This is a genomic window from Nostoc sp., from assembly GCF_036917275.1.
In the GTDB taxonomy this organism is placed as follows: domain Bacteria; phylum Cyanobacteriota; class Cyanobacteriia; order Cyanobacteriales; family Nostocaceae; genus Nostoc.
In genome coordinates this window covers 173015-230685 of record NZ_JBALDF010000041.1, presented here as the reverse complement: position 1 = coordinate 230685, position 57671 = coordinate 173015, and the positions used below count along the sequence as shown (strand labels likewise).

Annotated in this window: 48 protein-coding genes and 2 pseudogenes (1 of these 50 cut by a window edge); 24 read left to right on the top strand and 26 right to left on the bottom strand. The window is 40.1% G+C overall.

Going from position 1 to position 57671, the window contains the following annotated elements:
• A protein-coding gene (serA, locus tag V7K35_RS16210) for a phosphoglycerate dehydrogenase (RefSeq protein WP_335080266.1) crosses the window boundary here: on the bottom strand, window positions 1–1576 show its 5' portion. It extends 5 nt beyond the left edge of the window; 1576 of the gene's 1581 nt are visible here — the first part of the coding sequence; the start codon lies at window positions 1574–1576; the stop codon falls past the left edge of the window.
• A gap of 781 nt (window positions 1577–2357) precedes the next feature.
• Between serA and V7K35_RS16205 the strand changes: the two genes are divergently transcribed.
• On the top strand, window positions 2358–3077 hold the full coding sequence (locus tag V7K35_RS16205; RefSeq protein ID WP_335080265.1) for a Uma2 family endonuclease: 720 nt from the start codon (window positions 2358–2360) through the stop codon (window positions 3075–3077).
• A gap of 101 nt (window positions 3078–3178) precedes the next feature.
• Here V7K35_RS16205 and V7K35_RS16200 read toward each other — a convergent pair whose 3' ends face one another.
• From V7K35_RS16200 to V7K35_RS16160, 9 genes and pseudogenes are all read right to left on the bottom strand, one after another.
• A complete protein-coding gene (locus V7K35_RS16200; protein WP_335080264.1) occupies window positions 3179–4033 on the bottom strand; it encodes an HIT family protein in 855 nt (284 codons plus the stop codon).
• A 285-nt stretch (window positions 4034–4318) separates the two neighbouring features.
• Window positions 4319–5386 (bottom strand): annotated as a pseudogene (locus V7K35_RS16195) (ISKra4 family transposase).
• Window positions 5387–5437: 51 nt separating this feature from the next.
• A complete protein-coding gene (locus V7K35_RS16190) occupies window positions 5438–6082 on the bottom strand; it encodes a TnsA endonuclease N-terminal domain-containing protein (RefSeq protein WP_335080263.1) in 645 nt (214 codons plus the stop codon).
• Window positions 6083–6194: 112 nt separating this feature from the next.
• Window positions 6195–8075 carry a glutamine--fructose-6-phosphate transaminase (isomerizing) gene (gene glmS / locus V7K35_RS16185; protein ID WP_335080262.1) on the bottom strand — a complete coding sequence of 627 codons (1881 nt, stop codon included), beginning with the start codon at window positions 8073–8075 and terminating at the stop codon, window positions 6195–6197.
• A 427-nt stretch (window positions 8076–8502) separates the two neighbouring features.
• The gene (gene psaC / locus V7K35_RS16180; RefSeq protein ID WP_012411495.1) at window positions 8503–8748 is read right to left on the bottom strand and encodes a photosystem I iron-sulfur center protein PsaC; all 246 of its coding nucleotides are present in this window, start codon (window positions 8746–8748) and stop codon (window positions 8503–8505) included.
• Window positions 8749–9209: 461 nt separating this feature from the next.
• Window positions 9210–9416: a hypothetical protein gene (locus V7K35_RS16175; RefSeq protein ID WP_335080261.1), complete on the bottom strand. Its 207-nt coding sequence runs from the start codon at window positions 9414–9416 to the stop codon at window positions 9210–9212.
• 60 nt (window positions 9417–9476) lie between these two features.
• The gene (locus V7K35_RS16170; RefSeq protein ID WP_335080260.1) at window positions 9477–9713 is read right to left on the bottom strand and encodes a hypothetical protein; all 237 of its coding nucleotides are present in this window, start codon (window positions 9711–9713) and stop codon (window positions 9477–9479) included.
• Between the two features lie 347 nt (window positions 9714–10060).
• Window positions 10061–10672, bottom strand: coding sequence for a hypothetical protein (locus V7K35_RS16165; RefSeq protein WP_335080309.1), 612 nt, complete (start codon window positions 10670–10672; stop codon window positions 10061–10063).
• A gap of 231 nt (window positions 10673–10903) precedes the next feature.
• Window positions 10904–11290, bottom strand: a complete 387-nt coding sequence (locus V7K35_RS16160; protein WP_335080259.1) for a hypothetical protein — start codon at window positions 11288–11290, stop codon at window positions 10904–10906.
• Between the two features lie 501 nt (window positions 11291–11791).
• Here V7K35_RS16160 and V7K35_RS16155 point away from each other — a divergent pair.
• Window positions 11792–13696: a chloride channel protein gene (locus V7K35_RS16155; RefSeq protein WP_335080258.1), complete on the top strand. Its 1905-nt coding sequence runs from the start codon at window positions 11792–11794 to the stop codon at window positions 13694–13696.
• Window positions 13697–13894: 198 nt separating this feature from the next.
• Here V7K35_RS16155 and V7K35_RS16150 read toward each other — a convergent pair whose 3' ends face one another.
• Window positions 13895–14065 carry a hypothetical protein gene (locus V7K35_RS16150; RefSeq protein WP_335080257.1) on the bottom strand — a complete coding sequence of 57 codons (171 nt, stop codon included), beginning with the start codon at window positions 14063–14065 and terminating at the stop codon, window positions 13895–13897.
• 182 nt (window positions 14066–14247) lie between these two features.
• Window positions 14248–14661 (bottom strand): AbrB family transcriptional regulator, encoded by a 414-nt coding sequence (locus V7K35_RS16145; RefSeq protein WP_273768913.1) that lies wholly within the window; start codon window positions 14659–14661, stop codon window positions 14248–14250.
• Between the two features lie 473 nt (window positions 14662–15134).
• On the opposite strand from V7K35_RS16145, the gene V7K35_RS16140 reads away from it, so the two are divergent.
• The 5 genes from V7K35_RS16140 (at window position 15135) to V7K35_RS16120 (ending at window position 20368) form a co-directional block, all read left to right on the top strand.
• Window positions 15135–15575: an Rrf2 family transcriptional regulator gene (locus tag V7K35_RS16140; protein WP_298920878.1), complete on the top strand. Its 441-nt coding sequence runs from the start codon at window positions 15135–15137 to the stop codon at window positions 15573–15575.
• Between the two features lie 272 nt (window positions 15576–15847).
• The gene (gene cbiB, locus V7K35_RS16135; protein ID WP_335080256.1) at window positions 15848–16819 is read left to right on the top strand and encodes an adenosylcobinamide-phosphate synthase CbiB; all 972 of its coding nucleotides are present in this window, start codon (window positions 15848–15850) and stop codon (window positions 16817–16819) included.
• A gap of 89 nt (window positions 16820–16908) precedes the next feature.
• Window positions 16909–17445: a bifunctional pyr operon transcriptional regulator/uracil phosphoribosyltransferase PyrR gene (gene pyrR, locus V7K35_RS16130; protein ID WP_298920883.1), complete on the top strand. Its 537-nt coding sequence runs from the start codon at window positions 16909–16911 to the stop codon at window positions 17443–17445.
• 632 nt (window positions 17446–18077) lie between these two features.
• Window positions 18078–19358 (top strand): DUF4912 domain-containing protein, encoded by a 1281-nt coding sequence (locus V7K35_RS16125; RefSeq protein ID WP_335080255.1) that lies wholly within the window; start codon window positions 18078–18080, stop codon window positions 19356–19358.
• Window positions 19359–19441: 83 nt separating this feature from the next.
• On the top strand, window positions 19442–20368 hold the full coding sequence (locus V7K35_RS16120; protein ID WP_335080254.1) for a phosphodiester glycosidase family protein: 927 nt from the start codon (window positions 19442–19444) through the stop codon (window positions 20366–20368).
• A gap of 209 nt (window positions 20369–20577) precedes the next feature.
• Here the strand turns inward: V7K35_RS16120 and V7K35_RS16115 are convergent, their stop codons facing one another.
• Entirely contained in the window at window positions 20578–20892 is a 315-nt protein-coding gene (locus V7K35_RS16115) for a hypothetical protein (RefSeq protein ID WP_335080253.1), read from the bottom strand.
• Window positions 20893–21761: 869 nt separating this feature from the next.
• Between V7K35_RS16115 and V7K35_RS16110 the strand changes: the two genes are divergently transcribed.
• Both V7K35_RS16110 and ovoA read left to right on the top strand, forming a co-directional pair.
• A complete protein-coding gene (locus tag V7K35_RS16110) occupies window positions 21762–23987 on the top strand; it encodes an EAL domain-containing protein (RefSeq protein WP_335080252.1) in 2226 nt (741 codons plus the stop codon).
• An 875-nt stretch (window positions 23988–24862) separates the two neighbouring features.
• Window positions 24863–26209: a 5-histidylcysteine sulfoxide synthase gene (gene ovoA, locus V7K35_RS16105; RefSeq protein ID WP_335080251.1), complete on the top strand. Its 1347-nt coding sequence runs from the start codon at window positions 24863–24865 to the stop codon at window positions 26207–26209.
• A gap of 10 nt (window positions 26210–26219) precedes the next feature.
• Here ovoA and V7K35_RS16100 read toward each other — a convergent pair whose 3' ends face one another.
• Complete coding sequence (locus V7K35_RS16100) at window positions 26220–27059, bottom strand: sterol desaturase family protein (RefSeq protein ID WP_335080250.1); 840 nt, start codon at window positions 27057–27059, stop codon at window positions 26220–26222.
• A 249-nt stretch (window positions 27060–27308) separates the two neighbouring features.
• Complete coding sequence (ilvC, locus tag V7K35_RS16095) at window positions 27309–28304, bottom strand: ketol-acid reductoisomerase (protein ID WP_273768904.1); 996 nt, start codon at window positions 28302–28304, stop codon at window positions 27309–27311.
• A 235-nt stretch (window positions 28305–28539) separates the two neighbouring features.
• Here ilvC and V7K35_RS16090 point away from each other — a divergent pair, with 235 nt between their 5' ends.
• The 4 genes from V7K35_RS16090 to V7K35_RS16075 all read left to right on the top strand — a co-directional run bounded on the left by V7K35_RS16090 (window position 28540) and on the right by V7K35_RS16075 (window position 32777).
• Window positions 28540–29448: a DUF4349 domain-containing protein gene (locus V7K35_RS16090; protein WP_335080249.1), complete on the top strand. Its 909-nt coding sequence runs from the start codon at window positions 28540–28542 to the stop codon at window positions 29446–29448.
• A 234-nt stretch (window positions 29449–29682) separates the two neighbouring features.
• Entirely contained in the window at window positions 29683–31044 is a 1362-nt protein-coding gene (locus V7K35_RS16085) for an NAD(P)/FAD-dependent oxidoreductase (RefSeq protein WP_335080248.1), read from the top strand.
• Between the two features lie 97 nt (window positions 31045–31141).
• Window positions 31142–32377 (top strand): LL-diaminopimelate aminotransferase, encoded by a 1236-nt coding sequence (locus tag V7K35_RS16080; protein ID WP_335080247.1) that lies wholly within the window; start codon window positions 31142–31144, stop codon window positions 32375–32377.
• A gap of 226 nt (window positions 32378–32603) precedes the next feature.
• The gene (locus V7K35_RS16075) at window positions 32604–32777 is read left to right on the top strand and encodes a hypothetical protein (protein ID WP_335080246.1); all 174 of its coding nucleotides are present in this window, start codon (window positions 32604–32606) and stop codon (window positions 32775–32777) included.
• Window positions 32778–32926: 149 nt separating this feature from the next.
• On the opposite strand, the gene V7K35_RS16070 is transcribed toward V7K35_RS16075, so the two are convergent.
• Window positions 32927–33526, bottom strand: coding sequence for an RloB family protein (locus V7K35_RS16070; protein ID WP_335080245.1), 600 nt, complete (start codon window positions 33524–33526; stop codon window positions 32927–32929).
• Complete coding sequence (locus V7K35_RS16065) at window positions 33519–34790, bottom strand: AAA family ATPase (RefSeq protein ID WP_335080244.1); 1272 nt, start codon at window positions 34788–34790, stop codon at window positions 33519–33521. The genes V7K35_RS16070 and V7K35_RS16065 overlap by 8 nt, the downstream gene beginning before the upstream one ends.
• A 152-nt stretch (window positions 34791–34942) precedes the next feature.
• On the opposite strand from V7K35_RS16065, the pseudogene V7K35_RS29740 reads away from it, so the two are divergent.
• A pseudogene (locus V7K35_RS29740) lies at window positions 34943–35338 on the top strand (hypothetical protein).
• Between the two features lie 188 nt (window positions 35339–35526).
• Here the strand turns inward: V7K35_RS29740 and V7K35_RS16055 are convergent.
• Complete coding sequence (locus V7K35_RS16055) at window positions 35527–35796, bottom strand: hypothetical protein (protein WP_335080242.1); 270 nt, start codon at window positions 35794–35796, stop codon at window positions 35527–35529.
• A 597-nt stretch (window positions 35797–36393) separates the two neighbouring features.
• Between V7K35_RS16055 and V7K35_RS16050 the strand changes: the two genes are divergently transcribed.
• Entirely contained in the window at window positions 36394–37674 is a 1281-nt protein-coding gene (locus V7K35_RS16050) for a M16 family metallopeptidase (protein WP_335080241.1), read from the top strand.
• Window positions 37675–37921: 247 nt separating this feature from the next.
• Complete coding sequence (locus V7K35_RS16045) at window positions 37922–38782, top strand: fructosamine kinase family protein (RefSeq protein ID WP_335080240.1); 861 nt, start codon at window positions 37922–37924, stop codon at window positions 38780–38782.
• 433 nt (window positions 38783–39215) lie between these two features.
• Here V7K35_RS16045 and V7K35_RS16040 read toward each other — a convergent pair whose 3' ends face one another.
• Window positions 39216–39536 (bottom strand): TMEM14 family protein, encoded by a 321-nt coding sequence (locus V7K35_RS16040; RefSeq protein WP_334793249.1) that lies wholly within the window; start codon window positions 39534–39536, stop codon window positions 39216–39218.
• Between the two features lie 102 nt (window positions 39537–39638).
• Here V7K35_RS16040 and V7K35_RS16035 point away from each other — a divergent pair, with 102 nt between their 5' ends.
• The 3 genes from V7K35_RS16035 (at window position 39639) to V7K35_RS16025 (ending at window position 44028) form a co-directional block, all read left to right on the top strand.
• Window positions 39639–40979 carry an ATP-binding protein gene (locus tag V7K35_RS16035; protein WP_335080239.1) on the top strand — a complete coding sequence of 447 codons (1341 nt, stop codon included), beginning with the start codon at window positions 39639–39641 and terminating at the stop codon, window positions 40977–40979.
• Window positions 40980–41313: 334 nt separating this feature from the next.
• A complete protein-coding gene (locus V7K35_RS16030) occupies window positions 41314–42603 on the top strand; it encodes a tellurite resistance TerB C-terminal domain-containing protein (protein ID WP_335080238.1) in 1290 nt (429 codons plus the stop codon).
• Between the two features lie 96 nt (window positions 42604–42699).
• Complete coding sequence (locus V7K35_RS16025) at window positions 42700–44028, top strand: ATP-binding protein (protein WP_335080237.1); 1329 nt, start codon at window positions 42700–42702, stop codon at window positions 44026–44028.
• A 148-nt stretch (window positions 44029–44176) separates the two neighbouring features.
• On the opposite strand, the gene V7K35_RS16020 is transcribed toward V7K35_RS16025, so the two are convergent.
• The 3 genes from V7K35_RS16020 to V7K35_RS16010 form a co-directional block, all read right to left on the bottom strand.
• Complete coding sequence (locus V7K35_RS16020) at window positions 44177–44659, bottom strand: cupin domain-containing protein (RefSeq protein ID WP_335080236.1); 483 nt, start codon at window positions 44657–44659, stop codon at window positions 44177–44179.
• A gap of 222 nt (window positions 44660–44881) precedes the next feature.
• Complete coding sequence (locus tag V7K35_RS16015) at window positions 44882–46063, bottom strand: AGE family epimerase/isomerase (protein ID WP_335080308.1); 1182 nt, start codon at window positions 46061–46063, stop codon at window positions 44882–44884.
• 128 nt (window positions 46064–46191) lie between these two features.
• Window positions 46192–46365, bottom strand: coding sequence for a hypothetical protein (locus V7K35_RS16010; protein WP_335080235.1), 174 nt, complete (start codon window positions 46363–46365; stop codon window positions 46192–46194).
• 29 nt (window positions 46366–46394) lie between these two features.
• Between V7K35_RS16010 and V7K35_RS16005 the strand changes: the two genes are divergently transcribed.
• Both V7K35_RS16005 and V7K35_RS16000 read left to right on the top strand, forming a co-directional pair.
• The gene (locus V7K35_RS16005; protein ID WP_335080234.1) at window positions 46395–47279 is read left to right on the top strand and encodes an aspartoacylase; all 885 of its coding nucleotides are present in this window, start codon (window positions 46395–46397) and stop codon (window positions 47277–47279) included.
• Between the two features lie 201 nt (window positions 47280–47480).
• The gene (locus V7K35_RS16000) at window positions 47481–48971 is read left to right on the top strand and encodes an AAA family ATPase (protein ID WP_335080233.1); all 1491 of its coding nucleotides are present in this window, start codon (window positions 47481–47483) and stop codon (window positions 48969–48971) included.
• A 149-nt stretch (window positions 48972–49120) separates the two neighbouring features.
• Here the strand turns inward: V7K35_RS16000 and V7K35_RS15995 are convergent, their stop codons facing one another.
• A complete protein-coding gene (locus V7K35_RS15995) occupies window positions 49121–49807 on the bottom strand; it encodes a tetratricopeptide repeat protein (RefSeq protein ID WP_335080232.1) in 687 nt (228 codons plus the stop codon).
• A 127-nt stretch (window positions 49808–49934) separates the two neighbouring features.
• Window positions 49935–51908 (bottom strand): acetate--CoA ligase, encoded by a 1974-nt coding sequence (gene acs, locus V7K35_RS15990; protein ID WP_335080231.1) that lies wholly within the window; start codon window positions 51906–51908, stop codon window positions 49935–49937.
• Window positions 51909–52468: 560 nt separating this feature from the next.
• Between acs and V7K35_RS15985 the strand changes: the two genes are divergently transcribed.
• From V7K35_RS15985 to V7K35_RS15975, 3 genes are all read left to right on the top strand, one after another.
• Window positions 52469–52855 carry a hypothetical protein gene (locus tag V7K35_RS15985; RefSeq protein ID WP_335080230.1) on the top strand — a complete coding sequence of 129 codons (387 nt, stop codon included), beginning with the start codon at window positions 52469–52471 and terminating at the stop codon, window positions 52853–52855.
• A 92-nt stretch (window positions 52856–52947) separates the two neighbouring features.
• Window positions 52948–53637, top strand: coding sequence for a hypothetical protein (locus V7K35_RS15980; RefSeq protein ID WP_335080229.1), 690 nt, complete (start codon window positions 52948–52950; stop codon window positions 53635–53637).
• 64 nt (window positions 53638–53701) lie between these two features.
• The gene (locus V7K35_RS15975) at window positions 53702–54145 is read left to right on the top strand and encodes a hypothetical protein (protein WP_335080228.1); all 444 of its coding nucleotides are present in this window, start codon (window positions 53702–53704) and stop codon (window positions 54143–54145) included.
• A 341-nt stretch (window positions 54146–54486) separates the two neighbouring features.
• Here the strand turns inward: V7K35_RS15975 and V7K35_RS15970 are convergent, their stop codons facing one another.
• Together V7K35_RS15970 and V7K35_RS15965 are read right to left on the bottom strand one after the other, a co-directional pair.
• Window positions 54487–56484, bottom strand: a complete 1998-nt coding sequence (locus V7K35_RS15970; RefSeq protein WP_335080227.1) for a lipoxygenase family protein — start codon at window positions 56482–56484, stop codon at window positions 54487–54489.
• Window positions 56477–56938, bottom strand: a complete 462-nt coding sequence (locus tag V7K35_RS15965) for a phenylpyruvate tautomerase MIF-related protein (protein WP_335080226.1) — start codon at window positions 56936–56938, stop codon at window positions 56477–56479. Before V7K35_RS15965 ends, V7K35_RS15970 begins: the two co-directional genes overlap by 8 nt.
• Between the last annotated feature and the right edge of the window lie 733 nt (window positions 56939–57671).

The following is a 57671-nucleotide window of genomic DNA, read 5'->3' as shown; positions in this document are numbered from 1 at the left end:
GTGTTACTGTATACGCGTCCCGAATACCAGGGACTTTTATAATCTCATCCAAAATGCCCTCAGGTAAGGGGTCATCTATACTCAGAGCCATTACCGCATCACCACGGACGATTTTACGACCTACTTGCATACTGGCAATATTCACATTAAAACTGCCGAGTAAAGAACCGAGTTTGCCGATAATCCCCGGCATATCGCGGTGTAGGGTAAACAGCATATATTTAGTGGGTGGGACGTTAATCGGGAAACCATCAACATCAGTCAGGTGGATTTCCCGCTCACCCAACAAAGCGCCTGTGACAGAATGAGTCCCTAAAGTACCCGTGGCTTCTAGATGAAGCGTTCCGGCATAGTCTCTAATGGAAGCATCGCGGGTTTCAATCACCCGAATTCCGCGTTCTTTAGCTTCTATGTTGGCATTTACGTAATTTACCCGTTCCCGCAAAGCTTGGTAAAGTAATCCTTTCAGGGCAGCGACTACCAAAGGCTGACTTTTGTTAGTCGCGAGTTCCCCTTGCAGTCGAATATTGAGTACTTCCACCCGTCCGCCAGCTAGCTGTCCCACCAGGTTACCTAGAGTTTCTGCTAGTTGCATGTAGGGTTTAAGTTCTTCCAACACATCGGGGCCGAGTCCGGGAATGTTGACGGCTGAACGCGCTGGTAGTCCTAAAAGTACATCCCGAATTTGTTCGGCAACGTCAATGGCTACATTTACTTGAGCTTCCGCGGTGGAGGCTCCCAAATGGGGGGTGAGGATGATTTCTTTGCCTAGCGATCGCAATTCAGATTCACCCAGTGGTTCTGACTCGAACACATCCAAGGCTGCACCTCCAATTTTACCCGCTTTCAGAGCTGCTGCTAAAGCTACTTCATCAATGATCCCACCACGAGCGCAGTTGATAATCCGGGCTGTGGGTTTCATTTTTGCCAGGGTTGTGGCATTGATTAAGTGGGTGGTTTCTGGGGTTTTAGGGATGTGTAGGGTGATATAGTCTGCTTGCTGGAAGAGTAAATCTAGCTCCACCAACTGACAGCCAAGTTGTTCGGCTCGGTCTGTAGAAATAAAAGGGTCATAAGCTAGGAGTTTCATCCCCATTGTCTTAGCTACAGAGGCAACGTGGGAGCCAATTTTACCCAAACCGACAACGCCGAGAGTTTTTTTGTAGACTTCCGCGCCAACAAAGCTATTGCGATCCCACGCACCGCGTTTCACCGAAGCGTTAGCATCGGGGATGTGGCGAGATAAAGCCAAAATCATTGCTAGCGCATGTTCTGCGGCGGCAATTGTGTTTCCCTCTGGAGAATTGACTACCACAATTCCCCGGCGTGTGGCAGCGGGAACATCCACATTATCCACACCCACACCAGCACGACCGATGATTTTTAGCTGCGTGCCGGCTTCAATAATTTCTTGGGTGACGCGTGTACTAGAGCGAATCATCAGCGCGTCATACTCACCAATAATTTCGAGCAGTTCGGCTGGTTTTAGACCTATTTTGACATCAACGGTAGCAACTTGCGAAAGAATGTCAATTCCAGCTTGGTCAATCGAATCAGAGACAAGAACCTTAGACATGATTACTTCATTTAAAGCTACAGGTTTTGCTGCACAAGACTTTTTAGTTTAGTCTTTATCTGTCGCAATTCAGCAAAAATTATTCGTTTGAATATCAACTTAACCTTTACTTACGCTACGTGCTGATGGTATCGAAGCGTGAGTTGCTCCCAGTGGATACTGCCTCCTTAGTATTTGAATATGAGTGGCTGTTTGCACCACCCTGTCGCTAAATATAAAGCATGAATAGCACTAAGCACCTATATATTTATTAATAGTTAAGAGTTACCAAAATTTTATTAGCTTAAGCAACTTCCTGGATGGGCTAGAAACGCTTGCATTCTTGACTTGGCTGCAACTTTAGCTGAGGCAATGCTCTGCAAAATCAGGAAAAGAGCCAGTAACTATTATATCTATCGAATCTTGACTATTTTTAAATACCACAAGTGGTATCCCTTAGTCAAAACAAAACATTGCATCATACAAGATAATCGGATTGTGATAGTTAGAATTTAGATATCAAATAAATTTTCTTCCTGATCATTTTGGCAGATTTAAGATTGTCTAGTAGTTAAAAGCTGCCAATTAGTGTCAGTAGAGTACTTAATATACATTAATACTACAGTACTGCGGAAATAAACTACTCAATCCAAATCAACGAAATGCTTATGCTATATTCATTTTGACTTTTGACTTTTAACTTTTGACTTCCGCCTTGCGTAGTACGCTACTGATATAGTTGCAAAGAAATCGCTATAATTCTGGTGAGCCAAATATCCTTTGAGTTTTGGGGAAACCAACCATGTTAGAGTACAACTTGCCAAGGTACTTGCCCTCAGCCGAGGAACTACCAGACTCTGATGAAACACCTGTGGATAATGAACTGCAAGAATTAATACCAGGCTTACTGAAGGCGATCCTGCTGATTCTTTGGGCAGAGCGCATGGACTGGCTCTTTGCCATAGATATGGGTATTTATCATCACCCCGATAAACCGGCCATTGTGCCAGATGGGTTTTTGAGCTTAGGGGTAGAGCGGTTTTATGATGAGGAACTGCGTCCTAGTTATGTGCTGTGGGATGAAAATGTTGTACCGATTTTCGTGCTAGAAGTAGTTTCCCAAAATTATCGCAAGGAATATACTACTAAATTGGATGAATATGCGGCTTTGGGTGTACTTTACTACGTGATTTATTCTTCCCGTCGCCGCCGCAAACCGCATTTGGAAGTACATAAGTTAGTTAATGGTAAGTATGAATTGCAAGAAGGAAACCCCGTTTGGCTAACAGAAATTGGCTTAGGAATTGGTTGCGAAAGAGGAAATTATTGCGGTGTAACGCGGGAATGGATGTATTGGTATGATGAGCAAGGACAACGGTATCTCACACCCGCAGAACAAATAAAACAAGAAACACAACGCGCTCAACAAGAAGCACAACGCGCTCAACAAGCAGAACAAAGAGTGCAACAATTGACAGAACAATTAAGAGCGCTGGGAATAGATCCAGAAAATCTCGGTTAACTGAAATATTTTGCAATACAACAAGACTGAAAAATCAGGCTTTTCAAATTTATGTACTTGCTATAAATCCGGGTTTGCTCCTAGAAGCTGTCAGTAAAAAACTATTGCTTTTTAGGAATAACGTTCCTGATTCCACTTTTTGTAGATATAGTATCACCTTTATAACGAGGGATAATATGAATACTGGTGTGCATAATATTTTGACCTGCGGCTCGGTTAATATTCATTCCTACATTAAAGCCATCAGGTTCAAATTCTGCTTTGAGAATTTTTTGTACTTTGTTTACCATAAACCAGCAAGCAGATTGCTCTTTAAATAGTAAATCAAAATAACTGCTAACATGACGTTTTGGAATAACTAAAACATGTCCTTTACTTATAGGATAGCCATCAAAAAGAGCATAAGCCGTTGCTGATTCAGTTAATAGCTTTAGACTTTTATTAGGATTACAAAATATGCAACAATTAGATGAATTTTGCTGATAATTATAGTGAATATACTCATGTAATTCCCGATACTCATCTAAAAAAACTGAAGTAAAAGGAAGTCTCACCATACATTGATAGGTAGGTTTTTTATGAACATAATGTTCTCGAAACCCTTCTTTTTTGATATCCCTTCTTACAGCATAATAAGCTTTACCTCCTGGTTTTAATAAGTGTGACACTTCCATAAGAACATTAGTTTGTTCTTCAGTAAATAAAACATTTAAAACATAAAAACAAATTATTGTATCAAATTTATTATGAGGATATTCTGGAAAATAATAAGGGTCATAGCCTGTAATATCACAACCTTTTTGGCGTAATATTTTAACATCATTACCAAAGCCACAACCAAAGTCTAGTATTTTGCCTTGGAGAAGGTTTTGATTTAATAAAAACTGTGCAGGAAATGACAGATAACTTCTTTCGATCGCAGTGAGATGGCTGAACTGATTTTTTTGCTGTTTCATGGAATTTTGGTGCTGATGTCCCAAAATTATTATTCCCAGCATCCCTTTAGATTATGCGATGTCTACTGTAGAAAGATAAAAAAGTTGTATAATTTAAGTACCTATAAGTATTATTCTATCGTTAGCTACTCAGAACTTTTGAAAAAATAAAGTTGTACGATTTCAGCATACTAGTCTCTAAAAACAAATAAAAAAGCTGTACAACTTTTGGAAAGCTTAATACGCAAAGGTTTTAACCAATCGGGAGCATGTCAACTTTGTTAGAACAAACGAACTAAACAGGTTCTAAAGCTGGTTATTAAGATAAGCACAGCGATGCTTGAGAACTTGAGAACTTGAGAGACGTTAGATTCATCCCATTGTGCTCCAGAGATTTTTAATCGCCGATCTATCTGTTTGATAGTAGACTCGATAGCACCGGAACCAATAGAACAAATACCTTCGGTTTGATAATAATCATAATTTACAATTCGATGCCGATGGGTTTCCAAATACTGGCAAAAATTTTGAGCTTGTTTAGCTTTAAGTGGAGAGATGAGAGCGAGAGTTTCATCAATTTTTCCTTGCCAAAGAAGAGTTTCCGCAGTTTTGAGTCGCTTGAGAGAACCACCCACTTTATGTAGATTTTCGATCAGATGGAACCAATCTAAAATCTCCCGTCTTTCTCCTGGACAATTAAATTGCCGAATTATTTTCCAAATCCCTGGATGTCCATCACCTAAGCAAGTTAATGGATTGGCTAACTGTTGTTGATTTACCCAATCGACTAAAGCTTCATTTTCACCCAATCTAGCTACTTTTATTTGTTGGTTAATACAGATGGCTTTATAGTCTTTCCAGATGCATGGCTCTGCTTTTATTTCAGTCCTAAGCCTCACCTTACCGCCGTCCACGCTAATTTCTTCTAGCTCTTGTCCACATTCTATTTCGGGAAACTCATACCGCTGAACGATTCTTTGTTGTGTACTAGCAGAAATCGACATCCCGGTATATTTATAAATATCTTTGGCTGCATTTTCATAGGAAACATTCGCACTTGCTCTCAAGCAACATTGCTCTAAATAGGGACTTATTTTTTGATTTTTGTCTAGTTTTAACTTTCGTGCTTGTTTCTCACTGACTGGTAATTTTCCAAGAATACTTTTGATTGTTCTTACTCGTCCGGATGAAGTTCCTGTTGCTTCTTTGAGAAAAAAACCCCTAATTCTGGTGTAATGTATTCTATAGTTTGCTAAGAATTGTTTTTTCAATCCCGGCTAGACTCTTTAATTCTTCAGTCTCTGCTTCTTGATACAGAATTTTTGCTACGGCTTGAAGATGTTTCTGGAGTTTTCTCTGATTGGCTGGTTTCATTGTTGAGTAAGAATTGATTTCTTCCTCTATTTTCATTGATTCTGCCACTCTTCAATAGTTCATCTGTTCTAGCAAAGTTGACATGCTCCCGTCACGTAGTTCTTCAAGATTTATATCTGCATTTTCTTCTAGTTTATAAGCAGTATGAACCCACTCAACATTTTTTGCTAATTGCTTAGGGACTTCTTTCTCTGTGATTATTCCCCAATCAATACCTTTAGCAGCATAGTAACGCTTTTCTAACTCAAACTTTTCAGCTACAGACTTACTTCCTAAATCCTTAGTTAGCTTAAATGTTCGTGCTTTCTGGACTATCATTTTGCCTTGCTTGACAGAAAGCATAAAATCCGTTGTTAAAACACGGGAAGTATTGCTTTGCGGATCTTTAGGATAGTTAATACCTATTTCCTCTGCAATACTCATTGCTAAGTCAAGGTCAATTAGAGGAAACTGCTCTCTTATATCTACAATCGTATCTGACCACTCGAAGACGTAAAACAGCCGCTTCTCGTTATCAGAAAGCAGATGATGTTCTCGGTTTGTTTTCCAAGCTGGAGGTCTAGAAACACGACCCTTTGAGGGAAAATCCTGAATCTTTATCCAAGGTTGATAGTCTTTCCCACTACCCTGACCACGGCCTTCCTTCAAGTAACGCTCAAACTTGGCTTGCGTCCAATCTTGCTTGCTTCTAGCCATAAAAACTCCTGTAGATGCTCACATACGCGCCTACAGGATAAATTGTACAACTTTTTTATTTGTTATACGACTTTATTATTGTTGTACGACCTGTAAAACGTATAAAATTATACTACTCTACCGTAACACTTTTAGCAAGGTTACGAGGCTGATCGACATCCAAACCGCGACGGGCTGCAATATGATAAGCCAATAGTTGCAGGGGAACCACTGTCAGAATCGGAGAAAGTAATTCGTCCACATGAGAGACGGGAAGAAGATCGTTAAAGATTTCCGCAGCTTCGCCATCTTTAACTGGAGTCACGCCAATTAACCGAGAATCTCTGGCTTTGGCTTCTTGGGCATTGGAAATAACTTTTTCGTAAACACTACCAGGTATTGCGATCGCAACTACTGGTACTTTCGCATCTAATAGAGCGATCGGGCCATGTTTCATCTCTCCAGCCGCATAGCCTTCGGCGTGAATGTAGCTGATTTCTTTTAATTTCAACGCCCCTTCCAAAGCAATGGGGAAGTTAATTCCCCTTCCCACAAAAATGAAATCTTTGGTTTCGGCGAATTCATGGGCTAGCTGTTCAGTTAAACGTTCTTGACTTTCCAAGGTTGCTTCAATTTCTTTGGGAATCTGCTGCAACCCGTTAATAATTTTTTCTAATACATCTTTTGAAACTGTCTGACGACGAGCTGCTAAATCCAATGCCAAAGCATAAAATGCCATCAGTTGGGCGGTAAAAGTTTTTGTCGCCGCTACCCCAATTTCAATTCCCGCTAAAGTACTGATGACATGCGGTACCATATGACCAAGGCTGCTTTCTGGGCGATTGGTAATGCCCAGTAGTCGCGCATGATACTTGGGTTCTTTTCCCTGACGACGTTCTTTTTCCATCGCTAAAGCTGCTAGGGTATCAGCAGTTTCACCTGATTGGGTAACGCCTATGATCAACGTGTTAGCCGTCACAGGTGATGGTGCATAGCGATATTCAGAAGCGTAATGCACCTGAGTTGAAATTCCAGCTAATTGTTCGATTAAATATTTTCCGATTAATGCTGCGTGCCAACTAGTACCACAGGCGACGATCTGAATTTGTTCTAAATCGTTGTATAAATCCGCAGATAAACCAAGATTGATTGGCGATTCGGTAGATTCGCCTGGATTAAAGTATGCGTCTAAACTAGCTCTTACTACCCCTGGTTGCTCATGAATTTCTTTGAGCATGAAGTGTTTGAATCCCTGCTTTTCTACCATTGCAGGATTGAAATTGAGCAGGCGGGGTTGTTTTTTCAACCTATCGCCAGCAAAATTGTAAATCTCAACGCCCAAAGGTGTGAGGCGGGCAATTTCGCCATTTTCCAGAGGTAGCACTGCACGGGTGTAGGCAACGATCGCTGGCGTGTCAGATGCACAAAAGAACTCCCCTTGCCCAAAACCAATTACCAAAGGTGCTTGTTGGCGGACAACAATCAATTCATCGGGGTAGTCAGCAGAAATAACTGCGATCGCAAATGCCCCCTGCAAATGGTTAACGGTTTGGCGAATTGCCTCTAAGAAGCGAGATGAGGGAGATGAAGGCGGAAGATTCTTTAAAAATTCGGCTATGAGATGGGGAATTACTTCTGTATCGGTTTCAGAACGAAATTGGTGTCCTTTTGCTTTAAGTTCCTCGCGCAACTCGCGGTAATTTTCGATAATCCCATTTTGCACAACCGCCACTCGCTTTGCCGTATCCATGTGGGGATGGGCGTTGTACTCTTCTGGTTTACCATGAGTTGCCCAGCGTGTGTGACCAATACCAATCTGGGCAGGCGTTTCTATTTGTTCGAGTTTAGAACGCAGGTTATGCAGTTTGCCCTTTGCCCGTACACAATTTACCTCACCTTCCCAAATAGTGGCGATTCCAGCAGAATCGTAGCCCCTATACTCTAGTTTTTCCAGCCCAGCTAGTAAAATCTCTGTTGCCGCTTGAGTGCCTATATATCCAACGATTCCGCACATTGTTCACACCGCTTTTTTTTAGGATGATTAAATCCAGTATGTCTAGTTGGTAGCACAAACTTGACGTTTTGCAAACAAAAAAGGGAGTAATTTACTCCCTTTACTACTAAGTATTGCTAAAGATGCTTGCTATTAAGAAACTTTAAAATTCTTGAGCACTGAGTTCTGAGTTCTGAAAGCTGAGTGAAGAATCAAGAAATTATTTTTTTGATTTACTTCTTTTGCCTCAAAACTCAGGACTCAGCGAGAACTCTGTACCAAGATCCCGCAGGGTGCGGAGGCTGATGGTCTATATCACTGCCCAGAGGCGTAAAGGCTTGCACCTCTCCCTTATGTCCAAAGGATACAAGGCAACCATTTTGGAAAAAACGGTTGGACAGTAGACCCGCATCGCGATCAGAAGTTCGGTGACTCAACACTGAGCTTTTTAGTAAGCTAGACCCATACTGCGAGTTGTTTCAGCGCCCAGGTAAACCCGGATGCTCAAAAAGTCGGTGGGACAAGCGGTTTCGCAGCGCTTACAGCCCACGCAGTCTTCTGTACGGGGTGAAGAGGCAATTTGAGCAGCTTTGCAGCCATCCCAAGGAACCATCTCCAGTACATCAGTAGGGCAAGCGCGGACGCATTGGGTGCAGCCAATGCAGGTATCGTAGATTTTTACTGTATGAGACATTGAAAAAACCGCTCCTTTCGAGTGTTCTTCTCTGCGAAAGAATCATAATCAACGCATAGTTTACCGCAGTGGTTGATAGGCCGTAATCAAAAGGCTACATAACTTCAAACAATGTAATGAGCACCCTTGATAAGTTGTTTTTGCGAGATCGTCCCTATTGCCCGATTAATTAGCAACATCATCGGAGCGTATTTATCCCACCTGTCTACCATAATGTGGTTGAATCGTAAAGATAAATGAAATAAAAGTCAATCTACAAGACTTAGATGCAAAAGTTATCTATGGTACTTATTGATTGGCAACTATATGTAGCAGTCCTAAATCAAACGCGCAGAATTTAAAATTATTGCGACCCCCCTGTAGTACCCCCAAGGAATCGGAGGGTGAATTTTCTTACAACTCATTTAGGATTGCGATCGCAGTCCTAAATCATTCGTGAAAAGTCAGATCACCGACAATTTTTAGGAAGTCGGGGATTTGGACACCGCGAATTTGAACAAATCAGATAGGATTGCTCTAGCTGAAATCTGAGGTTTAGAAGTGTGAGCGAACCAAACAGTTATCTCTTCCTGTTTAGTTAATAACACCAACTGTTGGTCTTGGTTTTTAGCATCACTGCGAGTAAGTCTATCAAATCTCGCCTCAAGGAATTCTAAGCGATCGCTCACTTATAACTTATATATTTGACTTTTTAAATTTGGCAAACTCATAATTTTTAGTTTTACATATCAGAGGATTTCAGAAATCGCAAACTCATCAATTATCGCAGCATTTTCTATTGGAATGCTTGGTTCACTAATCATCACTTCTAGTTTTTCTTTGTGATTTTCGGCATCAGCCAATTTATTTGTTGTATACTCATTCTCTCGGATTTGTCTAGCAATACTTTCTAGCAGCCAAAGTTGTTCTTCCACAGACAAGGTGCGGATGGAACGCTCAATTTCTAGTAAATTCGGTGATATCATTTTGCTTCTTATTCCAAGCGGGACGTATTTTTCAAAGATATTATATTTAGTCTATACTGGTTAACCTACAGCATCACAAATCCCCCATTATTTTCTCCAAGCCTATCTTTTCACAAATCAAATGAGATTGTTATAAATAATCAGAAGCTAGTTTTATGACTTTTTAATTAGGTATTCCTGCTGAAGCAACATGTACGCTAAACTGACTACATGAATTATGAAACAGATCGGAAACTCCTCATAGATCAGACAATCACAACCAACGAGAAGAGATGAGGGAGCAAGGGGAGAAAAGGGGAAGTTGCTTGCAGTAAGTCTTTCCCCTCTACCGCAATGCCTAATGCCCATTAACGAATTTGCAGTTCATTTTCTAACTTGTCTAAATCAGTTTTGAGCAAAATCGTCATTTGACCCGTAAAAGCTTTGCCAGTCTTGGGTTGGGCAATTTCCACCCAATATACATAGCGATCGCCTACTCGTAATTCTCCCTTTAAAGCTTCCCGAATCGGAGTTTTGGCAAAACGCGCTGAGTTAATTACCTTTTGGTTGGGATACTCATACACTACCTGAGCGCGATCGTAGTCTTGATAAATCTCCAAGCCATAAATCACCCGCAAGGATTCTTGGAGACGCGCAAATGTCATGCCGTTAATGGCATCATACATGGCAATCCGCTCACTGCGAATTGTGCCACGGTCTTTAGAAAATTCCACCCTACCGGGAGGCAAAACCGACGCTTGAAAAGTGAATCGTTGAGCAGCTGTATCAGTCTTTTGCACAAACAATTGCTCTCCACTCCTGGGGCGGAGTGTGGGATGTGCTTTAATCCAGGTGCCTACTTCCTCTGTACTTTGCCCTGGTAAAGCATTAACTTTGGAATCAAAAAGCGTTCCCACGCACAGCCAGGGTGCTAGAAAAAAAGGCAAAATCAAAAAGTTAAACAGAGATTTTTTGAGCATTTCTATATTTAGAACTTTCATAAAAATTTCCCTAATAGTAAGTAACCATAGTCTTCCCGTTTTTCAGCAAGATTATTTCAAGCGTCAACTCAATTTAAGTACATCAGAGATCTTACTTATAATGTAAAACCGTGTCTTATTTGGGGCGAATAAGACACGGTTTCACAAAAGTATTTAGTTATAATATTACAAAAATCAAAGTAAGATTTGATTTATACTAAAGTAATCCATTTACTGAGATTTGTTTCCTAGTTCATTAACTTTCTCTGTTGTGGGAAAAATTTGGCGATCGTAATTTGTCTTTTCCTGAGTCAAAGCGATCGCACTAAAGAAAATGGCACTTCCTACAGCCAAGGCTACCATAGGACGCTTCAGCAGGACAAAATCTCTGATAATCCTAGCTAAAGGTCGGCTTTGACGACGTAGCGCCGAAGAAATCATCAATTGTCTCCAAGTAAACGGATCACGGACATAATGACCGCTTTGGCAAACTACTAGCCGTTCCTGGCAATAGGGACAGCAAAACAAGCCCATGCGTGTTTTAACTAGTTTTGGTGTAGCATTTCTTTGGCAAATTGGGCAAGTAACATAATGATTATCAAAGGTGTGTATATTCATTTACCTCGTCCGCCTAGTCCATTTACTCGCTCTATAACAATAGTTATATTGAATGCCGATCAATACTTAGCAGACTTCCAAGTATGGTCTGACATCAGGCATAAATCATACATACATTGTATTACTACAAAGGATGGCTCAATGGTCGTAACACGAGTATAGCTAGATTTAGGCAAGGATGACTTCCTTCTAGTTAATGTTTGCGAGTGTGTCCACCCAGCCCACAAAAGCTCTGTTGTCTTTAGAAAGCAGTAGCGTTGGCGCTGACTCGCACCCCACTAGCGACGCCGAATAGCCCAATTTAGGCATCGTTGACCCTTAAATAACAATTGTCTCCCATTTAACCATTCTGCCCACAAAAGTTTTGCACAATAACATTTTTTGCTAAAGCTTTGTAAATCAAACAAATAAAGTCTACTTGTCTGGTTGCTAAATAATGGCTCACAATGAGAAGTAACAGATAAAAATTTAAATTTTTTCTTACATTTACCCCGCTTCTGAATGACTCTCTTGCCTCCCACTCAACTAAGGAAGGTAACGGAACAACCTGCCTTTCCTACACCTTCCGCTCGTTTAGCTGACCTAATTAATCGTTTTCAACCATCCCCAGAAACCATTGTGCTGTTTTTAGCCATGCTGATTGGCGGTGGTACTGGTATGGGTGTAGTCACCTTTCACTATTTAATCCAACTGATTCACCAGTTGATGCTGGAAAATTTAATGGGTCAAATCGGCGTCTGGGGTGCTTGGACTTTAGCCTGCGTTCCCACCCTTGGCGGCTTAATCGTTGGCTTCATGCGCTGGCGCACTCAAGACTTTGGCCCTGAACTTTCATCTCTAATCGCTGCCTCTCAAGGAACAGAGATTAAGCGACCACTACGACCAGTTACGAAGATGCTGGCCGCATCTGTTTCTTTGGGAAGCGGTGCTTCTTTGGGGCCAGAGGGACCGAGTGTAGAAATTGGCGCAAATTTTGGGATGTTGTTGTCTGTGATCCTGAATGTATCTCAAGAACAACAACGTTTGCTGTTAGGTGCTGGCGCGGCAGCTGGACTCGCTGCTGGATTTAATGCTCCCATCGCTGGAGTATTTTTTGCCCTAGAGGTGGTAATGGGAGCTACATCTTTTGCTACTTCTGCTGTGAGTGTGGTGCTGCTAGCGGCGGTGGTAGCAGCATTAATTGCCCAAATTGGTTTGGGGGCACAACCTGCTTTTGATTTACCTGTTTACCAAGTCCGTAGTCCTTTGGAATTACCCCTTTATCTTGGCTTGGGTTTAGGGGCCAGCTTAGTATCTTTGGCTTATACTCAATCAATTCGGGGAGCAAAAGCCTGCTTTGCTGGAAAGGTTCCAGGTTTTGACTTTTTGGGACGAATTCCTGAGCCGATTCATCCAATTATTGGCGGTATGATAATTGGCGCAGTTGCTTTGCACTTCCCGCAAATTCTGGGCGTCGGTTATGAAACTGTAGAAGCAATGCTTCAGGATGTGGAATTTCCACTCTACCTGTTGGTGGTGCTGTTGGTAGTGAAGCTACTGATGACTGCAATTAGTACGGGTAGTGGTTTCATTGGCGGTTTGTTTGCACCAGCAATGTTTTTAGGTGCTTCTTTTGGATCAGCTTACGCCAAGATTTTGGCTGTGGCATTCCCGGCTATTTGCGATCAGATGGCAGCTCCCCCAGCTTATGCAATGGTAGGAATGGCAGCAGTGCTGGCTGCTAGTGTCAGAGCGCCGTTAACGGCTATTTTAATGCTGTTTGAATTAACCCGCGACTATCGGATTGTTTTACCGTTGATGGCAGCTGTAGGTTTGAGTGTTTGGCTAGTGGAAAGGATTAAACCAACTTTTAACTCTAACTCTAACCTACAACAAATTGGTCTTTCTGAATTGAAAGATGAAAAAGCGGAAATTGTGGAGCAAATTTTGGTAGAAGATGCCATGTACCCCTGTCCAAAAAAGCTACCTGCAACCCTTGGAGTGTTAGATGCAGCTGTAGAAATGATCCGCGATCGCGCCCGAAGTGCTTTAGTAATTGATGAAGCAGAGCAATTAGTTGGTATACTTTCTCTGGAAGATATTAACCGCGCCCTTGCTCTTTGGCAAACTTACCCAAATTCGCTAACTGAAATTCCAGATAATTTATCCAGTCAAACCCTCATAGACATTTGTACTACTGAAATCCTCTACGCATGGCAGGATGAATTATTATCTGAAGCTTTAGACCGGATGACTCTTCGAGGTTTGCATCAATTACCAGTGGTAGCACGAGATAAACCCGATCGCATTTTGGGTTTACTAGAAAGAGAGCAAATTGCATTAACTTACAATTTAGCAGTTACGCGCAAGGCACTTCGCCACTATTTACCAGTCTTACCCACCACAGATATAGTTATTAATAAGTAGTCAAGGGTCAATCAATTTGGGATTTTAGATTTGCGTTAGCAAGTCTTGTCTATGACACACTACGCATAGCTTGCTTTCCCGCAGGAGTACGAGCGCCTTTTAGATTTGTTCCAACAACAAGGGGTGTGGTATGAACCAAAAAACAATTCTATTATCCAAAATTGGCAAGGTCAAGGATCAAAAATCTTGGACTTTTGATTAATGACTCTTGAGTGCCAATTTTAGATTGAAGAAAACCCGATAGCGCAGCGTAAAGCCAACTCTTAGAGAGGCTTGTCTGCAACACGCCTCTCGTTTGCCAACGGCAACTCTTAGAGTTGCCATGCCGCAGGCTTTACGCTGCGCTACCCTTGCGTCTTTTCGGTTCATGCTAGACTAATGTCTCGCTACGCGTTTTCACCCCTTGTGGGTGACACAAATCCAAAATTCAAAATCTTCAAGCCCCATCTGTTTATTGGTGGGGTCAATCCAAAATCTAAAATTGTTAGACTGAGCGTAGCGTTCCGCAGGAAAGTCTAAAATCTGTTGAATTTGGACTCTTAACTATATTATTAAGCTGTGGCTTCTATAGCTTCATCATCTTCCCGATCTTCTGGATCTACCTGTCTCAGACGAATGTGCTTTTTGCCTAAAGTGATCAGAAACTCATCTCCTGGTTTAAGATTCATCTGTTTTGTATAAGCTGAACCTATAAGTAAGTTACCATTTGATTGCACACTAATTCTATAGCTGGCACTACGTCCACCACGCCCATTAGCACTGGGTGTACTGTCCAACTGAATGCCTTCGGCATCAATTAGGGCATTTAAGAACTTCATCATATTGACGCGCTCTATACCGTTTTTTGTAATGGTATAGTAGCCGCACTTCTTAGCTTTATCTTCTTTGCTCTCGCTCTCTAGCTCTTTGACTTTTTTGAGCAGTTCTTCACCGAGTAGGGGTTCAATTTTTTTCAGTTTAGGCATCAACTTAGGTCGAAAATGAATGTTTGAAGTGTTTGAATCGATTTTATTTTAGCTGACATTGAGCTAACAGGAACATAATCCTTTAGTTTTTATCTCAACCTAGCCAAGTATATTACACTCATCGGCACAATTGTTATGTGATTAACAATATTGCCAAGACAATCTATTTTACAGAATGCTGGCAATGCTGATAACTATATATATATAGTTAGTGAATCACTGCTAGACTATACAAGTTTTAAGTTTTCTAAACTAACGCTCAAAAGGTTGTTTACAAACTTTAGATGATAACTGAGTCAGAGAATGATAAGTAAAACTGATTCTTAGTCAAAGGTCAAGAGGAGGCAGTGCGGTCTTAGGGTCTCCCCAAATAGAGCAATAAGCGTGTTTCCCCAAAAGAGCAACTACCGTTCAAGGGTCAATATTTGGACTCTGTAAAATTGACTATTGACTAAACAATAAACCTTGCCAAAATGAAACTAACTACCAGAGGACACTATAGTGTGAAGGCGTTGCTAGATTTGAGTTTACAGCCAAGATATGGCCCTGTCTCTGTGAGAGCGATCGCCAAACGCCAAGATATCCCAGCTCCTTACCTCGAAAAACTACTAATAGAAATGCGTCGTGCGTCAATAGTTAAATCAATTCGTGGTAGCATTGGTGGATACCAATTGGCAAGAGAGCCTGCACAAATATCTATAGGACAAATTTTAGAAGCAGTTGGCGAGACTAGCCATTTACCCCATCACACCCCAGCACCTGCACAAGCTGAAGATTGGGTAACATTTAGCCTCTGGCAGAGACTCAACCAAAAGCTTAAAGAAGCTTTGTACAGTATTACTCTGGCAGACCTTTATTACGATGCTCGTAGCTGGCAGGCTTCCCTTGGAGAAGAGGCTAGTTTTGTGGTTTAGTAAAAAGTCAATAGTCAATAGTCAATAATCAAAATATTGACCCTTGAGAGCCAGTTCACTTGACGGAAGAAACTCCCGCACAAGACTGGCTCGTCTTGACCACGAATTTTAGATTTTAGGTTTTTTGGTTTATGCCCCGGACAACTCTTGGAGACGCTAACGCGTAGCAAGATCCCCGTAGGGGTACGTACCTCTGTTCGGTTTCGTAGTCAAGGTCAATTCTATTATCCAAATCCAAAATCCAAAATTGGTTGACCCTTGACCAGTAACTTATGACTAATAGCATCTATATCTTAATAATTGCTGCACTTTTAGATTACTTAATTGGCGATCCTTGGAATTGGCCTCATCCAGTGCAAGTTATGGGGTGGGTAATTTCTCGCCTGACTAAATTTTCTCTGCAATTGTGTCAAAATTCTCTAACACAACGCCTAGCTGGAATTGTATTAGGCATTATCCTAATAATTGGTAGCGGCCTTGTTGGCTTTTTGATTATTCAAAGTGCCAGATGGGTTCATCCATTGTTGGGAATTGCCATAGATAGCATTCTTTTGGCTAGTTGTTTTGCTGGCAGAAGTTTGCGAGCAGCAGCAGTGGCTGTTTTACAACCTTTAACAGCGGGAGATTTGGGGCAGGCTCGGAAGATTTTAAGTAATTACGTTGGTCGAGATACACAAAACCTCTCACAAGCAGAAATTTCACGAGCAGTTTTAGAAACGGTTGCAGAAAATGCCACCGATGGGGTAATGGCTCCACTTTTTTATGCAATTGTTGGTGTCTTTGTGCCACTTGTGGGGCCAACTCCCTTGGCTTTAGCATACAAAGCCAGTAGTACCCTTGATTCAATGGTGGGCTATCGGGAAGCACCTTATACTTATTTTGGCTGGTTTTGTGCGCGGTTGGAAGATTGTTTGACTTGGCTACCTTGTCGGTTAACAGTTGTGACTCTGGCGCTGTTATCAGGTAAACCGATGCATGTTTGCCGAATTTGTCGTCGGGATGCAATTAATGATCCTAGTCCCAATTCTGGCTGGAGTGAGTGCGCTTATGCTGCTTTTTTGGGTGTGCAGATGGGGGGTACAAATTGGTATCGTGGGGTAGCTAAGTACAAACCACTGCTAGGAGATGCTATTTATCCCATTACTGCAACTTCTATTCAGAATGCTTTGCAGCTGACTCGATATTGTTTTTTGCTATGGTTAGGGATAGCGATCGCTATATTCTTAATACTCCCAAATAGATAATGATAAATATAAAGTTAGGAGTTAGGAGTTAGGAGTTAAGAATAAAAATTCCTAACTCTTAACTGATCACTCCTAACTTATCACTCGCTATGTCTGCCAAAGTAGTTGAAATTCTCTCATCAGAAGAAATCCGTCGGACTTTGACTCGCCTCGCCTCTCAAATTGTGGAAAGGACACGTGATTTGTCTCAACTGGTGCTTCTTGGTATTTATACCAGGGGTGCGTTATTAGCCGAATTGTTAGCGCGTCAGATTGAGACACTAGAAGGTGTAGCCGTGTCAGTTGGCGCTTTGGACATTACATTTTATCGAGATGACCTCGATAAAATTGGATTGCGGACTCCAACAAAAAGCGAAATTCCTTTTGACCTGACGGGGAAAACAGTTGTACTCGTGGATGATGTTATTTTCAAAGGACGGACGATTCGCGCTGCTTTGAACGCAGTCAACGAGTACGGTAGACCAGAAGTGATTCGTTTAGCTGTATTAGTAGACAGAGGTCATCGAGAATTACCAATTCACCCAGATTTTATTGGCAAGCAGTTGCCTACTGCTAAAGAAGAAGTTGTCAAAGTTTACTTACAAAATTGCGATGGACGAGATGCAGTGGAGTTGATTGGAGATTAGGAGTTTGAAGAATTTGCTCGATTTGTAAAGACTAACGAATTTTCAGGGTGATATTAGCCGAAACTTGTGAGCGCAAGTTTTGGCTAATTCTGCTTGTACTCGATTGCGATCGCGCAGCAAGGCAAGCTTTCGGTAATATCTATGATCGCGCCTATCATCCGCACTAGCTTACCTATTTTGTGATCAACGACATAACCCCTTTGCATCCTACTCCTTTGTTTATAGATTACGGTTTTTGACTAACCCACAACTTAATGTCATGAAAAATTGACATTATCGCCATTAATCAATATAAACTAGCTAGCAATGTTATGAAAATTTGACAATTCGATCCCAGAAGACCTGATAAATTCGTGAAACAGCTAAAAAACCTATTGAAACCCCTTGATCCCTATATATGCTTAGTGGTTAATATTGATTTAAGATAACAAATAGAACTCCTCCGATCCCAAAGAAATGCTGATTTTGGCATAACGAGGAATTGATTGGAAGTGATCTCAATTTAAAAACTTAAAAACTGGGCAAAACCAGGAGTCAGGAATAAGAAGTTCATCTGGAGTGGATGACATTTTATATAGCATTCTTTAACCAGGGGAAATCATTTACCGCTTAAACTACTGGAGGCCAAATAAATGGCAAAAGAACGCCCACCACTAGAAGAGATGACCTTACGGCAACTACGGAGAGTTGCCAGCGAATATAGCATCTCTCGCTATAGCCGAATGCGTAAATCACAATTGCTGGCATCAATTCTAGAAGTCCAGCGCAGCAGAACTTTGCTCAGTCCATCTCGTTCGTTGGAGGCACAAGAAACCGTGGAAGCAGCTAAGTTTGAATTAGGTCAGGAAGATCGGACAGGTGGATCTTTGGCTGATGTTGATGAAGGACTCGCCGATCTGCCCTCTGGTTATGGTGAAAGCCGGATTGTCCTCTTACCGCGCGATCCTCAGTGGGCTTACACTTACTGGGATATTCCGAATGAACATAAACAGGAACTCCGCCGACAAGGAGGACAACAACTCGCACTACGGATTTATGATGTCACGGACATTAATATCGAATACCAAAGCCCTCACAGTATTCAAGAATATCCTGCTGATGAACTAGCTAGAGAATGGTATCTACCAGTTCCAGTTAGCGATCGCGATTATGTGATCGATATCGGTTATCGTGCTGCTGATGGTCGCTGGTTGGTACTAGCTCGTTCTGCTAAAGTACACATTCCTCCCGTCTATCCTTCTGACTGGATTGAAGATGTCTTCATTACTGTCAACTTTGAAGAAGATTTGCGTGGTGAGACTCAGTACGAACTGGTTCACCCTGCTGAGAAGATTGCAGTTACCACCAATGATGGTGTGAATGTAAATGTCAACGGCAACAGCAACAGCAATGGTAATCCCATCTACGACGAAATATTTGGTTTAGCCGAATCTGCTGAAGCACAACGGGTTGCTGGTTCTATCTTCGGCTCCCAGCAGCAAATACCAGGTTCAGCGCGTCCTGAACAAGCCATTAGCTCCTATATTTTCCCGTCTGGTGTAGGTCTGTGGGCAATTCCCACCGGATCTGGGTTAACTGCTTCTGGTGCAGGAATGTCAGGTGTTGGCTTCTCGGCTTCTGCTGTACCAGTGCGTCCACGCCAGTTCTGGTTAATTGCCGATGCTGAGTTGATAGTCTACGGTGCAACTGAACCTAATGCTACTGTAACCATTGGTGACCGGAGAATTCAGTTAAATCCAGATGGGACATTCCGCTTCCAGATGTCCTTCCAGGATGGTTTAATCGACTATCCGATTTTGGCTGTAGCTGCTGATGGTGAGCAAACTCGGTCAATTCAAATGAAATTTAATCGTGAGACACCATCCCGGAATACTAACACCAAAGAAGAAGCTGTTTTAGAATGGTTCCCTTAAGTTTTGGCTCTTAGATTAACTCCAAACTGAAATTTTAAATTATTCCCCGCTATAGTAATTCTGTAGCGGTTTTTTTGCATTATATGTCTACAAAAAAATTATTTTTGTTATTTAGCTTGATAATTGGTGCAAGCTTTTTATCAGGTTGTCAAAAGATTGAGGCAAATTCAGTCCCAAAAGCATCTAAAACTTGCCTTGGTAAAGATGCTAAGTCAAGTATTGATTTTTTTAAAACCAATAATCAAGGTAAAAAAAATCAAAGAGGCATTAACAATGTAATTATTTTTAATCCCAAATCAGCAGAATTAGATTTCAAAGTTAATGTTGGTCTATCTCATAAACTCTACGCCAAAGATGCTAGGGGGAAACTACGTAAAGAATATGTACCAAAACAGTTTCATGAACTTATCAACGATGAGAATGCCAAATTAGACGGCCAGCTACCCATTGCCGCAATTAATGCCGATTATATAGGTACTGATGATAAACCACAAGGCTTAAATGTTTCTCGTGGCGTAGAGTATTCAGGAGCATTTAAGAATAAACGTTCTTCCTTTGGGATATCAGGAGGTACACCCAACCAGCGACAGGCTACGATCCAAACTGGTAGAAGAAAGAGCGATATTCTAAATTATAATTTAGTGGGCGGTAATGGCAGATTCTATCGTCAAGGTAAGTTTAAAGATATTTGTCAAGATTTGGGAGAATTTGCCTGTAAAAATGCAACTAATCGCTCTCTGGCAGCTATCACTAATCAAGGCTATGTAATACTATTAGTTAATGACTTGAAGGCTAATTCAAATATTGAATTGTCTCAGGTTAATCAAGAGTTACTGCCAGATATGTTTGATAATGTCCTCGAAGGTATTGCTAGCAATAACTGTTTAGGTAAGATTCAAGAAGGGATTTTATTTGATGGAGGGATGTCTCCAGGATTATATTATAACCAGAAAACTTATGTAGAAAACCTTGGGCCGATTGGTTCAGTTTTTTTAATTTACAAAAAATAAAATAGTTTAGAAGTTTAGGGCTGTAACGTAACTACGCCCGTTGTAGACATCAACTTTTGTGCCATCAACAGGCTACTTTAGACTGGATAGCTTGGGAGCATCCCGTTTTGGAAAGAACATTTTTGCTATCTCACCCTAAATCCAAATACTTTGTCCAGTAAAGACTTTTGTCACTGGCTAGGACTGGTTTACTTCCATCTGGCTCAATTTTAGAGTACTGACCTTTTAACTTTTTGCGAATTCTCAAGCTTGTTTGGATTCACCCAACGATTAACAAATTCGTTGTTATGTTTGTACACCTTGATTTGCACTTGTTTGGAGCTTAACTTGACTACTTCGGCAGGAATTCTTTGGACATCGCTAGAATCTGCGCGAGCCTTGTAAAGCCAAATGACTTTTTGCCCTACTTGAAAGTAGTTAGGATTGCTAGTTAAAAAAGGCGCTCTTTCTGCCCAGGAAGGGAAAGCAATTGCTAAGTTGATCAAAAGTACTAAGACCACTAGAGTGATTTGGAAAAGTTTCATGATCATTGCACTTGTTTTGGGTCTGGTGGGGCAATCAATTTGCTCCTTTAGCATTTAGCTATTGTCCTTTTTTGCTTTCTCAAAGTTGAAAAGTAGACACACTAAAACTTCTTTGGGCAATTTAACATTACTTTGCTCTTTGAACTCTGAGCGAGTGGCTCAGGAATGGGCGCTCCGGTACTGAGTACTGTAGAAGTTATTCTTATTAAGTTCTTGGTTGGAGTCCCAATCCTCCGTAAAGAGTTCAAAGTTCAAATCTGTACTGATTTCAGGATAAAGCAACTTTGATAATAAAATCAAATAGTCTTGTTTCTTAATATGATAAATTTAATTTATGATAAAAGTTGTGATGCTCTGACTTGAGATCACAATTTCTATCTCAGCAGTTTGCAACTTAAATCATGCATTTTCCCTAAAACAGGAGATACTTTTTTGACTTGTTTGAGAGCTTTTGTTATTTACTGAGCAATACGCTTGCTCTAATTCCCTCTTAAAAAAAAGGGTTAGGGAGGATCAAGCCTTAACCCAAGCGGATTAATTTATTGAGGTTAGATTCTTTTTTAAGTAATATATTTACTCTTAATTAATCTAGCTAAAAGTTATTCCTATTCTGGCTGAAATTTACCTTGATTTGGTAACTTAAGTTGTTAATAAAACTCTTCATAAATTGGCTTAATTGCACAAAATAGATTGGTAACTACTTAAGCATTTAGTCTAACCTTATGGATGTATTGGTGAGTTACCTACTAAATTAAATTATTCAATTAATTAAACTCATCAAATCTTCATCTATTTGAAGTGTAATTTATCTTTTACATTAAAAATAGTGGGAATAATAAGGGAAATCGGATTGAGCAAATTAGTTAGTTATGAGCCAAATATGTGCTATCTCCAAAACCTGTCCTTGTCGCAATGTTGCACGCTGCCGGACTAAAGAGGCTGGCAAGCTCTTTCTCTGGTTCCCCGTTCTCCATACACTGAAAAAAGTCACCTCCTACCTACAGCAGTTTGCCCTGAAGTATGAACTGATGCACAAGCGTTCAGGTCTGAGTTTGGACTGTAGACCTGGACAGTCACAAGAAATTGCCCGTAACCTGGCCCAACTACTTGCACCGAGAGAATTAAGAGAGACGCAAGTCCTTTTCCTTCAAGGTGTTATCGAACCTCAACTCCACGATTTTAGTGACATAACCTCATTACAACGCTTCATTAAGTTCAACCAATCCGACTGGCTGGTTGAAATGCTGGCAACGGAACGATTCACCAGTTACTTCCAACCAATTGTCTCAATTAAGGATACATCGCAGATTTACGGATATGAATCACTCTTGCGGGGGCTGGATGAACAAGGCAATTTAGTGCTACCGGGACCAATTATGGAGTTAGCAACTGAAGCTGGACTCTTACCACAACTCGACCGAGTTGCTCGTCTGAGCGCGATCGCTCAATTCAGCCGCCATCAAGTAAGCGGGCAGATTTTCATCAATTTTGCACCAACGGCGCTTTATGATCCAGCTTTTTGTCTACGTAGTACCCTAGAGGCAATTGATCAAGCAGGCATCTCCCATGAACGGGTTGTTTTTGAGGTCGTGGAGTCAGACAATTTTCAAGATTTAGACCATCTCAAGACAGTACTCAAATACTACCGGGACGCTGGTTTTTTAGTAGCCCTTGATGACCTCGGTTCTGGCTATTCCAGCCTAAACTTGCTGCATCAGTTACGTCCAGACTTTATTAAGTTGGACATAGAGTTAATTCAAGATGTGCATCAAAATCTTTACAAAGCTTCGATTACAGAGAAGCTTCTGGAGATTACTCAAAAGTTAAATATCCAGAGCGTCGTTGAAGGGATTGAGTGCATTGAGGAACTGAACTGGCTGCGAGAACGAGGCGCAACTTTTGCTCAAGGCTATTTGATTGGTAAACCCAGTGCAATACCTGTCACTACAACTCCTCACTTTGATCCGATCGCGTTAACTGTTGCATCGGCAGATGGTAAGCAAGTTGAGCAGCATGTCCAACACCAAAGCGAGTCCGAGCGAATTGTCGCGGCTGTGACGCAACGCATTCGACAATCATTGAACTTAGACGAGATTTTGCAAACCACAGCAGCCGAAGTGCGACAACTGTTTGAGGTAGACCGAGTGGTGATTTACCAGTTTGAGCCAGACTGGAGTGGTTTAGTCGCTGTAGAATCCTTAGCAGAAGGGTGTATGTCCATTCAGGGATACATCATGGACACGTGCTTTCAACCCACGCGTGCAGCTTACTTTCAACAAGGTAACACCAGAGCGATCAAAGACATTGAAACTCCGGGACTATCGCCGTGTCATGTTGGCTTCCTCCGAAGTTTGCAAATCCGGGCATACCTTATCGTGCCCATTTTGCAGCAAGACGGTTTGTGGGGACTATTGATCGCTCACCAATGCCATCATGCCAGACAATGGCAGCAATCGGAGATTAACTTGTTTAACCAGTTAGCGGGACAAGCTGCGATCGCTATTCAGCAATCAGAACTTTACCACCAATTACAACAAGCAAATCATGAATTACAGCGCCTTGCCTGTTCGGATGGTCTAACCCAAGTGGCAAATCGACGCTGCTTTGATGATACGTTCAACGCACAGTGGCAACGATTGGCACGAGAGCAAGCCTCGCTATCTTTGATTTTGTGCGATGTCGATTACTTTAAGCTTTACAATGATACGCATGGACATCTGGCAGGTGATGATGCACTTAGACAGGTTGCCAAGGCAATCTCTCAGACAGTTAAACACCCTGCTGATTTAGTTGCTCGTTATGGTGGAGAAGAGTTTGCAGTTATTTTACCAAATACTGATATCGAATCGGCCATTGCAGTTGCAAGAGATATTCAGAACAATGTTAGTGCGTTAAAAAAGCCTCATCCCCATTCTCAGGTCAGTGAATTCATCACGCTAAGTCTTGGTGTGGCAACCATCACTCCTCATAGCCAATTATCTCCCGCAACCTTAATTGCTACTGCTGACCAGGGACTCTACCAGGCAAAAGCACAAGGAAGAAATTGTGTGGTGCAGATGGATTGTAAGGAGGTTGACGCTAAATCTCTCCTTTAGCACCAGTCTCCATTTTCTCTACCAATTGCCGTGAATATTGTTGATCTGATGATTATTCAATCTTAATCACAATTTTACCGAAGTGAGCAGCACTTTTAAGGTAATGATCGACCTGACTTTTCACAGAATCTGAAAAACAAGACAGCGAAACCTAACCCCCCAACTCTACAACCCTTGGGGGAGAATTCAAAGCCTCTCAAAAGCAAGAGCGAAAAGTCTAAGCGCCGGCTTTCGGCGACACCGTTATCAAGTCTTGCCTACGGCACGCTGGCCCGAACGAGCGTCACAGCCCACCGCAGGTTTAGTTATGCACAAACGATTTGTTAATCACTGCACGATTTATTTAACCCAGAAACTGCGAATTAGATTAACGTAACTTCCTCCCTTTAAGGGAATGGAAATTGAGTAAAATATTTGACATCGTTTGCATACCAATCAGCGATGCCAAAAGTAGCTAGAGAAAATTCTCGTTTCTAGCCTCTGGCTGGAAATGCATTAAAAGTGGCTCTGCCGCAAATTTAGGAGGCAAAGCCTCACAATAGCCATTCCTAGCCTCTGGCTAGGAACGAGGAAAGCCTCTCTCCTAAAAGGAGAAAGGTGAGAGTGTATTGCATACAAACGAGAAGTGCTATGTTTGCACTCCAGAAAAATCATCTGAAACTCAGTTAAGATAAGTAATTGAGCGCTAATCCATTATTTATATTATTCTGGCAACCCGTAGTTTAAGTATTTTAAAATACATTCTTTGTCTATTTACAAATTGAGCAAATTGGCTGATCATGACGACACAAGAGAAAATGTAATAAACAACACTTATTTTTGTAATAAGTTGTAGTTTGCGTAACTTGTACAGTTAATCTCCTGTCAAAAATATCATGCCTTTAGTTTCAACGCTAAATAGACTGACATCGACTCAAGTCCCCACACTGAATGATTGCAGTTCACAAAGCCTGCTCAACTACTTTCAAAATTCTTGGGAGCTTGAAGAAACACTCATGAAAAGTTTGGTCAGGGAAGAAACTTTTCATTTTAACCCTGATCCTTTAAGAAACCGTCTAATTTTTTATCTTGGTCACTCAGCTGTTTTTTTCATCAACAAGTTAATTAGAGTTGGTTTAATCAAAGCTCGAATTAATTCCCAATACGAAACCCTATTTGAAATCGGAGTTAATCCAGAAACACCGACAGAACTCGACGCAGGAATGAAAGGGGTTAGCTGGCCTGATGTAGAAAAAGTTTGGCAATATCGAGACAAAGCACGAGAAGCTATTACAAAGGTGATCCAAAATACTTCCCTGGATTTCCCGATTCATCAACAGCATCCCTTCTGGGCTTTGCTGATGGGAATAGAACATAGTCGCATTCACTTTGAAACCTCTTCGATGCTGGTGCGTCAATTGCCTACTAATTGCTTAAAACGTCCCCAAGGTTGGAATTATGCACCTAGCAAGGGGAACATTCCCAACAATGAAATGCGTCGGGTTCCCGGTGGTGTGGTGAAACTAGGAAAACCCAAGGATGATCTTACATTCGGTTGGGATAGCGAATATGGCGATCGCACTGTTGAAGTAAAACCCTTTTTAGCTAGTCAATATCTAATCACTAACGGAGAATATCTGAAATTTGTTCAAGCTGGTGGTTACAACAATTCAGACTACTGGAATGCTGAATCTTGGGATTGGAAGCAACTCTACAACATCCAACATCCTAAATTCTGGATACCCTTGCAGGATGGCTACCGCTATCGAGCCACATTCGACGAAATAGACTTACCCTTAGACTGGCCTGTGGAAGTCAATTACTACGAAGCGATCGCATTTTGTCGCTCTCAAGGCTCAGAAATCCGCTTGATGAGTGAAGCCGAATGGAATCAAGCTTTACTTACCTGTAAGGATAACCACTTATCAACTAACTCTAATCTCAACTTACAATTCATTTCCCCCAGCCCAGTGGGAATGTTCAAACCAGCTAATAGCGCTTGTGGGCTTTATGATCTCAGAGGAAATGTCTGGGAATGGTTGGGGGACACTTTCAACGCCCTACCAGGATTTGAACCTCATCCGCTTTACGAAGATCAAGCAGCACCCTTTTTTGATGGCAAACATCAGATGATGCTTGGCGGTTCTTGGGCTACTAATGGTGCAATGGCATTACCAACCTATCGCAACTGGTTTCGTCCCTACTTTTATCAACACGCTGGTTTTAGAATTGCTCAAGATTGATTTAAGCTACTCAATCTAAATTACTAGACGACTTCATGGTCATATACTCCAAAGAAGCTACAGGAAACATAATTCCTGGCTTCTTTGTAGGAGGATTTAGTGTGTTGAATAACCTGTCCCAAAATCCTTGAATTCCATAGTTTCCCCTGAAACAACTGTGGTGAAGATCGTGAAAATCTGATGGAACAAAAAATATTGATAAGGAACTATGACCTTCTAGGTTGTAAGCATTGCCTATAATAGTCCAAGCACATAACTGGGTTATATCATACCCAAATATAAAAATAGGTAAAAGGTCTGTAATAGTAATAATAATATATTCAGGTAAACTCTTATGCCCAGCAACAAAACTTGATGAGTCCGCGAACTCATGATGTTTCAGATGTATTTTCTGCAAGAATTTTCTGTGAAGTAGCGAATGGAAAACGTAAAAACAGAAATCAGCAGCAATTATTCTCATCAAAAACCATCCAAAGTTTAAGAGTAAACTATTTCCTCTATTTACCTCTGGCGCTAAATAAAGGATAATTAAAGCTGCTATGAAACTTTTTACTTCTCCAGTAATAATGCCTTTAGCAGTAAAGGAAAGAAATGGTTGTTTTTTGACTTTCTTAACTCTGACAGTTAGTTTCTCTCTTAAATTATCATTGTTTTTAATTACCTTTTCGATTAAAAGACCAATGCTATAAAATGAGATAGAACCAACAACCCAGTATAACAAAACCTGATTGATAAAATTGAGTTCTATATTGTGTAATAGCCAATAAAATATTTGCTGAACAATTGTGCAAGAAATCGCGATTTTTAGATAAAATTCAACCTCGAAACAGAAATTAAAAATTTTTTTCATCCCTGTATCCTTCTAATAGGGCTTTACCCTCTTGTTCTATGCGACCTTACAGCTAATTATTATAAGTTACAGCTATTTATTTGAAAATAGCTGTAAGAGGATGTTTGAAAAGTATTATGCGAAACAATCAAAGTCATCAAAGACCTAACCTCCTGACTCCCTTCCTGATGCGGGAAGGGGAAATTCAAAGCCTTTCGACCTTTCGGGGAGAGGAATGGAAGTGGGTTTGGATAATTGTCTTTCTTTTGCTTAAGCTTTTTTCAACCAGCTAAACATAGCGCGTAAATCTTTGCCAACTTCCTCAATTTTGTGTTCAGCTTCTTTGCGACGCAAAGCGGTAAATCCTGGTTTACCAGCTTGGTTTTCCAGAACAAATTCCCGTGCAAATTGCCCAGATTGAATTTCGCTGAGAATCTTCTGCATTTCAGCTTTAGTTTGTTCGGTCACAATCCGAGGCCCACGGGTATAATCGCCATATTCGGCTGTGTTAGAAATGCTGTCGCGCATTTTAGCTAAACCGCCTTCTACAACCAAGTCAACAATCAGCTTGACTTCATGCAGACATTCAAAATAAGCCAATTCTGGTTGATAACCAGCTTCTACCAAAGTTTCAAATCCGGCTTTGATTAAAGCACTCAAACCACCGCATAATACTGCTTGTTCGCCAAATAAATCAGTTTCGGTTTCTTCGCGGAAAGTAGTTTCGAGAACACCCGCACGGCTACCACCGATACCTTTAGCATAAGCCATCGCGCGATCGCGTGCCTGACCACTGGCATCTTGATAAACTGCAAATAGCGCTGGTACACCTTCACCCTGTTCATAAGTCCGCCGGACTATATGCCCCGGCCCTTTGGGTGCTATCATCACCACATCTACGTTAGCCGGTGGTACAATTTGCCCAAAGTGAATATTGAAACCGTGGGCAAAAGCTAACACATTCCCTTCTTCTAAATTGGGTTCAATCTCGTTTTTGTAAATCGTTTTTTGGACTTCATCAGGTAACAAAATCATGATGAAGTCAGCAGCATTGGCAGCATCTGCAACATTCTTCACAGTTAACCCAGCTGCTTCAGCTTTTTCTACTGACTTACTACCCGGATATAGTCCCACAATCACATTTAAACCACTATCTTTTAAATTGAGAGCGTGGGCATGACCTTGAGAACCATAGCCGATAATAGCAATAGTTTTTCCAGCCAAAAGGTCTAAATTGGCATCTTCGTCATAATACATCCGGGCCATAGAAGCATCTCCTGTCAGCAAGCGTGGTCATTAATTTACAGGCTTACGATTGTACCCCAAATTGAGTACTACAGATGAACTATGAACCATTAACAATTCGTAATTACGTTACGGATGGGGATTTACTTTACCAAACTCAGCACTCTTCATCTCTGTTACAAAAATCGCAACAATACAGGTTTTAAGTTTTATGTGGGCAATACTGGGGTTAACTTCATCCATCTAGGGGTAGATTATGTACGCTTCGACTAAATCACCGCACACATCTGCTTTATTTGTGAGTGTGTTATTAGGAGGGGTGATTTTCACCAGTTGTGCCTCTTCCCATCAGTCAGCAAATCAGGCTGCACCTCCAATTGCAGCCGATGGTAGGGCAAATCAAGCAAGCAGTGTTTCCCAAAAGGCGGAAGCTGCACCAATAGCCCGTTCTCGTCCCCAACTTATCAAAAAGGCAGCAATCTCTTTGACTGTCAACTCTGTAGATCAGACTATTGATGCCGTTTCGCAAATTATTAATAAGCAGCAAGGGGATTTGATCGGGTTGAAACAACAACAACCCAAAAACGACAACCCGCGTTACACAGCAACAATACAATTGCGGATACCAGAGAATTTGCTAGAACCTACTTTAGAACAACTAGCTAAATTGGGCACTGTTAATAGTCGTAATATCACTGCGGAAGATGTGGGCGATCGCCTGGTGGATTTCCAAGCTAGATTAACCAATTTGCAGAAAACTGAAGCCAATTTGCAAAAAATTATGGATCGGGCGGGTTCTGTTAGAGATGTGCTTAGTGTTGCCCAAGAACTGAGTAATGTCCGTGAAACAATAGAACAAATTAATGCCCAACTCAAAAGCCTACAAAATCAAGTTGCTTATTCCACTATTACGCTGAACCTAGAAGCAGCAGTTTCTAGCACCAGTCCCCAACCTGCCTTTGGTTTGCAAGTTCAGGAAACTTGGAACAACTCCACCCACTCTTTGAGGGCATTTTCCGTTGGCTTACTCAAGCTGGGTATTTGGTTAATTGTTTACAGTCCCTATTTGTTAATTTTTGCTGCTCTTGTCTATGGCTTTAGGCGTTGGCGGCGAACTCATTCACCACGTTTAACACAAACACCAGAATCAACTAGTTCTGAGTGAGCTTGCATAAATCATACATCTACCTTTGATAAATTTACATAAGTAAAAATTAATTCAAATATTGCCAAATCTTATTGTCTGAGTCTCCATCTTGAAAAGTTCTGTTTATCCTGTTGTTTTGATTACTTTAATCTTCAGTCAAATGTAAAAAACAATACAAAATATATGATGACAATTTTGATACAAATTTGTTAAGAATAGTTACAATAGTCGGAAAACAGGATAATATTTCTTATGGTAAATTCACTTGACAATAATCCACCTCATAAAGTAGTTATTGTTGGCGGTGGCTTTGGTGGACTTTATGCGGCAAAAACACTCGCCAAGGCAGCAGTAAACGTTACTCTGATTGATAAACGTAACTTTCATCTATTTCAACCCCTTTTATACCAAGTCGCTACGGGTGCATTGTCTCCTGCTGATATCTCTTCACCGTTGCGTTCTGTCCTCAGCAAGAGCAAGAATACGAAAGTGCTGCTAGGAGAGGTGAATAATATTGATCCAGAAGCAAAACAAGTGACTGTGGGCGACGAAGCAATAGCTTACGATACGTTAATTGTTGCTACAGGTGCGAAGCATTCCTACTTTGGCAAAGATAACTGGGAAGAATTTGCACCAGGCTTGAAAACCGTAGAAGATGCTATAGAAATGCGTAGCCGGATTTTTACGGCGTTTGAAGCCGCAGAAAAAGAAACAGATCCAGAAAAACGCCGGGCTTGGTTAACCTTTATAATTGTTGGTGGTGGCCCAACGGGTGTAGAATTAGCGGGCGCGATCGCAGAATTGGCAAATCAAACTCTCAAAGAAGATTTCCGCAGCATCGACACATCGGAAGCCAAGATTTTGCTATTAGAAGGTCTGGATCGGATTTTACCACCCTTTGCACCAGAGTTATCACAAGAAGCGGAAGCATCCCTGACGCGGTTGGGGGTAGTTGTCCAGACAAAAACGCTGGTAACGAATATTGAAAATGATGTTGTTACCATCAAACAAGGCGATGAAGTTAAAGAGATTGCCTCAAAAACGGTATTATGGGCAGCAGGTGTGAAAGCTTCAGCAATGGGAAAAGTGGTAGCAGAACGCACAGATGCCGAATGTGATCGCGCTGGACGGATTATCGTTGAACCTGACTTGAGTATTAAGGGACATCCCAATATTTTTGTAATTGGCGACTTAGCAAATTTTTCTCATCAAAATGGTAAACCGCTACCCGGTGTTGCACCTGTAGCGAAGCAACAAGGTGAATATGTAGCAGCGCTAGTCCAAAAGCGGCTTACAGGTAACAGTTTGTCACCTTTTGCTTATACCGATTATGGTAGTTTAGCGATGATTGGACACAATTCTGCTGTGGTAGATTTGGGCTTTATCAAGCTGAAAGGTTTCTTTGCATGGCTCTTTTGGCTATTGATTCACATCTACTTCTTAATTGAATTTAACAACAAATTAGTAGTAATGATTCAGTGGGCATGGAACTATTTCACCCGTAATCGCGGAGCAAGATTGATTACAGGTAAAGAATCAATTACGGAGTTTGTAATTAGCGATCGCAACAGTTATTACACATCAGAAAATAATAAACAGCCGATAAATATTTGATCATTGGGCATTGGTTATTCCCCTTGTCCCCCCACTCCCCACTCCCCGCCCTTATAAATTAGCAGTAAGCTGTTTGAGGGCGTTTTTCATATTTACTATGGCAACTATTAACGACAACTACCTGAAACTGAAAGCGGGTTATCTGTTTCCAGAAATTGCTCGGCGGGTGAATGCCTTTGCTGAAGCGAATCCTGATGCTAAGGTGATCCGGCTGGGCATTGGTGATGTTACCGAACCTCTGCCGGAGGCTTGCCGCACAGCTATGATTAAAGCTGTGGAAGAAATGGGCGATCGCAATACCTTCAAAGGCTACGGCCCAGAGCAAGGCTATGCTTGGTTACGGGAGAAAATCGCTACTCAAGATTTCCAAGCGCGGGGAGCCGAAATTGATGCTTCGGAAATCTTTATCTCTGATGGTTCCAAGTGCGACACTGGCAATATTCTAGAAATCTTTGGTCATGATAACATCATCGCCGTTACTGATCCAGTTTATCCCGTGTATGTAGACACTAACGTTATGGTGGGAAATACTGGGGATGCCAACGACAAAGGCGAATTTGAGGGTTTAGTTTATCTGCCGATTACTGCTGAAAACAATTTCACCGCCGAGATTCCCTCAAAGAAAGTTGATTTAATTTATCTCTGCTTTCCCAATAACCCCACTGGTGCAACTGCTACCAAGGAATATCTCAAAGCATGGGTAGACTATGCCAAAGCTAATAACTCGATTATTTTCTTTGATGCAGCCTACGAAGCTTATATTACCGATCCATCACTTCCCCACTCAATTTATGAAATTGAAGGTGCAAGGGAAGTTGCGATCGAATTTCGTTCTTTCTCCAAGAATGCAGGTTTTACAGGAACCCGTTGCGCGTTAACCGTTGTACCGAAGACACTTACAGGAAAAGCCGCCGATGGTTCCGATGTAGAACTGTGGAAACTCTGGAATCGTCGCCAGTCTACCAAGTTTAATGGTGTTTCTTACATCGTCCAACGGGGAGCCGAAGCGGTTTACTCCGAAGAAGGACAAGCACAAATCAAGGGATTGGTGAGTTTCTATTTAGAAAACGCCAAAATTATCCGCGACAAACTCACAGCCGCCGGATTATCAGTTTATGGTGGCGTGAATGCACCTTACGTTTGGGTGAAAACTCCTAATGGTTTATCCAGTTGGGAATTCTTTGATAAGCTGCTGCAAACTGTCAACGTTGTGGGGACACCTGGTTCTGGCTTTGGTGCTGCGGGTGAAGGTTACTTTAGAATTTCGGCATTTAACAGTCGGCAAAATGTCGAAGAAGCGATGAAGCGGATTGCTGAGAAGTTTAAGGTGTAAAGCGATCGCTTTTGTTAAACTCATTCTATTAATCTAAAGGTTACGGTGGGCTATATTATCCACCGCAACCTAATAGATAATTATTGAAACTCAGATTACTTATATTCTGATTATGACTGCTGCCATCCCCGTTTTTAAACCTGTTAGCCAGATGCAGTTAGCACCTGGTAGCACGGTGACAATTCCAGATGTTAGCTGGGAATAATTTGAATCTATTTTACAAGAATTGGGAGAAAAAAGAACTACACGAATTGCCTATAGCCAGGGTAGTTTAGAAATTATGGCTCCTTTACCAGAACATGAAATTCCCAAAGATTTAATTTCTGATATTGTCAAAATATTGCTGAAGGCTAAAGATATCAGATACCAACCTTTTGGTTCCACCACCTTTAAACGCTAAGGTGTAGCAGGAGTTGAACCTGATGCTGTGGAACATAGTTGGCAAGTAGGAAGTTTTAAAGCTTTGGAAGAATTGGAAGCGATGATTTAGTAAATAAAATAGGTACTGGATGATGTAAAAAATAATTAATGTAATCTCAAAGATAAGCATTATCGAATAAACTTGTTTAGCTCCTCAACTAAAAGATGTACTGTTGTTGAAGGATTATCATTTACTGGATTAGAAGGGTTATATTGCTTGAGAAGACTTTTAGAGTGTTTGATGGCAGTAGATTGCCGATTTTCTATTTCCTCATAGATTGTTGCACTATTTTTTTTATATTGGTGTCCAAGTAATTCCTTTTTCTCTAACTTATCGATATAATCTTTGCGAGGAAGTCCAGTATTTAAAAATTCAAAATGCAATACATACCATAATTCAAAAGCTTCATTAGAGTAAGCAACTTTAAATCCTTCTTTTTCAGCGTTCGCAATAGCATTGTTAAAATCTTGCTTAGGCCAATCATCCCTATCAAATACGCACCAAACTTGATCGTAATCTTCTTGAGCCTTTAATTTTTTCGCCTCTTGTACTAGTTTACTTGGATTGTATCCAAATCCTCTAACATCAATTTTCTTGACAGTCGTGGAAACGCGAAAGCTCTTGAAGTAATTTGGCTCAGTTTTTTCACCTTCACAAATAATTAAAAATATTTGCCTAAGTTCTCTTGTTTCAACTTTTCTATCAGCATAGCCACGGTTTCTAGGCATCAGGCTCACCAATAAGTTGACTTAAGTCACCAATAAATGGAATAGCACCATATCTGCCTTTGATATAGTCACTTTCAAAAGAGGTATCCTTCTGTATTTTATATTCAACTAATGAATATAAATCTGTAGCACCATATTTATTTTTCTCAGTAAACCAAATCTGATCTCTGCGAAAGAGTTTATTACTGAGCAAATTGGTGTCATCAGTCATAAATATTAGTTGTGCATTATTATGATTGATATTTTTGGAGTTAAATAATTCAACAATTGCTTTGCTAATTAGCGGATGAAGTCTCGCATCCAATTCATCAAATATCAAAACTTTGCCATATTTAAGACTATCTACCAAAAGTCCAGCGATAGAAATTATTTTTTTAGTTCCTTCGGACTCTTGATTCTCTAAATCAAAGAATTTTATAGAAACATAATTACCCTTGCCATCAAATCTTTGATGCCCTGTCTTAATTAAGTTTTCTGTTTTTAAATGATAAGAACTTTGTTCTATAGATATAATTTCTGCTGGCTTTATTCTTATTTGTTTAATCCCTAAATCTAACTGTTTAATTAATTGAATAATTTCTGATTTATTATCATTATTTTTGGCTAAATAACTTACTGTATGAATCAAATGCTCTTGATCATCTAAACCTGAAACTATATTTACTTTTTTTGTGAGCCAATCTAGTATTTTCTCAGCTATTTCAACGTTAAATTGAGCAGCTACTGATAGAAAAAGTGCATTGCTCCTAGTTTTTGGGTAAATACCCTCAGCTTGAAACTTTTTAGATAGATATTTGAGCTTACGTGAACTTCCCTCAGAAACTCGCTCAAAAAGAGCAGTTTTCCTTGTGTTAGGAACGTAAGACAGCCACTCCGAAATAACTTTTTTTTGATTAGCTTGAAACCCATATTTATACTTTGTAGCATCTAATAAAAACACAATTTCAAAAAAAGATGGTTGTGCTTCAGTTTCCGTATTTAGCTCAAAAGGCTCAACTCCTATTTTTTCTGTACTTTGAGTCTCTTTAGAGGAATTAATCATAAACCACTTCATAAAGCTCAAAGCTTTCGCAATATTACTTTTGCCGCTGGCATTAGCACCATAAATTGCAGCACTTTTGAGTAATTTTAGGTCATCATCTACCGCAAAAACATTGTTATCATCAAGTTCCTTTTCTTTAAGAACAATATTGGCAGCCACCATACTAAAAGTGACTTTATCCTTAAAGGATCGGTAATTACCAATACTAAATTCTATGAGCATAGTAAATTTTTATAAGAAACAGCATATTTATGAAGTGATCACAAATATATAAGTTAAGCATAGCGGTTATCGCGCATACATGACTAATGATTATTGTTATATGGTGCAGTTTTAATCTGAGAGTAAGCATTGTAATTAAGGATGTTTTAACTATGACTGCTAATAACATCGAATCCTTTGAAACCACAGTAATTGAATCTACCGAATCTATAGTAATTGTAGAATTTATTTAGTTCTCAAACCGAAATGGCTGGTAAAAGTGATGAAGTGAAGCGCTGATTGAGGTACTATAAAGACGCAGCCAAGCAGAGTCAGCAGGTATTCTCACCCGTGAAACTTATTTGAAAGCTGTGCGACAAACACGGGAATTAATTGAAGGCAGGAAACTGATAGAACGCGATCGCTTACAAGACTCTTGGGCGATAATTCAGGATGAAGCTGAGAAAAACTGGCACTTGATGATGAAAGACTTAGTAGACTTCAGCTTTCGCCTGCAAAAGGCGGCTACTGCTGCTTGGGAAACCTTCAATAACCCTTACCCTAGTTAGTTCGATAAACCTCTTTCTGTGTTGAACTTTAGTTCAAGTCTGTACCAATACGCTTGGGTTAAGGCTTGCTCTTTTTCAAGTCTGTCCCTCTCTGAGTCGGCTACGTTGTACGTTATTGAATTACCCCTCCCTAACCCTCCCCTTATAAAGGGGAGGGAATTAGATGTTTTAGTTTCCCCTTTCTAATGTTATTTTGGCGATGCCTGCGGCGGGCTACGCCAATGCATTTGTTGATTTAGGGTTCGCATTTGTTGATTTAGGGTTCGCATTTGTTGATTTAGGGTTCGCATTTGTTGATTCGGGGTTCGCATTTGTTGATTCGGGGTTCGCATTTGTTGATTTAGGGTTCGCATTTGTTGATTTAGGGTTCGCATTTGTTGATTCGGCGATCGCATTTGTTGATTCGGCGATCGCATTTGTTGATTTAGCGATGCCTGCGGCGGGCTACGCCTACGCATTTGCTGATTGCACCTGAGTCGGAGAGGGACAGGTTTTGCGTAGTAAAACCTTTTAAACCTCATCTATGTTGAGAACCGTAGTTTTTGCCCTCACCTTAAATCCCTCTTCCAAGTAGGGGGAGAGGGACTTCTTTGCGGCTCTGGGGGATGAGGGTTTTTTGTTTTCACACGGAAATAACTACAGTTTTCAAGGTGGACGCGGTTTAGACGCATTATCAGGACTTACGCAAAAATTGCTAACTTCGCTTAATTTATCGAACCGCCAAGACGAGGCAGTGCGTTGGGCGGCTCTGCCGACTTGAAGCAACTGCCGTGCCAAGAGCGCCAAGAATTCGTAGAGTGTGCGTAAGTCCTAATTATTTTTGATTGTGGCACTCTCCACTCGAAATAAATATTTTTGCTTTTGGGCATAAATAAATTTATTTGCTCTGAAACTCTTTTTGCGCCTTGTATTCTAGGTAAGTCGGTACAATAAAACCAAACTGTGTGAAGAAAAGAAAATAAGGCTCAAACTCTTTTTCCCCCTGCCCTCTGCTCCCCTGTCTCTTCGGTGACGGATAAGATAAAGAAGTAACGTAGCTCCTCACACAAGTAGCAATGACTTCAACCCTACGGAAATTTTCTCGTCTTAATACCCCAACGCTGCATCAGTTGCCGAATGGTTTGACAATCATAGCGGAGCAAATGCCAGTTGAAGCTGTAAACCTCAATGTATGGATTAAAGTTGGTTCAGCAGTAGAATCTGATGCCATTAACGGTATGGCTCACTTTTTAGAGCATATGATTTTTAAAGGAACAGAACAACTGGCTAGCGGCGAGTTTGAACGGCGAATTGAAGAACGGGGTGCTGTTACCAATGCTGCTACTAGCCAAGACTATACTCATTACTACATAACCACTGCCCCCAAAGATTTTGCCGAACTGGCTCCACTACAAATAGATGTACTATCAAATGCTAGTATTCCTGATGATGCTTTTGAACGGGAGCGATTAGTAGTTTTAGAAGAAATTAGGCGTTCAGAAGATAATCCCCAACGACGGACATTTCGACGGGTGATGGAGACAGCGTTTACTAAGCTACCTTATCGCCGTGCAGTATTAGGGCCGGAATCGGTGATTGCCGAACTTAAACCCCAACAGATGCGGGATTTTCATACTAGTTGGTATCAACCCCAGTCAATTACTGCTGTAGCTGTGGGCAATTTACCTGTGGAAGAATTAATTGCAACTGTTGCTGAAGGATTTACAAAAGCTAATAAAATTCACCACTCTCCACTCCCCACTCACCACTCACCACTAAATCCTGAGTCACCATTTACAGAAATTGTCCGTGGAGAATTTATAGATGAAAGTCTCCAGCAAGGAAGGCTAGTGATGGTTTGGCGGGTTCCAGGAATGACTCAGTTAGATCGCACCTATGGACTGGATGTTTTAGCAGGAATTTTGGGACATGGACGGACATCAAGACTGGTGAGGGATTTACGAGAAGAACGGGGATTGGTTTCTTCAATTTCTGTGAGCAATATGAGCAATCAGCTGCAAGGGACATTTTATATTTCAGCTAAATGTGCAGTGGAAAATTTAGCAGAAGTAGAGGATGCGATCGCTCAACACATTCGCAAAGTTCAAACCGAGTTAGTCACAGAATCAGAAATTGCCCGTGTGCGGCGACGAGTAGCTAACAGATTTATATTTGGTAATGAAACACCAAGCGATCGCTCTGGGTTGTATGGTTACTATCAGTCTTTAGTGGGAGATTTAGAACCCGCCTTTAACTACCCAGATTATATTCAAAGCCAAGACGCAACTGACTTGATGCAAGCAGCTAAAGAGTATCTTTCGCCAGATGCTTATGGTGTAGTTGTTGTCAAGCCGTAAATTATAAATGGGGCATTGGGTATACGTGAATTCGATGAGTACTGTTTTGATCCCTCTCCCCGAAAGGTCGAGAGGCTTAAGCTGATTTTTGTGTTGCTCCTCCCTCTCCGAAGCGGAAAGGGAGGCTGGAAAGTGCTGTATCTGTTGAATTCCCGTTGGTTAGGGGGAAGAGGAGAATAACCAATAACTAATTCCCAACGCCCAGTTACTAATCCAAAATCCAAAATCTAAAATCCAAAATTGCATAATGTGGACTCAAATCGATGCTCATATTAGTCAGGTGACTGGCGAAAAATTTCAGAGTCAGCAACGGCTATCGGTTAGTGGCGGGTGCATCAACCAAGGTTATGCTGTTTCTAATGGTGAGATAACCTACTTCGTCAAGCTTAATCAAGCATCCGAAGTTGCGATGTTTAAGGCTGAGGCATTGGGTTTAAAGGAAATGCTAGCAACAGCTAGTATTCGCGTCCCCAAACCTTTAAGTTGGGGTGTAGCTGAAAATTCTAGCTACATCGTGCTGGAATGGTTAGAACTTGGTAGCGGTAACAACAATTCGTGGGAAGAGATGGGGCGCAAGTTGGCGGCGATGCATAAAGCTAGCAGTAGCGAAGGTTTTGGTTGGAAAATAAACAATACTATTGGTTCAACGCCCCAAATCAATACATGGACAGCAGACTGGGCAGAATTTTATATTAAACATCGCCTGGGTTATCAATTTCAGTTAGCAAGGCGAAAGGGAGCAAATTTCCCTCAACAAGAAAAATTACTAGCAGCAATCCCGGAACTATTAGCGCACCAGGTGCAACCTTCTTTAGTACATGGCGATTTATGGGGCGGAAATGCTGGGTGTACACTCTCAGGAGAACCCGTGATATTTGATCCAGCAACTTATTTTGGCGATCGCGAAGTTGATATTGCCATGACAGAATTGTTTGGTGGATTCTCCGCAGCGTTTTACAAAGGCTACAACGAAGTCTTTCCTTTAGATGCAGGCTATCAGCAGAGAAAAACGCTTTATAACCTGTATCACGTTTTGAATCACTTCAATTTATTTGGGGGCGGTTATGGTTCCCAGGCGAACCGGATGATTGACCAAATTTTGCGCTAAGGAATAAGAATTAAATAACATACAATTTATGTCCCTGACTTACCTCACCCTCAATCCCTCTTCGATATATTGGAGAGGGAAGCAAGATAGAAGATGAAGTTTTGTATTTTATTTAATCCACGTTCCTAAGTACAGCATTTGATTAACTCCTAGCGAATTAAATTTAGCAATACCCTGCAATGCCAATGCGTCGGCTTGCATTAGACCTCTTGCATAAGTCGAATAGACCCCCCTTAATCCCACGCCACTTGCGGACTTACGCACACTCTAAGATTCTTGGCGTCCTTGGCACGGCAGTTGCTTCAAGTCGGCAGAGCCGCCCAACGCACTGCCTCGTCTTGGCGGTTCAATAAATTAAACTTTTCGGCGATTTTTGCGTAAGTCCTAAGCGTGACAAAAAACAGCAGAGTGGTTATTAGCTTGGAAATTGATGCTACCTTAAAGCCACAAATTGATTCACCATCACCGCCAATGCCAAGATACCCAGAATCGTCATTAATCCCGCAGGCATAAATTTGCGTGTTTTAGCCAGTCGAAACCCAAAGACCACTACTAAAACAGCAGTAATTAACCCTGCTAAAATCGAACCCCAGGTTAGTCCTTGGAATTGAAAGTAAGCGGCAAGTATTAGTAATAAACCGCTAATGCTACCGCTTAAGAGTGAAACCTTACTTTTAGCCTGAATGTAGCCAATAATGCCACCAACAATCGCTAATATGCCGTATGCAAGAGCAGCAATTATACTTAAATTCATTGTTAAAACCTATGTAGACTTTGACTTTACTGCCAGGGTCAGCAGACAATTTACCATAGCTATTTAGCTATACCACACAGTTTATTGATGGACAATTAAGCGATGCCAATGACAAATACTTCTTCATATACAAACGTTCAATATCTCCAGCGCCAAGCAGCCTCACTTTTACTTTACCAGTCTGTTCTGCAAGGCGAAGTGGGGATAGCATTTCTAGAACTGTTGCAAGCTATACGTTACACTGACGCTGATGCACGCAGTTGCCTCCAAGCCTACGGCAGTTACTTCTACGCTTTGGCTGCTAGAAATCAAAACTGGGAAGACTATTTAATTACTCAACTTCTCTTCTCTAAGAATCCTTTTACAAAGCTGGCTGAAGTGCGAGAATTTAAAGATTTGCCCCCAGCTTTAGTAGCAGCAGTTGAGCATGATTTACAAATATTGCAAAGTCTCTATAAATGTAGCAGCGCTTCTTTGAGTGAGTGGATACAAGGCGTAGCTCAGATGCCGATTTCGCCAGTAGTGTGGTATAAAGAGCAAGAATTGGTAGAAGTAGAGATAAAGTTCGTTACATATCTACAACAGTTAGATAATTGGGGTGATGCTGTAGAAGAGTTAGCGGCTTATTATCGGCAATGTGGCTCTGGTTTATTTGCAGAATATCGCGCTTTACGCTGGCAAGCTGGGCAGTTTATCGGTATTCGATATTCTGACCCAGTTAAGCTGAGTGCGCTTGTCGGTTACGAGTCTCAAAAAGATGCTTTGCTGAAAAATACAGAGTTTTTATTATCAGGAGAGATGGCACTGCATGTATTACTTTACGGTAGTCGAGGTTCTGGCAAATCTTCTTTGGTGAAATCTTTGTTGAATGAATATAGTAATCGCAGCCTTCGCTTGTTGGAAGTGTCAAAATCTGATTTAAAAGACTTACCAGAAATTGTGGAACATTTACGGGGAGTGTCACAAAAATTTATCATCTTTGTGGATGACCTTTCATTCGAAGAAGATGATGATGCTTTTAAAGCCCTTAAGGTAGTTTTAGAAGGTAATTTAACCGCGCGGCCTGATAATGTAGTTGTGTATGCTACTTCTAATCGCCGCCACCTGATTCGGGAGTTTTTTGTGGATAGACCTGCACCTAAGGATAACGAGGAAATCCATGCCTGGGATACGATGCAGGAAAAACTTTCGTTTAGCGATCGCTTCGGTTTAACCTTGACCTTTGAACCAGCCAATCAGAAAACTTATTTAAAGATTGTACAACATCTAGCGGCACAAGCTGAAATTAATATTACTCAAGAAGATTTGGAATTTCAAGCATTACAGTGGGCAACTCGCCATAATGGTCGTTCTGGACGGACAGCACGGCAGTTTGTAGATTTTTTAAAGGCAGATTTAAGACTTTTTAATGTAAATAAGGATACATCCGACACTTCTGATTAAAATTAGTTCATTAATGATTGCACTTTTTTGTTACTTACAGAACAATGTTATATACCAGGAACTAAAACTAGAGATTTCAGAACAACTATGATACCAAATTTGGGAAAAATGTCTTGTTTCAGCAAACAGAACAACAGATTGAAACTCTTTTTTAGTAAATATTATTCTTTGTGTATTCTAATTACAAATTATGTTAGTGCAGCGTAAAGCCTTCTCTTCTCCCTACAGCCCTTCTCCTAACGCTCGTTAGCGAGTCTGTGAGCGCCATTACGAATTATAAATTAGTATGAGAGCTACTTATTCTGATAATTTAACTACGCTAAAAACCAGCAATATGCAATCAGTAATGATCAGCAATCGATTTATCTTAGGGATAGTTGCCTTTAGTGTGAGTTTTGGCCTTAGCCTCGTCCCAAACTGGGATTTTAATAAAGCCTTTCTCACAGGTGTAATTACTGCCGTTATTATCTATGCAGCAGCATTATTCGTAGATAAGCGACGCAGAAATTATGAAATGTTCGTTTTAGGTTCTCTCCGCAAGCGAATTAAAGAAATGGAGGGATTGAAGGCTCGTGTTGTCCGAGAAATTAATCAAATCGAAGAACATCATAATTTATTATATGCTGAATCACAACATCTGCAAAATCAAGTTACAGAAACCCGTAACCAAAGGGATAGTATACATCGAGAATTAAGAACATTTGCCGGGCAGAAAAAGCAGTTAGAAACTGAAATCAATAATCTGCAAACTGAAATTAATAACTTGCATAAAAATCAAGCAGAATTGAACAATGTTTTTTCTGTCCTCACAGCAGAGAAGCGCCGTCTAGAGTTGAATTGTAATGGCTCTCGCACTGAAATTACTCAGTTGCAAAGTCAAATTTCCGAACTCAAACAGGAGAAACAAGAAGTTGAAAGCAATTTAACTCTTTTGGGCAGACTCAAACCCCAATTAGAAGAAAAACTATACGAATTACGAATTGCAATTCAAGAACTAGAAGTTGAGACAAGCCAAAAAAATCAATTGCTGGTAGCAACAAGAACCGAAAGAGAAAATATCCAAGTTATCCTAAATTCTTCACAAACTCAATTAGTAGAAAAAAAAGCTGAATTACAGGAATTGCAAGGGCAAGTTTCATTATTACAAGAAGAACGAGACTCATTACAAAATCAAGTATGGGAATTACTCCAACAAATAGAAACATTCAATCAAGAGCCTTTGTCTGATAATTCCCAGGAAGATGATTCTGAATTGTTTCCTTTTTCTGAAATAATGGAAAATACAGCAATCAGAGATACTTCAGAAATTGAGACATCAGAGAATATACCTGAAGAATGGACTAATTTTTTAGAAAATCTCCCACGATCTGAACTAGAAGTATTAAAAGCTATAGTCGAACAAGATAATCCCAAGGCTGCTATTAAAAAAATTGCCGAAGCAAACATCACTATGCCGAATCTGTTAATAGATTCTATAAATGAACGGGCAAATGATACTATTGGTGAATTAATTATTAATTCAGATTTGGAAATTCCAGAAGTTTACCTTGAGCATATGATCTATATAAAAAAAATGATTGTAATGTATGAAGACTTTGTGGCTAGACATCCTTCGTCAAATTAAATTATTATTGCTGTCGTCAGATTAGTAGTAATGTAAATATCTGCCTTACCTACTTACTGCGTGTTTCTGCGTTTAGAATAAAGTGATGTGTAATATATGGCAAAGCTCAAAATCTCGAAAAAAACCTCCACTGTTTTAATCAATTCCCTTGGTGCGGGGGTAGTACCAAGAGTGGGAGTTGAACATATAGCAGTAGGTCGAGAAAAAGAACTAAAAAGCCTATTACAAAATCTCGATGATATTGCAGAAGGTGTAGCAGCATTTCGCTTCATAATTGGTAACTACGGTTCTGGGAAAAGTTTTTTACTGCAACTAATTCGCAACCGTGCTATGGAGCAAGGTTTTGTAGTAGCTGATGCTGATTTATCTTCTGAACGTCGATTAGCAGGAAGCAACCATGAAGGTGTAGCCACCTATCGAGAATTAATGAGCCACCTAGCTACAAAAACCCGTCCTGATGGTGGTGCTTTAGTCTCAATTTTAGAAGGATGGATTAATAAAATTCAACAAGAAGTGGTTAAAGAAACTGGAATGCGTCCGAATGAGGATGGTTTTGATGACAAAGTTGAATCAAAAATTAGAGAAGTAGTTCAGTATATTGAAGACTTAGTTCATGGATTTGATTTCGGTAGCGTGATTATCGCTTATTGGCGTGGCTACCGATTGGATGATGATAATTTAAAAAATGCGGCGATGCGCTGGTTACGTGGAGAATTTACTACTAAAGTTGAGGCGAAAGCAGCTTTAGGAGTGCGCGTGATTATTGATGATGATAGTTGGTATGATTACATCAAACTATTTGCTAAATTTGTAGCTGAAATTGGCTGTAAAGGATTGTTAATTATACTTGATGAAGCTGTACATTTATATCAAATATCTAATACAGTCACGCGGGAAAAGAACTATAATAGACTTTTAGCAATGTTTAACGATACCATGCAATGTAAAGCAGAACATCTTGGTATTGTTGTTGGTGGAACAACTAAATTTTTAGAAGATCCCAAACGTGGGCTTTTTGCAGACCAAGCTTGGCAAAGACGCACAAAGGAAAGCCGTTTTGTTGCACAATCTGGCGTTCAGGAGTATTTGGGGCCAGTAATTCGATTGAACCCGTTGAGTGAAGTAGAAATTTTGACGCTTTTGCAGCGTTTAACTGAGATTCATGCACTCAATTTTGGGTATGAACAGACTTTGACAAATCGTGAGTTGAAGGAGTTTGTGCAAGAAATTATTAATCGCTTGGGTGCAGAAGCATTACTCACACCAGGAGAAATTGTGCGAGATTTTATGAGTGTGCTAAATATTATTCATCAAAATCCAGGAATTGCGTTTGGTGAATTAATTCATGGTTCTAAATTTAAACCTACTGCTATGGGTAAAGATGCAGATGTAAATGAGGATGGCGCAGCGGAATTTAGTCTGTAATTATTGCTAGTAAGACCGTCTTCGACAGGAGAAGCAACTGACGCAACACAGAGAGAAGAAAGAGAAGAAAAAATTTTCTTAACCCAAGCGTGTTGTTTCAAATACTAATGAGTAAACCTCTGACAAAAGTCGAAATCTATCATCAAATTCATCTGTTTTCAGGATTTATTAAAATAGATTTTGGTTGATTAGCATTAAATAGAGAAGCAGACAACAGAATAATTGGTTTGTTTGTTTGGTTTTCTCCATAATGAACCATTCCGGCAGATTCAACTAAAGAATCTCCCACTGTAAGCTGCATAGTTTTCCCTTTTTGAAGAATCAATTCTGTGCCGTTAGCTTTCGTTACTTTAGCTTCTCCTTCCACAACAGTAAAAGTTAAAGTTCCCGCCTCTACTCGTGCAATCTGCATTCCCGGATGAGTATGAGTAGGGAGTTTTGCTCTTGGTGCGATGGAATAGCGTACAAGCTCAAGAATCTGCTTTTGATCTTGAGTAGGATAACCACTCGCTAAAACTTCACGGTTAACAGATTTAGTGTAAGTATTGGGTGAGGATATTTCTTGGCTCTTAACAACTACACTGCCAAAAGCTAGGATAGCTAAGGGGAGAATCAGAGGCAGTTTTCTCATATTAAAAGTTTTTTTTTGGGCAATACCTTTAATTAAATCATTTTGTATCGGATTTAATTCGAGAACAATGTTTCTTATATTAGGATGAGTTAAATCGTGCAGATGGTGCTCTGATCTAGATTAAACTGACTGCGTTGTTTACCACCGCAGGCATCGCAATCACTGAAGCTGTCGCTACCTCAGCTTCAGTAGTGGTTATGAACATGAATTTTTGTAATAAATCTATTGCAAAGGAGTAGCGATCGCCTCAAATTGCTGCCAACAAAGGTACAATGCTCGCGGTACGTGAAAACATCCTTTCCATTTGCCACCTTTGAGGTTCAATAATACTTCTCCACGGCGATTGAGATAGCCAAACCATTCACCGGATTCTGAATCAGCAAAGTGTGACCAGGCGTAATCGTGCATTTTTTGATACCATTCCCAACACGCCTCACGTCCAGTCAAGCGATAGCCCATCGCTAATGCAACCAAAGACTCTAGGTGAACCCACCACAGCTTTTGATCCCATTCCAATTGTTGTGGGGGATGACCGTCTGCATCCATAAAGTAATACAATCCGCCATACTCGCTATCCCAAGCAAAATCCAGAATATTTAGCACCACATCAACGGCTTGGTTAATAGTTTTGGTGTCGTTTTGGCGACGCGCGATATCCATGATAAACCACATAGCTTCGATACCGTGACCTGGATTAATTACCCGCCCCTCAAAAGAATTTATGTGGGAACCGTCAGGGGCAACATTTTCGTACATTAGTCCCCGTTCTTGGTCGAGAAAATCGGTCATCACTTCGCGGACTGTCTCAGCTAAGACATTCTCTAGTGTTTCCTTTGGCAGCAACCATTCCATTTCTAAAGTCAGGTTGGCTAAAATCATCGGTACAGCCAATGATTTCATCGGACGTGTGCCGGGATAGGTTTTATTATATTTGCCCTTCGGGTTGTCCTTGCGGCGTAATACGTTGTTATAAGCCTGCATTGCCACATCCTTTGCCCATTCTTCCCCCCCAGCGAGTGCATATTGACTAAATGCCATCGCTGCAAAGCAATCAGAAAAGATATTGTAAGGCTGAACTAGTGGTTTCCCTTCACGGGTGAGAGAAAAGTACCAGTTACCATCACTATCTCTGCCATGTTGGGCGAGAAAATTAGCGCCATTGCTGGCGATTTTCAGCCAGTTTTCGCGTTTTTCTAGCTGGTTGCAAAGCATGGAAAAAGTCCACACTTGGCGGTTTTGCAGCCAGATGAACTTGTCTGTATCATAAATTTTGCCATAGCGATCAAGGCAGGTAAAATAGCCGCCTTGCTGCCAATCAAGGGAGTGTTTTTCCCAAAATGGAAGGACATCGTTGAGGAGAGCGTTTTTGTAAAGTTCAGCGATCGCTTGAAAGTTATGCTCCATAAATTTCCTCCCCTTTTGTGCTAAAGCTAACAGCTTAACAGTTATCACATTTTGGCTCGAATATGGAGCGTAGGCATAGCTCGTCGTAGACATCGCGTCACTCTCTGACAAGATTTAGCCAGCAGCAGTTATACTGCTATGTTGTATCTTGTATCATTCTCAGTAACCGTAGGGGAGCCAGTGCGGTGAAGCAGCCCCCGTCTTGGCGGTTCCCGTCGATAGCGCAGCGTTAGCGGCGTAGGAGCGTCACCCGAAGGGTCTTGAGTAGAGCAACTGGCGTTGGGCATTATAATGTCGTCCACCCGATAATTTTATTAGATATGAGGTAGTTATGAGTCAGATTAAACGAGTTGCGATCGTTGGAGGAAACCACGGTAATGAGTTAACAGGAATACATCTAGTCAAAAGGTTTCAGCAATATCCTAATTTAATCAACAAAGTAAGTTTTGAAACTCTGGCATTACTTGGCAATCTCAAAGCTATTGAAGAAGGCAAACGATACATTGACAAGGATTTAAATCGTTGCTTCACCAATCAAGGCTTACAAAATCAGCAACTTTCAAGTTATGAAGATACACGAGCAAAAGCAATCCAACAGATACTACAACCGCAAAATCAACCCTTTGTGGATGTAATTGTTGATTTGCACACCACAACTGCCAACATGGGGTTAAGTCTGATTTTTTGTGATCTGCATCCCTTATTACTTCGGTTAGGCGCTTATTTAAGTTCTATCAATCCGATGGTAAAGGTTTTTGTTAATCGACAATCTAAAGAAGGTGGTTTTCTCCGTTCTTTGTGCGAATTGGGTTTTGTTATAGAAGTTGGTGCTGTGGCTCAGAATATTTTAAATGCAGAATTATTTCAGCAAACAGAGCAGCTTATTTATGCAATTTTAGATTATTTTGAAAGGTGCAACCAAGGTAATATTCCGCAGATAAACAGCACGCTTACACTCTATCAATACATTGAGACTATCGATTATCCTAGAAGCGATGCCTACGGCGGGGAAATTCAAGCCATGATTCACCCCCAGCTTCAGTTTAGAGATTATGAACCTCTGAATCCAGGCGATCCAATGTTTCTGACTTTTGAAGGAAAAGATATTTTTTATGAGGGAGAGTCTACCGTTTATCCTATTTTTATTAATGAAGCAGCTTACTACGAGAAAGGAATTGCAATGTATCTAACTCAAAAACAACAAGAGGTAGTTTAAGAAGCGTTGCATAATAGGAAAAGCCTGTAGTTTAATTTATTCGTCCTTCTAACCAAGATTGCAAATCGGCCAAGGTAGTAAAATAAAGTAATGCATCACTCAATTATTCGAGAATAAATAAAGTTAAACCAGAAATTGAGGAGCGCATTTCCTCAGATAATTCTTCAAGCCGCTTAGTCATAGTTTTTAAAAGGAAAATTAGTGGTAGTACACAGCCAAGTTCTCCATAACATAGATATTGTAAAGCTCAAGAATCTTTCTAACGTATTTATTGATTTTAAGAATTCCCCATTGATATCAATTATGGGAGTGAATGGAAGTGGTAAATCAACTATATTACATGCTTTAGCTTGTGTATATAAACCCATATCTGACACAGATGAAAACAATAAATTTACTATGTTTTTTCCACCAACTGATCACTTTGATTGGTCTGGGACAGAATTCTCGATAACCTATAGCTACGGAGATGACAGTAAAAATTATAATAAAGTTTCTAAAAAATATAACAAGCAAGATAGATGGACTATATATGAAAGAAGACCGGAAAGATATGTTAAATTTATTGGTATAAAAACCTGTGTCCCACTGATTGAGTTTGAAAACAAGGGGCAAAGAATTAAATATAGAGCTACCAAAATTCAAACTACTCCGTTAGACGAATTAATCCGTAATCAAGCTGGCTTTATACTAAATAAAAACTACGATAGTTTACATGTACATGAATATGAAAATAAAACTATTCTTGGTGTAAAATCTGGAAAAACTCAATATTCAGCACTAACTATGGGAGCAGGAGAACAAAGAATATTTACAATTCTTGATACTGTATTTAGGGCACAGAATAAATCTAGCCTAATTTTGATAGACGAGATTGACTTATTAATGCACCCCTTTGCTCTGCAAAGATTAATGGATGTTCTATATAAAGAAGCTATTAAAAAGGATCACCAGATAATTTTTACTTCTCATAATACGGAACTATTTAAACTCAAAGATAAAGTACAGTTAAGACATATCCATCAAACTGATTCACAAACAATTTGTCTGCCAAATACGACTCCAGATGTTACTCGCCGTATGACTGGTGAATCAGTCAAGTCAATTGAAGTATATGTTGAAGATGAACTAGCAGAAGCAATAGTTATGCATATTGCAAGCTCTCTTGGGATTTCTAAGGATGTATTCATTAATAAATATGGTGCAGCTATAAACGTATTTACCGTCTCTGCGGGACTTTTATTGTCTGGTCAATCAATTAGAAATGCATTATTCGTTTTAGATGGGGATGTATATATTACTTCTGAAGATAAGGATAAACAACTTAAAAAAATGGTGACTGGAAATGGTGATAAAATAGATATTCTAAGGGATGAAGTATTAAAAAAAATAACGCAATTCAATCTACCGTCAAATAAATCTCCTAAACAATTTATTTTCCATTGTATTCATACATTAACAGTTAAACTTGATAAAGAAAATGAAGAGATTAAAAATATTGCTTCCGATATTGTTAATGCTGGTGATCAACATAATTTAGTGAATCTTCTCATTCAACAGATGGGAGTTAATAAAGAAATCGGATTAAATCGTATCATTAGAGTTGCATCTCAATCTCCTGATTGGTCAAGTTTTTCTGAACAAGTTCGTGTTTGGTTAGAAGATAAAAAAAACGAATTACATTTAGCCTAAACAGTAGATATTACCAAATCGCACTTTTAGCAAAGCATCAGTAAAGCGGCTCGCCAGCAACTCTTCAAAGAACAAAATTATTTTGAGTTTGTCTGGCTAACCGCAACTTTACCTTCTATCTTGCTTTTATCCACTAAATAATATGATTTTCATGAAACATTAGGCTGATCACCAGTTTTTATCTCTCGCAAGATTCGTTCGACTTGGTTAACTTTTTCACCTCTATTCTGTGCTTTAAAAATATTTAAAGCTTTTTGTAGAGAAGATAATGCATCATCTTTTTTATTTGTTTGCCACAAGGCCAGTGCAAAATTAGTCAGCCCCTCGCCATAATTAGGATTAATTTCTAGAGCTTTTTTATATTCAGTAATGGCTTCTTCCCAGCGACTTTGGCTAGCATAAACAATACCGATCGCATTGTAGGCTAGAGCATATTTTGGCTGGATGCGAATGGCTTCTCGATAAGAGCTAATTGCTTCTTCTGATTTTTTTTGCCGAAAAAGCACATTTCCCAGTTGAAAGCGTCCAAAGGCATCGTCTGGGAATTTTTTTATTAATTTGCGTAAATTTTCCTCTGCACCTGTTAAGTCTCCCTGATTAAATGAAGCATTGGCTTGTTGCATCATCTGCGATCGCTCTGTTGATCCTTTGTCTGGAGCTTGAGCCTGTGCTAGTTTTTGTGATTGTCTCTGTGTATACTGTTCAGGGGAATCCAAAGACACTTTTGCCGGAACCGCTGACACTAGTGGTGATATCCCCATTACAGTGAGCATACTCAGCGTCATGCCGCTAAAAAATTGAACAAATGCTGATTTAGGTTTGTGCTTCAACTTCATCGCCCTGAGTGCCTCAATAATGTTCTAACCTTTATATATAATAAATTGAGGTGCGTTAGGGCATAATGGATCACAAGACAGACGGAGCGCAGATATATGCGCCCCTACTAGGCTCATTTGGAATTATTTACGTACCTTGCCGTAATTTATCCAACACGCTCTTATCTTCCAATGTCGAAATATCCCCAGATACCTCTTCACCCGCAGCTAGATTCCGCAGCAATCGCCGCATAATCTTTCCTGATCGCGTTTTGGGCAAAGCATCGGTAAAGCGAATTTCTCCCGGACGGGCGATCGCACCAATTTGTTTGACAACGTGCTGTTTGAGTTCTTTACTCAGTTCTTCACTTCCCTGATAACTGCCTTCTAGAGTCACAAAAGCAACTACTTCTTCACCCTTAAGTTCATCTGGTTTACCCACTACTGCCGCTTCTGTAACCGCTGGGTGAGAAACCAAGGCTGATTCTACTTCCATTGTACCGAGCCGATGTCCTGACACATTCAGTACGTCATCCACACGACCTGTTATCCAAAAGTAACCATCCTCGTCGCGTCTGGCACCATCACCAGCAAAGTAATTATAGTTACCATCTTTGGGCGGGATGTGTTCCCAGTAGGTGCGGCGGAAGCGTTCTGGATCGCCGTAGACTGTCCGCATCATTCCTGGCCAAGGATGTCGCACTGTCAGATAACCGCTTTCGTTATTGGGTACGGTGTTTCCTTCTAAATCTACGATATCTGCGATAATTCCTGGGAAGGGAAGAGTTGCTGAACCTGGTTTGGTGGGAATTGCCCCTGGTAGCGGTGTAATCATGATTCCGCCTGTTTCCGTTTGCCACCAAGTATCAACAATTGGACAACGTTCACCACCAATTACTTTGTGATACCACATCCAAGGGTTCGGGTTAATTGGTTCGCCGACGGTTCCTAGCAAACGCAATGAAGACAGGTTTCTCGCATTCGGATGTTGTTCTCCCATTTTAATAAAGGCTCGAATTGCTGTAGGTGCAGTATAAAAAATATTGACACCATATTTTTCAATCACATCCCATGTACAACCAGGATTAGAAGCACGGGGCGCACCTTCATACATCAGGCTCGTTGCACCGTTGGAAAGAGGGCCGTAGACAATGTAACTGTGTCCAGTAATCCAACCTACATCGGCAGTACACCAGTATACATCTGTATCTTGCAGGTCGAATATCCACTTGGTGGTCATGTGGGTATATAAATTATAACCAGCAGTTGTATGCACTATGCCCTTCGGTTTGCCAGTGCTGCCTGAAGTGTAGAGGACAAACAGCATATCTTCGCTGTCCATTGGTTCGGCGGGACAATCTGCTGATACTCCTTTTTGCAAATCATGCCACCAATGATCGCGTCCGCCCAACTGCATATAAATTTCTTGTCCGGTGCGCTTCACAACCAGTACATTTTCTACACTGGGAACAGCACCATCAGCTAAGGCTTTATCTACCTGTTCCTTGAGAGGAACGATCGCATCTTTGCGCCAACCACCATCAGCCGTAATTACTAGTTTAGCTTTAATATCAATTAAGCGATCGCGCAAAGCTTCGGCACTAAAACCACCAAATACCACACTGTGGGGTGCGCCAATTCTGGCACAAGCTAACATGGCGATCGCAGCTTCGGGAATCATCGGCATATAAATACCAACGCGATCGCCTTTTTGTACACCCAGTTGCTTCAATACATTGGCAAACTGGCAAACTTCTCGGTGCAGTTGGGCATAGGTGAGAGTACGCGAATCTCCTGGTTCTCCTTCCCAAATCAATGCTGCTTTATTCTTACGCCAAGTAGTGAGATGTCTGTCAAGGCAGTTGTAAGAAATATTAATCTTACCGCCAACGAACCATTTAGCAAAAGGTGGTTGCCAGTCTAATACTGTATCCCATTTTTGGAACCATTCTAATTCTGTTGTAGCCAAATCTGCCCAAAATTGCTGCGGATCGGCTTTGGCTTTAGCATAGAGACGCTGATAGTCATCTAGGCTTTTGATATGGGCATTCTGTGAGAATTCGGAGGGAGGATGAAAGAGACTGTTCTCTTGTGGGATTGATTCGATACTTGGTTGAGACATGATTACATCTACAAACGGTATTGTTACTGAAAACTATTTTTAGCTTAGTTGTGCCAGACAGTGTTGAAATTTTCCTGAAGCTGAACATAAATTGCAAGATATTTAGCTTACATCAACCAAAACCAAGCAATAAAAAAAGGTTTGATATCTATAGGTGATTGAGCCTGAGAATATTTTGCCATGAAAAGATACAAGTGTGGTGCAAAGCACAGATTATACCGCTTACAGTTGAGAATAGGGTGCGTAAGCCGCTATTATTGCCAGAATCAGATTTTCACCTCGATTTAATTGGGAAGAGGTTATCTTGTCATACCCTGAGAGTTTATCAATTTAAACAAATTGGAGAAATTCAAATAGAATCGGTTATTGAAGTTTAAATCAACAACCATCTGTTTGGGGACTGGTAACTAACGGATTGCGTTATCAATTTGTTTATTTAAGATGTGACCAGCAACCAACCTATCAGTTAATGCCATTATTAAATTTGAATGAATCTCCAGGTGCAGCTGAGTTATTACAAGTTTTCAAAAGCGTCTGCAAGTTACCAAATCTTCAGTAAAATGAATGTAAATCGCGGAGCGATCGCTGATGAGAGCTTAAAAAAACAAGTTTACCAGGATACCTTCCGTACACCAGATTATTTCTGGCTTGACTCTGTAACAATGGAGTTTCAGGGATTTCATCTAGTTAATGGTAAGTATCAAGAAATTCAATCTACCACTGATGGACGTTTGTGGAGCCAGCAGTTAAAACTTTACTTGGGAGTTTATGAAGGTAAATTAAGATTATTCACTACTGAAAATCAATTAATATTATCATTTGAACAACTAGCTGAACAAGAAATACCTGCCCAACGGGCAGAAGAACGTACCCAACAAGCAGAGCAAGAAATTGTTCGATTGCGGGAGGTTTTACTTACACAGGGCATTGAACCAGAGAATATTTAATGACATCAGGAAATTAACTAAAGACATTTTCAAGTTAAAATCTAGTTATAAGTGTGTGAAAAAAGCGTTATCTTCTGAAAGTAGGACATCGTTTGCAAGCAAAAGAGATTAAGGATAAGCTAAAGTCCCTTACCCTGCAAGCCTCCTCGATAGATCCGGATTTAGCGAGAAGATTAGACGAAATCAATCGTTGGGTAAAGAATATCAAGCCAGGTTCCCTGACTGCAAAACCTTTTGTGATTGCATTTCTATTAGAGGTGATTACGGATTCTACAATTTGGCTGATTGTGAAATCCTTACCTTCGGAAGAAGAACAAAAAGCAAAGTTCGATCAAATGACGCCGATTGAAAGATATTGGTATAGTTATCTTTTTCCTAGATGGATTAATGCAAGTGACTCCAAGTTTTATATTTGGAAACAGAAATTGATGGGAGGCGAATTTAATCAGGTTGATGATGATATAATTAAATCAATAGCCCAAGATATTGTTCAGCGTGAAGGTAGTTTTTGGCAGCGTTATATTGCCGACCTTTCAATGGCAACAGATTTAATTGTTAGTCGTAACAATCAACCACTGTGCATTCAAGTTACCAGTGTCTCTGAAGAACTTAATTACCAAAAGTACCAAGCTTGGCAAAATACACTGCGATCATGGGAAATAGAGAGAGGATTGTTCTTAAGTTACAATCCCAAAAACGCTAATTTTGTTAACCAGTTAGTCAACGTGGCACTATATAACAGTGATTATCTTTCTGGTGGCAAATATTTAAAATTTTCGTGAACTTCCATTTGATGTTCCAGATTTATATTCCAGCCTACATACCTACCTGCTAATTACAGCTTTTATGGTTAATAAAAGAGAAACTCACAGCTGCAACAATCAAGTAGATGCATTTGCTGAAGCTTTAGCAACAGCGCGACAAATGCAGCAAAACTGGCTAACTTACGGGGTTAATTTTGTAAATTTTTACGTTGAAGATGTAGATGGAGACTGGCTAGAAACCTGGGGGCATGACGAAATATTAGGTAATTCTCGATTAGATGCTATTAAAGAATTTTTGGTAAGTGATGAGAGTGTAGCCGTTAGGGTAAGAGAGCATTTAGAAGAGCGATCGCTGTTTGATTTCGCAGTAAACTTAGAAGAATGTTGGAGAATTTCTGAAACTAATGACAGGTTATCTGCTGTGAGAAGGTTGTTAGCTGGTGAAAAAAATAGTGTTGATGCAGATGATATCAGATTATTGGATTTAGCAAATAGTCTGCTCGTAAAGTTGGCAGAGATTTTGTGAGATTTAAAATTCTATTGTCGTAAATTGCTTCTAAAGGCTATTTACATTTGTTCTTCACTTTCAAGCATTCATAAGAAAGTTTGAGCATTGGTTGCAAACGTTAATTTTTTTTCATCAATGCTGAAGCAATTGTTACTCACGTTAAAGCATTTATAAGAAACGTTTATAGCGGTTCTCAATTGCATGGAATACAGACCTAACAAGAACAGCCCCTTCCCTATAAGGGAAGGGGAGTAAGATTCAAAGCCTTTCTCCTTTTAGGAGAGAGGTTACAAAGGAGGTCAGACTGTAATGCATCCAAACGATAATTGCTATAAGCATTTGTTGCAAACGTTAAATTTTTAGCTATTCAATCTAGAACGTAAGGTTGTGAGATCAAATCCTAATTTTTCAAACTCTGCTTTTTTACTTTCAATGAGTTTGATTAACTCTGGTGATACGTCTCCATCTTCGTTTTTAAGTATATAGCCGTAATTAAAATTGGTCAGCATATTTGTCACACCCAAAATGATACTGGCTACCTGATGACCTGGTAATACACTCTCATCATCTTCGTCACCCATTGAGCCATTGGTTAACAAATCGCCGTACTTCAATTCCCCAAATTCAGGATTATGTTCATTGTGAATCCAGCTATGCCAAAAAGTGCATTGATAAATCACATACTTACAAACCTGTTTAAGATTTACTATATCTTGCTCAGTTGGTTGTGGTGATATAGTAATCGCTCTAATGGCTTTCAATTCACCATTAACTTCTTGACGTGGATTTGATGAGTGTTCAATTTCGTTTAAATCATACCATTCATCGCCATCATCTACTTGTTCCATACTCAGAGGAACATAGGTAACGCTGTTTTGTACTAAATCGTTGGAAAAGTTGAGTATTTCTGTCCAATTATTAGCAATCTCTTCTTGATTTGCAGCAAAAAATGACTCTACATAAGTAGTGAGAATATTCCAGTATAAATTGCCGAGTTTGGCAAATGTATGACCTTCATACAGAGGTTTTCTAGGTTGCCAATCTGTCCAATCATATGTTCCGATATTTGTTGTTATCCATTGCAACATATCTGGTTTAATAGGCATGGGTTCGAGTTTGGCAAAAAATCCTTCTTTGGCATCCATGAGGATTTTACGCCCAAATTTGTTGATATGAACTACTTCTTTGAGATGGGGATATAAAAAATCACGTAGCGGATTCTTTCTAATATTTCTTAAGAAAGCGATCGCATACTGTTCCATGTTAAAGTGACACTGGCTTAAATGCCCTTTAACTTCACCTAAAACACCCAGATGAGTAGCGCGAACAACTCGTTTAGCTTGCAACCATTTATTACCATCAGCAGGGGTATAAGTCTGTGGTGCTTTTAAAGGTGAATTTGGTTCACTACACCTATCTTCACGGAATTGCAGTGTGATTTCAATAGGTAGTAATTTTCCGTTTTTTAACTCAAATATGACTTTGTAATTAGGCAAATCTATTTTGCCTGTTAGGGTAAATTTATCACCATTAAAAGCAGTGTTATATAGTGAAGGATTATTTTTATCCTTCTTAAAAATAACCGGATTGAAACCATTGAGCATCCTTTCGCCAAAAAAATCATCACTTCTGGTATAGCCTTTGTGGCTCTTTTCTAAAATTAGCGTTAAAGTTTCCGGAAATGATTTTTGGATTTCATCGTAGGATAGCTGATTAGGATTACGACGATTTATTTGGATTAGTGTATCCATTATCTGGCTATACTTGGCTACAGATTGCATTGTCCTGGCTAAAGCTTCAGGTACAAAATCATGGCGAATAGAATCTGGTATGCTGTAAGAAAATTTATATTGCCGATCGTACTCATAATATAAAATTTGCAAAACACCAAAATCATAGTCATCTCTAACATTATCAGGCCCGATTTTAACTTCAATTAAGTTCCTAAATTCACTTTTTTGACCATGAATAAAGACATTTTGTGGCGGGTCAAAAATTCTTAATTCTAAATCTGGTGCATCACCAAAACCTCCTGCTTTTGGATCATACATAATTTCAAAATTTCCTCTTTGATCTGTTTCTCCACAGGCTAAATAATCTTTTAACCCAAATGGATCTCTATCCCATAACTCTAAGCTTAAATTGGGAATAGGAATCAGCGAGTCACGATGTACTATTTTACCAAACGCTCGCCGTGATTTAGCAAATACATTACCTTTTAACTCTTGTTTAATTTTTAAGATAGAGGATAAAGGTAAATCAGACAGAACTTTGTAAACTAAACGTTCTTTTTCTGTCTTGGTATATTCTTTTAATGATACTTCGCCTGCAATGATTCTTTGGATTAAGTTACTCATTTCTGTTATCACTCCTGTTATATTCAATTGCTGTTTTTTTTGCGGCTGTACTTTCTTTTCGAGCTGCTTCTACATCAGCTAAGTCATCAGCACCTAATATTTGTTCAAAAGTTGTGCGATTCCAGCCAACCAAATGCATTTTCAGATCTTCTTGAAAAAATATATACATTCTGTTAGCTGGAACATTGAATTTTGCTAGGAGAAGATCGCTGATAATTTCTGTTAGCTTGGTGGTAATCTCTACAGGCATTCTCCCGTTCATTACTTGAACAACAGCCGCAGGCTTTTCATAATCACCACCAAAAGCTACATTCACTTTGGTGTTGACAACTACTAAGATCATGGACTGAGGATAGCCTTTGATGATATGAAATTGTTCAGTAATTTGAGTGATGACATCATGAATAACTTCTGGACTGAAGTCATGATTAGTTTCAATTCTGATAAAAGGCATTTTAGTTCGATAATGTATGAGCAGTAATATAGAGCTTGATAGCTTATTTTTATGGCTAATCAACCCTGTTGAGCATCACAGACAGATTGCTTTGTTATTAAGAAAATCAAAAATTTACCATCATCAAGATTGTGAGTTCTATAGCCAAGAATTTACATGATTTTGTCCATGCAAAAGATACATTTGGCACTAAATAGTGATGTATGAAAAAATCAATGATTTTTATTGCTTATTTACACCATTCTTCAGCAAGTTTCGTGTAAATTTCCACTCTTCCTGAATCTTTGAAATATGGCTGATACTAAATTACACCTATAGATGATTACTTATATACAACTAATCATGTATAGGTATAATTGAAGATGAGATCGCAATTGAATGTAACTGTTGTTTTTTTTGAGAATACATAACTTTTACTTATCTTGCAGACTGGTCGATGTGTGAACTTATCTTGCAATGTACTAATCATTAACGAGAATTTGATTACTAAAGTTTGCAATCAAGCAATCAAATCTAGAGGAGGACGAAAGAATTAGGTTTCTAAATCTTTCATGAACGCTCATAATTATGAATTCAGCTTGGCTTGTAACAATTACGTATTATGTAACAAAACTTCATATACTAATGATATTTCCCCTTTAAGTTTTTAAAAAACGTTTATAATGGGGCGCTGTGTATGCAGCAATTCTCATTATGAGAATTGTTATCAAAAGTTTCCGAGTAAAACTAACTG

Coding starts and splice junctions, on each gene's coding strand:
- V7K35_RS16205 (WP_335080265.1), top strand. CDS start 2,358: ATGTTAGAGTACAACTTGCCAAGGTACTTGCCCTCAGCCGAGGAACTA.
- V7K35_RS16200 (WP_335080264.1), bottom strand. CDS start 4,033: ATGAAACAGCAAAAAAATCAGTTCAGCCATCTCACTGCGATCGAAAGA.
- V7K35_RS16190 (WP_335080263.1), bottom strand. CDS start 6,082: ATGGCTAGAAGCAAGCAAGATTGGACGCAAGCCAAGTTTGAGCGTTAC.
- glmS (WP_335080262.1), bottom strand. CDS start 8,075: ATGTGCGGAATCGTTGGATATATAGGCACTCAAGCGGCAACAGAGATT.
- psaC (WP_012411495.1), bottom strand. CDS start 8,748: ATGTCTCATACAGTAAAAATCTACGATACCTGCATTGGCTGCACCCAA.
- V7K35_RS16170 (WP_335080260.1), bottom strand. CDS start 9,713: ATGATATCACCGAATTTACTAGAAATTGAGCGTTCCATCCGCACCTTG.
- V7K35_RS16165 (WP_335080309.1), bottom strand. CDS start 10,672: ATGCTCAAAAAATCTCTGTTTAACTTTTTGATTTTGCCTTTTTTTCTA.
- V7K35_RS16160 (WP_335080259.1), bottom strand. CDS start 11,290: ATGAATATACACACCTTTGATAATCATTATGTTACTTGCCCAATTTGC.
- V7K35_RS16155 (WP_335080258.1), top strand. CDS start 11,792: ATGACTCTCTTGCCTCCCACTCAACTAAGGAAGGTAACGGAACAACCT.
- V7K35_RS16150 (WP_335080257.1), bottom strand. CDS start 14,065: ATGAACCGAAAAGACGCAAGGGTAGCGCAGCGTAAAGCCTGCGGCATG.
- V7K35_RS16145 (WP_273768913.1), bottom strand. CDS start 14,661: ATGCCTAAACTGAAAAAAATTGAACCCCTACTCGGTGAAGAACTGCTC.
- V7K35_RS16140 (WP_298920878.1), top strand. CDS start 15,135: ATGAAACTAACTACCAGAGGACACTATAGTGTGAAGGCGTTGCTAGAT.
- cbiB (WP_335080256.1), top strand. CDS start 15,848: ATGACTAATAGCATCTATATCTTAATAATTGCTGCACTTTTAGATTAC.
- pyrR (WP_298920883.1), top strand. CDS start 16,909: ATGTCTGCCAAAGTAGTTGAAATTCTCTCATCAGAAGAAATCCGTCGG.
- V7K35_RS16125 (WP_335080255.1), top strand. CDS start 18,078: ATGGCAAAAGAACGCCCACCACTAGAAGAGATGACCTTACGGCAACTA.
- V7K35_RS16120 (WP_335080254.1), top strand. CDS start 19,442: ATGTCTACAAAAAAATTATTTTTGTTATTTAGCTTGATAATTGGTGCA.
- V7K35_RS16115 (WP_335080253.1), bottom strand. CDS start 20,892: ATGAAACTTTTCCAAATCACTCTAGTGGTCTTAGTACTTTTGATCAAC.
- V7K35_RS16110 (WP_335080252.1), top strand. CDS start 21,762: ATGAGCCAAATATGTGCTATCTCCAAAACCTGTCCTTGTCGCAATGTT.
- ovoA (WP_335080251.1), top strand. CDS start 24,863: ATGCCTTTAGTTTCAACGCTAAATAGACTGACATCGACTCAAGTCCCC.
- V7K35_RS16100 (WP_335080250.1), bottom strand. CDS start 27,059: ATGAAAAAAATTTTTAATTTCTGTTTCGAGGTTGAATTTTATCTAAAA.
- ilvC (WP_273768904.1), bottom strand. CDS start 28,304: ATGGCCCGGATGTATTATGACGAAGATGCCAATTTAGACCTTTTGGCT.
- V7K35_RS16090 (WP_335080249.1), top strand. CDS start 28,540: ATGTACGCTTCGACTAAATCACCGCACACATCTGCTTTATTTGTGAGT.
- V7K35_RS16085 (WP_335080248.1), top strand. CDS start 29,683: ATGGTAAATTCACTTGACAATAATCCACCTCATAAAGTAGTTATTGTT.
- V7K35_RS16080 (WP_335080247.1), top strand. CDS start 31,142: ATGGCAACTATTAACGACAACTACCTGAAACTGAAAGCGGGTTATCTG.
- V7K35_RS16070 (WP_335080245.1), bottom strand. CDS start 33,526: ATGCCTAGAAACCGTGGCTATGCTGATAGAAAAGTTGAAACAAGAGAA.
- V7K35_RS16065 (WP_335080244.1), bottom strand. CDS start 34,790: ATGCTCATAGAATTTAGTATTGGTAATTACCGATCCTTTAAGGATAAA.
- V7K35_RS16055 (WP_335080242.1), bottom strand. CDS start 35,796: ATGCGTAGGCGTAGCCCGCCGCAGGCATCGCTAAATCAACAAATGCGA.
- V7K35_RS16050 (WP_335080241.1), top strand. CDS start 36,394: ATGACTTCAACCCTACGGAAATTTTCTCGTCTTAATACCCCAACGCTG.
- V7K35_RS16045 (WP_335080240.1), top strand. CDS start 37,922: ATGTGGACTCAAATCGATGCTCATATTAGTCAGGTGACTGGCGAAAAA.
- V7K35_RS16040 (WP_334793249.1), bottom strand. CDS start 39,536: ATGAATTTAAGTATAATTGCTGCTCTTGCATACGGCATATTAGCGATT.
- V7K35_RS16035 (WP_335080239.1), top strand. CDS start 39,639: ATGCCAATGACAAATACTTCTTCATATACAAACGTTCAATATCTCCAG.
- V7K35_RS16030 (WP_335080238.1), top strand. CDS start 41,314: ATGCAATCAGTAATGATCAGCAATCGATTTATCTTAGGGATAGTTGCC.
- V7K35_RS16025 (WP_335080237.1), top strand. CDS start 42,700: ATGGCAAAGCTCAAAATCTCGAAAAAAACCTCCACTGTTTTAATCAAT.
- V7K35_RS16020 (WP_335080236.1), bottom strand. CDS start 44,659: ATGAGAAAACTGCCTCTGATTCTCCCCTTAGCTATCCTAGCTTTTGGC.
- V7K35_RS16015 (WP_335080308.1), bottom strand. CDS start 46,063: ATGGAGCATAACTTTCAAGCGATCGCTGAACTTTACAAAAACGCTCTC.
- V7K35_RS16005 (WP_335080234.1), top strand. CDS start 46,395: ATGAGTCAGATTAAACGAGTTGCGATCGTTGGAGGAAACCACGGTAAT.
- V7K35_RS15995 (WP_335080232.1), bottom strand. CDS start 49,807: ATGAAGTTGAAGCACAAACCTAAATCAGCATTTGTTCAATTTTTTAGC.
- acs (WP_335080231.1), bottom strand. CDS start 51,908: ATGTCTCAACCAAGTATCGAATCAATCCCACAAGAGAACAGTCTCTTT.
- V7K35_RS15985 (WP_335080230.1), top strand. CDS start 52,469: ATGAATGTAAATCGCGGAGCGATCGCTGATGAGAGCTTAAAAAAACAA.
- V7K35_RS15975 (WP_335080228.1), top strand. CDS start 53,702: ATGGTTAATAAAAGAGAAACTCACAGCTGCAACAATCAAGTAGATGCA.
- V7K35_RS15970 (WP_335080227.1), bottom strand. CDS start 56,484: ATGAGTAACTTAATCCAAAGAATCATTGCAGGCGAAGTATCATTAAAA.
- V7K35_RS15965 (WP_335080226.1), bottom strand. CDS start 56,938: ATGCCTTTTATCAGAATTGAAACTAATCATGACTTCAGTCCAGAAGTT.